Source organism: Paenibacillus glacialis (assembly GCF_001637205.1).
Classification (GTDB): Bacteria; Bacillota; Bacilli; order Paenibacillales; family Paenibacillaceae; genus Paenibacillus_AQ; species Paenibacillus_AQ glacialis.
On sequence record NZ_LVJH01000017.1, the window covers coordinates 173,015 to 230,685 of the forward strand.

Genomic DNA, 57,671 nt, shown 5'->3' on the forward strand with positions numbered 1-57,671 from the left:
TGGGGGCGACGGGTGGAATTGTCATAACCGCAAGCCATAATCCACCAGAATACAATGGTTATAAGGTGTACAACGCTGAGGGCGGACAACTGATTCCACATGAAGCGGAACAAGTCATTCAATACATTAAAGAGGTCGAGGGCTTCTCGGCTGTGAAGAAGCTAACCCAAGCGGAGGCAGAAGCGCAAGGATTGTTAGTATGGCTTGGTGAAGCAGATGATGACGCATTTATACGTACTGTCGCTCAGCAAAGTATGAACTCAGACCTCATTCGTTCCTCTTTAGGTAAAGATTTCGCAATTGTATATACACCGTTACATGGTACAGGTAATATTCCCGTTCGGAAGACATTTGAAGCCATTGGATTCACTAATGTTCATGTCGTACCAGAGCAGGAACAACCAGATGCAGAATTCTCGACGGTTAAATCTCCTAATCCCGAAGAGCGGGAAGCATTTACACTGGCGATGAAGCTAGGACAAGAATTGGATGCTGATATATTAATTGGGACAGATCCTGACTGTGATCGTATGGGCGCAGTTGTAAAAGATAAAGATGGTAAGTATATCGTTCTTTCTGGAAATCAATCTGGTGCAATTATGATTCACTATCTGTTAAGCCAATTGAAGGAAGCAGGTAAGTTACCGGATAATGGCGTCGTTATCAAGACGATCGTAACGAGTGAGATGGGGGCATCTATCGCACGCCATTATGGAGCAGAAGTGTTAAATACGTTGACTGGATTTAAATATATCGGTGAAAAAATGACTCAGTTTGAACAATCAGGTGAGTATACGTATTTATTCGGGTATGAGGAAAGCTATGGTTACTTAAGCGGGAATTATGCTAGAGATAAGGATGCTGTGCTCGCTGCTATGCTGATCGCTGAAGCGGGAGCTTACTACAAAGGCCAAGGTAAGACTTTATATGATGTATTGGAAGAACTATATGAGCAATTCGGGTATTTCCAAGAAAGATTGGAATCTCGTACATTGAAAGGCAAGGACGGACTTGCACAAATTCAATCGAAAATGACGGATTGGCGGAATCAACCTCCACTTGAGATTGCAGGAGTTCAAGTGAAGGAAGTACTTGACTATTCCATCGGGCTTGATGGCCTTCCGCAAGAAAATGTATTGAAATTCATGCTTGAAGATGGATCGTGGTTCTGTTTACGGCCATCAGGTACGGAGCCGAAGATTAAAGTTTATTTTGCAGTGCGTGGTGAGTCCTTAAATAATGCAGAAGAGCGGATTGTGATGTTGGTTCAAGAAGTGATGTCGCGTGTAGATGCTTAAGAAGTTTGCTAGATAGAATGAACTAAAGACGAACCTTCAAATTCATGATTGTATTAGCAAATATGGATTATGGGGAGTGTATATTTTGGTTCAATCTATATGATAGTTTCAGACCAGATGGACATTCTAATGAATGTCCATCTGGTCTGAAAAAGACATAAGGAGGTACTTGTCAGTGCAGTATAATTGGAAAAAGTGGAGTATATCCTCCCGGAAATGGTTATGGATCTTAGTTATAGTCGGTATTGTTGCGGCTATGCCTGTGGCGTATGATCGTTTCAAGACGGAGACATCCGCTAATCAAGTTGAGTTTGTATTCGATTATCGTGATTTAGTGGACATTGCTTCATATGAAGCACACCCAGTGGATTATATTAATGAACAATTAGATAAGCTGAAAGAGGCTGGCGTGGGCAGTATGGCCATGTTCGAAAGTACGTTAGATGAATTCCAGAAATCACGGCGGATTATGCTCTATAACAGTAAAGATATCGCCAATAAAATGAATCAATCAATTCCTGTAAATGAGAACTTTACGTATATTCTATTTACCAACGAAGAGAATGCAAGAGCGATAACTCCTGTTATTGAGGAGACATACAATAGGCTTGAGATAGCTGTGAAGCCTTGGACCTTTGAGAATCGAAAAGGACTCATCATTGAGACGCCTATAGAGAATGCTATGATGAAGCCGATGCGCTCTGATCCGATTACATTTGATATGCTGCGCAGCAAAGGATTTAACATTGTACCTCGATTGGGAGACAGTCTTCCATATGATCAAGACCATATGGAGAATTTGATTTCCGATTATGAGGCTGCTGGTGTAACACGTATTCTCTTTGAAGGGGAGTCCGTCAAAGGCTACAATGATCAAGAAAGTATGAAGAGCTTGGACGCCTTTGCTGACCTACTTAATGAACATGGTATGGGTATTGCAGCGATTGAGAATTTGAAGAAACCTCAACTGGGTTTTAACAAATTGGCATATGATCTTGACTATAATGTCGTGCGCATATATTCCTTAAGTGAAGGCGATGCTAATCTGAATGTACAGAAGATTGCAGATCGTTTTGCTCTTGCCAGTAAAGATCGTAATATTCGTATGTTTTATTTAAATGCAGCCCCAAGTCGAGATACTTCTAAAGCAATGATTACGAATTCCATAGATAATTTAGTCCGCAGTCTTGCAGAACCAGGTAATGCCATTGAAAGACTCGAGAGCGACGGATTTACAATCGGCCAAGCTAAGGCTTTTGATGTAGCGGAAGCCTCCTATCAACGAATAATGAAGATGATCGTTGTACTTGGTGCGATTGCCTTTGTATCGCTGTTAGTATCCTATTTCATTCCACTACTTACGATCCCTGCTTTCGTGTTCGGGCTGATTGGAAGTGTGGGGCTATTTATTCTAAGACCTTCATTGTTTGAGCAGGGACTTGCTTTACTCGTGGCCATCAGCGCACCAACGGTAGCTATGGTGCTAGCAGTACGTAAGATTAATGAATTAAATGCTAAAACGAATGATATGTTGTTAACTCGTCGATTTGCTCATGCACTGGTCTTGTTCGTGAAGACGTCCATAATTTCTTTAAGTGCTATTCCTTTCGTGGTTGCATTGCTAAATAGTATTACGTACGAATTAGTTCTTAATCAATTCCGAGGAGTAAGCCTACTGCACTTTGGTCCTATTGCACTTACTGCGTTGTATGTTGTCCTTTATCGTGGAGGGAATCTACGTCAGCAATTAAGTACAATCTTACGCAGTCGAATTACTGTACTGGGTGTCATAGTGGTTGGGATTATCGGTGTGTTAGGATTGTATTATTTAAGCCGTACAGGTAACGGTGGTTCAGTAACATCACTTGAAATGTCTTTCCGTACCTTCATGGAGAATACATTCGGTGTTCGACCACGGAATAAGGAATTCCTTATGGCACATCCGTTATTGATACTAGGTGCTTTTATGTCAATTAAGTACCGTAATGCAATTTACATCATGGTCATTGCTGTCATTGGACAATTGTCCATGGTAGATACCTTTGCCCATATTCATACACCTCTCAAAATATCTCTTATCCGTAACCTTCTAGGATTAGGATTGGGACTTGTTATTGGACTTGTGGCAATAGTCGTATGGCAGATTGCAGAAGGGTGTTGGAAACGATGGTCACCACTCCTCAGACGATAGTTATATCGGGGTATTACGGTTATAAGAACAGCGGGGACGAAGCCGTGCTTCAGTCCATTCTGACTGCTTTAGAAGAACAATCTAAGGCAGCGGGAATAAATCTTCAACCTGTTGTTCTCTCTATTGACCCCGAGTGGACCAAGTCAACCTACGGAGTTCAAGCAGTACATCGCATGAAGCTTGCCGAAGTGAGACAAGCTATTAAAAGTAGTTGTGGTCTGATAAGCGGTGGCGGAAGTTTACTTCAAGATGTCACCAGTTCTAAGACGATTCCTTATTACTTGGGTATCATTAAGTTAGCTCAGTGGATGGGCAAACCTACATTTATTTATTCTCAGGGTGTAGGTCCTGTAAGTCGAGGAATGTTTCATTCGATGATTAAATCGGTATTTAAGAAATGTGCCTATATTTCAGTCCGTGATCAAGAATCCGCTGAGTTACTCCGAAGCATGGGATTAAAGGGTCAATCCATTGATATCGTGCCTGATCCAGTGATGGGACTTCATCCTAAGGAACGCAGTGATGTGTTGAATGAACATGTTGAGTATATAAATGAGGATTTACCCGTGATTGGTATCTCTGTCCGGTATTGGGAGAAAGATCGCAAGGAACTCTTGAAGATCGTAGAATCTTTACAAGTGGTCATGCAGAAACAGCCTGTTCATTTGAGATTTCTGCCGTTTCATCTACCGATCGATGTAGAAGCATCACAATACATGATGGATCTTCTTGGTGATGTCTCATCTACAGGGAGTCGCATCACCCTGTGTTCGGATGCGGTTCATCCACAGGACATGTTATGGGAGATTAATCAGTGTCAACTTGTGATTGGGATGAGGCTTCATAGCTTGATCTACGCTGCTAACGCTCATGTTCCGATGATTGGTATCTCCTATGATCCTAAGATTAATCAATTTCTAGAAAGACTTGTACTTCAACCTGTGGGTGATACGTCATCCTTAGAATCGTCTGCATTATCTTCTGAGATTGAACGAATGTTGTTTAACGAAGAGGAGTGGCGGAAGGTTCATGCCACACAAATCGATCAATTGAAGCAAGAAGCACAGGTGCCTGCACAACGAATTGTAGAATATATATCTTCAAAGGTGATTATAAATGAATGATAAATCGTTAAGACAAGTGCCAACTGTCCCTATATTTGGGATCGAAGTATGCAAGTGGGGAATGTCTGATACCGTACAGTATTTAACTGAAGTTATTACATCACGCACACCACATCAGGTTATTACTGCTAATCCTATTATGGTCATGGCTGCAATAAAGGATCCTGAGTATCGATCCGTAATGGAACAGGCAGAATTAATCGTTCCTGATGGAACGGGAGTTGTGTGGGCAGCTAATGTAGGTGGTCAGCCTGTAGCAGAACGTGTTGCAGGGTTCGATCTGCTTCATGAACTAATGGGTGCTGGTGAAAGCGATCACTGGAGAGTATACTTACTTGGTTCCACGTCAGAAGTGATTCAGGAGACAGCGTCGAGGTTACAATTGCAGTATCCAGGAATTATAATCGCAGGTTATCGAGATGGATTTTTTGGTCCAAAGGAAGATGATAGTGTGATTAAGGAGATCAAGGATACTAATCCTGATATTCTCCTCGTAGCACGTGGTGCGGATACTCAAGAACCGTGGATCTTTCGTTATAAGGAACAATTGTCCGTTCCAATCATGATGGGCGTTGGAGGCAGCTTCGACATCATTTCAGGCAAGACGAAACGCGCTCCCAAGCTATTTCAAAAGCTTCGCTCGGAGTGGTTATATCGACTCCTAAGTGAACCGACAAGATATCGCAGAATGCTTGCATTGCCGCAATTCGTAGTTAAAGTCCTCCGCGATAAAGAGAACGTGACAAAACCTAACTAAAATGGGCGAATTAGAGCTAATAACGCGATAAATTGCTTAAATACAGAGTTGGTGTTTATTTTTCGAACGGAGTATAATTCATTCCGTTAGAGAAAATGGAGGTTGAGCACTTAAAATGTTAATGATATCTATCATCGGATTTGTCTTGTCCTTAGGACTGGCACTCTTATTTACGCCTCAAGTAAAGAAATTTGCTTTTAAAGTAGGCGCTATAGATGTTCCTGACGCCCGCAAAGTGCATACGAAAGTTATGCCTCGACTGGGTGGACTCGGAATTTATTTAGCTTTTGTGATTGCTCTTTTATTGGCACTGCCATTCGTAGCGAATGACTTGTCAATCCGGGATACTAATTTTATTAAAGCATTTCTTATCGGTGGAACCATGATTGTACTCATTGGTGCACTGGATGACCGCTTTCAGTTATCGGCTAAATTAAAGTTTGTAGCTCAGATTGCTGCTGCATGTGTCGTGGTTTTTGGATTTGATATATCTGTGAACTTTGTAAATATACCTTTTAATGATACGTACTCCTCATTAGAGAGCTGGATATCCATTCCGCTTACGATCTTCTGGATTGTGGGAGTAACGAACGCTATTAATTTGATTGACGGTTTGGATGGACTGGCTGCCGGCGTGTCCGGTATTGCCATTGGGACGATCCTTGTGATGTCACTGCTTATGGGTAATATGATGATTGCACTACTATGTATGATTTTGCTTGGAGCTATTATTGGATTTCTATTCTTTAACTTCCATCCGGCCAAGATCTTTATGGGGGATTCGGGATCATTATTTCTAGGCTTCTGTCTAGCCATGTTGTCATTGTTAGGATTTAAACAAGTTGCCGTAGTATCGCTCATTACACCATTAATTATTATCGCTGTACCATTATCCGATACATTCTTCGCCATTGTACGTCGTTGGGTACAGAAGAAACCTATATTTGCTCCTGACAAAGGTCATCTGCATCACTGTTTAGGAGAACTAGGCTTCAGTCACCGTCAAAGTGTTCTCATTATTTACGGGATTGCTACTTTCTTTGGAGTACTAGCCGTCATTCAATCATCTGCAGCATTATACGATGCGAACTGGGTTACTTTCGTCGTGATATGTATCATGACCTTCTTCCTACAGATTGGAGCCGAGTTGATCGGACTCATCGGTAAGACGAAGAGACCTTTATTGAATCTCATCGCAAGATTGCGTATGAAAGAAAGTACGGAGACGAGATCGAAATTGTAGTAATTGATTAAGTTCACATCTTTGGATAGAAATATATAATAATGGTTCTCTTATGAGATAGAAGCCTATTAACCTTAATTTGAGGTTAATAGGCTTTTTTGTTTGGTTGTTCTTCAAAATTATGTCGTTTAGACCGATAAAGTAATTAATGTGAACAAAAAGGAGAGGTTTATTAAATGCAACGTATCAAAAAGCCATTCATTTGGATGCTTTTATTGACTCTAATCGTATCAATGATTCAACCTGGAGGTACGCCTACTGCATCGGCGGCAGATGCATCCACCAGCTATTTCACGCCAGATATCGCAGCTTTTAAGAATACGGTGGTGCTAACAACGAGCGGTGTAGCTCCGAACATTATCTCAAGAGACAATGTATATCATGTTACTGATTCGGAGATGACGATTACAGGAACATACAGTAAGGTAACTGGTTCTACATTAGGTGTAAACCTTCAACAATTGAACTGGGATCCAATTAATCTGAAATGGGTCGAGGATCCAACACATGTGGCACCAGGTGTGATGCAGCTAGATGTGGATAGACCAGACAATCGGTTCAAAGCGAAAGTAACCCTATATCCGGGAGTAAATAAGATTACATTTTCTGGATCACAAGGTTTGAACGACCGTTCCGAGACGTTCTACGTACTATTTGACAAAGTCCCATATGTCGAGAAGCTTATGGTTCTTGGTGGTGCAGACAAACTTAATCTGAATGAAGGAGCTCAGGTAGTTGTTCCGACAGATGAGATTACGTTGGAAGGTAAGGCATTAAATTCTACGAAGGTAACAGTCTCTGTTAATGGAAAAGCTGCGCTAGCAACTTCATTACTGCAAGACGGGACCTTCTTCACACCACAATTGCAGCTTAAGCCCGGAGTAAATGACTTAAAGTTAATTGTACAGAATGCTTCAGATACGCTTACATTTAATTATTCTCTCTATTACTATGATGAGAAGAATCCGATTGTAGGATTGTATTTGGTTGGTTCTGATGGAAATGCTCAAAGTGTACTTAATGATGTGCCCACTTTTACAGAAAATAGTACTAAGGCTGAGCTATATGCTCAGATGTTAGTTCCAGATAACAACAATACGCCTTTTGCAGGGTCTGCTAATATATTGATAAAAACAGGCACAAACACTGTGGTACCTAATGCGACGTACCATAAAGGGATTACGATTGACGCTACGGGTAAATTGACTGCAATACCTGGTTCTGAAATTTTCATTCCGGGGATAACGCAGAATACACCATCTTACCGCCTAGTCACATTCGGAATTAATCCTTTGGATTTTGATAAGGACACTGCAGGCGCAGTTGTGCAAAATCAAATTCATAATCTTTCAGTGACTTATGGAACTAAGACAATAAGTAAGAAAATTAATTTCCTGTATATGCAAGGACAGACTGTCATTAAGGATTTGAAGTATTTGAAGGGGTATGATGAGGCGAAGCCCGATGTTATTCCTGCAGGGGAACCACTTAATGGGGCCAAGTTAGATTCTAGTGACTTCTATATTTTGGTGTCTACGAACAGTAAACCATCAGATACAGAATTAATTGCAAATTATTTACCTTTAGCTACCGAGGCTATTTCGGTGTCATCCGTACTGAGAACAATTTCGGATACACAATATATTTATAAGATTTCGGGCTTTAAGAATGGTAATCAGACCGTTAGATTTAATTATAAAGGGTCTAATGCTTATAAGGATGCTACAATTTCATTTGCATCAAAGAGTTATATTTATGTAGCCAATCTTTCAGATGGACAGACATATACGATCAATTCAAGTGCAACAAATAAACTTCATGTAGAGGGTCAATATGTTGATTTTGATACGTTGGCTAGTCAATATTTTTTAGGTGAAGTATTCGTTAACGGATTGAGAGTTAAAACAACATCTACAGATCAGTGGATCAATACTAACGGTAAATTTAGTTTTGACCTTGATGTTTCAGCAGCTACAGGCCCATTAGTCTTTGGAGAAAACCGAATTATATTCACAGGGACAGGAAAAGACGCAACCGGACAAGCTCGTGAAGTGCGGAAAGAATTACGTATTTACATTGTAGATCAGAATGTTTCGGCTATTGCGAATTTCCAACCTGCTGTGGGTAAAGACCGCGTGTCGTTCCCACCGAGAGACTTTAGTTCAAATAATGAGCAACTTCCGAAGATATTTAATCTAACACCGGATTTTGTGTATAACGATAATAAGTACACAACAAGTTTGAAGACATATGATTTGGTGTTGAGAGGTAGCGGAGCTATCAAAGCCAATCTAAATTTAGGTACCAAAAATATATTATCAGTTGATATTCCACTCACCTCTTCAGACAATGAAAAAGTTACATTTGCAGGTGATGAAAGATATTCCTACGATTTCGCAGGTAATCAGAAAGATTTCATCATGAGAGTGCAAGATTTAGTGACAGATGCGCCTGGAACGCATGTCTATACGTTGGAACTTATCAACGAGACAGGTGCCAAAACAAGTCAACGACTTGAATTGGTAAGGGAAGAGAGTTCCTATCGTTTGATCTCTCCTCAACCAACTGTGGGCAATCAGTATGTCGTGAACAAAAACTTTGTTCATTTTGACATTGAGGCTGAGGGAGCGACTTCGGTTATTATAGACAAAACGGAAGCGGTGAAACGAAGTGATCTGGGAGAGAACCGTTTTGTACTAGATTATGTAGGATTGAAGCAAGATAAAGCGACTAAGATCAAAATCCAAATCAAACGTGGTGGAACAACAAATACAGATACTATAGAAGTATTCTATACAGGGACAGTTGCTGTTGACGCTCAGTATATGGCTCCTAAAGTAGCCACTAAATATAGTGTATTTAACAAAGGGCTTGAATTATCGTACCCTAAAGGAACGGTTATGCAGAGTACGGATGTTAGAGGCATTAATAAATACTATCCTGATACGAAGCTGCTCTTCGGAATTGCGGAGCCGGTCACAGGAGTTGTGGAAAGACGCAACGACTACGGTAACATTATTGGTTTTCCTGGAACAGGAGAAGTGAGTGGAGCTAAACCTTGGAGTATACCAGATGAACTCTTAATGAACTTCGGTTCAACCGTTAAAACCAAAAACTTCGGAAACGTGTCCGACGTGTATTGGATTAGTGGTGGTTTAGGCGAATTGGGAGACAAGTCGACGACTGGATATAAGCCAGCTACCAACGGACTAGCACCATATTCCATCGAGGCGCTGTTTGGAGATCGTCAGACTCCAGCAGAACGAAAAATCACACCATCTAAGCGGGGAATGTTGACCCTATCTTATAATGCTAACGTGGTAGATGAAGCTGGATATACCATTACAATCTTCCGTTATACATCGGATCGCCAGTGGGAGAACATAGGTGGAGTAGTGGATTCTAAGAAGCATACAGTTACTGTCCCATTTGATGAATTTGGGTATTATAAGGTAATGAAGATGAGCCGTGGCTATTCTGACGTAACGAATCATCAGTGGGCTCGGAATATTCTAAATGCTTTGTATGCTAAGGGCTTCATGAACAATCTACGTTTTGAACAATTTGGGGCGGATGATCAAACAACGAGAGGTGAGTTCGCAACAATACTTGTTAAGGGGCTAAGCTTGCCATTGAACTATGATAAGAACCAAACCTTTGTTGATCTTGTTCCTGGCTCAAGTTCAACGACTTGGGACTACGCACATATTGAGACAGCATCGCGAGCAGGTATTGTTACAGGTCTGACGGACGGGGTGTTCGCTCCAGATCAACCGATAACACGTGAGCAAGCTGCAGTGATGATTGCACGTGCGCTTAAGATGAAGCTTCCTGTTAATGATCAGAAGTTAAAGGATTCTGTCGCTAAGTCATTCAAAGATTCAGGGAAGATTGATGCTTACGCACTACCTTCAATCCAAGCAGTGACGAAGGCGGGTATTATGTCTGGTTCGGCTGTATCACAAGTGGGACAGAAGAAACCGTTATATAACATCAATCCGAAGTCTAATATGACTCGCGCTGAAGCTGGTAAGATTGCTGTGGAACTACTTAAGAAGGGTAGTAAAATATTCCCTAAAAACTTAAGCTAATTATTAATGAACTATAATTGAACTGTGAGTTTATGTAAGTGGAGGACTGCTGAAGCAGTCCTCCACTTATCATTTCCAATTGAACATCTTTGTAATTTTATAGGTATTAAGATATAATGTTGTGGAACTTAATTTTTTTCTAGAGGGTGAAGGTTACTTATGAAGTCAATCTATTCTAAAGCTCAAATGGATTATATGAAGGCGAAAACAGTATTTGAGAATAGAGCTAGTGTGCTGGAGAAGACAATCGAAACAACACGCAAGAGAAGAGAGATTACTCAAGAAGTAATGGAAGGACTTGTTCAAGAGACAGGGTTCCATGCTGCGTTCAACGAATTGTTAACAGCAGAGAATAATCTCATCGAATGGTCGCATGTTACTATAAAGCACGAAAAACACTATCGTGAAAATAGGCAGTCGATAGAATCAATGTATGAGAATTTAAATGGAAGTCCTGAAATGAGAGCACAGATTATTCAATTGGCGATGAAGATTCGGTAACAATTTGTAATAAATATATCAGGAATACAAAGAACGAATGACGCCGAAAGGCGTCTTTTTTATGATTTTATGTTTTGAATGTAGAAAAAATGGTGATTGAAAACTAGGTTTCACCTTGAATTAGTAACAAAAATGAAATTCTTTTTAAAAAGGTGCAACTTTTCCGAAACTCGTGCGTCTAAGATATAGAGTCATTTAACGATGGACATTAGCCAACTGATATCCGAAAGAAGAAAAAGATCTATAAATTAGAAAATTTTTCTTTACGATAACTTGGACCCATTGTATAATACTTAAAGTAGGCTTGGATACTGGTCTATTTTCGTTGATTTATTGTTTACCAGTTTCTGTGATACCCGTCACAGACATCATTTATATTATTTTGCTCAACTCGAGAAAGGGGGTGTAAGACTAATGAGTGACACGAGCTACCCATTTCAAGAAAATAAAAATGTTATGCACGCCCAAGGAGGAGAAAAAAAGGTTATGAAGAAAATTTTATCAGTAGCTTTATCTACAGCAATGGCATTCTCAATGTTTGCTTCTGTAGCATTCGCGGATACAGCAAAACTATCTGCACAAGAAAAGTTCGATGCATTGAAAGTTAAAGGAATTTTTGCAGGTGACACTGACGGTTTAGCACATCTTGAAAGAGATATGACTCGCGCTGAATTCGCTAAAGTTATCACTAAAGTAATGGGATTGAAAGAAGTAACTGGTACTTATTCTTACAATGACAAAGGTTACAACAATCCTAAGAACTGGGCAGCACCTTACATCGAAGCAGTATCACTTGCTGGTATTATGCAAGGTAAAGACCTAACTAAGAAATTGTTCGACCAAAAAGCTAATGTAACAGTTCAAGAATTGGCTGAAGTATTGGTTAAAGCATTGAAACTTGAAATCCCTACAAAGGTTGACAACACTGCAACTGAATGGGCTAAAGGTTCCGTTCAAGCAGCAATCAACGCTGGATTGATTTCTAAGGATCTTAACTTCCAAGGTAATGCAAGTCGTTCCTTGTTGGTAGAAGCAACTTATGCAGTTGACCTTATTAAGAACCCAATTGTTGTTCCAGTAACATCTGCAACTAAGGTTGAAAAAGCAACTTCAACTAATCTTAAAGAAGTAGACGTTGCTTTTGACGGTAAAGTAGACAAAGCTACTGCAACTGACAAAAACAACTACACAGTGGATAGCAATTCCAAAGGAATCAAATCCATCACTTTGTTGGAAGACGGTAAAACAGCTCGTCTGTTACTGAACGAGTCCAGCAAATTCGTACAAGGAACAACTTACAAAGTTGTTGTTAAAAATGTGAAATCTTCTGCTAGTACTGTATTGCCACAAGGTGAAGTTTCCTTTACTACTTCTGACAATGTTTTACCTACAGTAAGTGAAGTGAAAGCTCTCGGAACTAAAGTTATCAAAGTAACTTTCTCTGAGCCAGTTGTAGCTCCATCAAGCAGCAATTTCCAATTGGATGACAAAGCTTTTGTTGGTTCTGTAACTCAAGGTGCTAACCAAAGAGAAGTAATTCTGCGTGACTACACAGGTACGATCACTGTTGGCGCTCACAAATTGACAACTTCCTTGGTTGAAGATTTCGCTGGTTTGAAATCTTTGGCAGCAACAACTGACTTTACTGTAGCTGTTGATTCTGAAGGTCCTAAAGTGACTGAAATCTCCGCCACTCTAGAGAAAGTAACGGTTACTTTCGACGAAGAAATCGATCCAGCTTCTGTAACTAAGGATAGCTTCTTCTGGAAATCTGGTACAACTAACAAAACTGGTAAAGTAACGCAAATTGCTTCCAATGTATATTCAGTTGAGTTTGATGATGCTAACCGTCTGCCAGGATACGAGTCTACTTTGTTCGTAGAAGTTAAAGACTACTCCGGTAACGCTAACGCTGTGAAAGAACACAAAATCAATGCTTCTGTTGACTTGGTTCGTCCACAAGTAGTTGAAACTATATTTGGTGACAGAACTAACGCATTGACAGTTCGCTTTGACAAAGCTGTAAAAGCAGCTGACAGAAAATACTTCACTATTAAAAAAGGTGACGATGTAATCTCTGTAAGCAGTGTAGTGGCAGCTGACTCTTCCAACAAAATATTCTATGTTAATTTCTTCAATACCCTTGAGACTGGCACTTATAACTTGAAGGTTGCTGATGTTCAAGATACAACAGCTCTTAAAAACACATTGGTAGAATACAATGGTACATTCGTAGCTAATGATACTAAGAATCCACAAATCTCTTCTACAGATTACAATGAGTCTGCTCGCAAACTTACTTTGAACTTTGGTAGAGAAATGGATCTGGCAACCGTTAATGCAAAAGGTAACTACTACATTAACTTCCAGAAAAATGGAGCTAACGCTCAAAATATCGCTCTTCCAAGTGAAGTTGGCGTAAATGCAGTTAACGGTAGTAAATCCGTAGTTCTTCAGTTCCCTGAATATATCGATGGAACTAAAGTTACCTTCGGACCAAACGGATCTGTTAAAGATGTAACTACAACTGGCTTGAGATCCAAAACAGGTCAAGTAGTATCTTTGCATAGCTCCATCCTGAAAGATTCTGCTGCGAACCAATTGAAATGGATTGGCGCTGTACAAAAAGATGCTAAAACTTTTGAATTGACATTCAACCAAGTAGTCGCATCTGCAAATGTGGGCGACTTCCAAATCAATGGAACTTACCCTGCTTCTGTAAGTGTTGATGAGAACAAAGTAACACTGAAAACTTCTGATGAAGTTACTGGTGCTAACATTACTCTGTTCGCTAACAACTCAATCGAGACATATTCGAACAATCGAATGAACTTGTCTTCTAACGCTAATATGCCAGTTAGCAATGCTGTAGCACCTCGTGTTGCTAATGTTAGCGTGAGAGATAGTGTTTATAATTCATTTGTTATGACATTCAATACAAGCATCGATTCGATCAATGGTAACACAGTTGACCAAATTGCGAATGATCTGGTTATTAAAGATTTGTCTTTAACTAACACACCAGATCTTACACCAATATCTGATTACACTGTTGAGCGTAAAAGCAGCAATGAACTTACGGTGAAAATCAAAAAAGCTAATGCTTTGATTAACCCAATTTCTGTTCAAGTTAAAGGTGCAAAATATCTTGTTGCAACAGGAACGACATCGAAAGCCGTTGATTCCGACGTATACACAGTTGCAGCTCCATCTACAATTTCAACTAACGTAGTTGCCACTGGCACTACAATTTCTGACACAGCTACTGGTAAATTACTGACAGTTAAGTTGAACAAAGCTGTAACAACTTCGACTAGTACTTTTAATGTAACTATTGCTAATAAAGCGTATAGTGCGTCTCTGAATAGTGCTAAAGACGGTATTGAAGTTGCTCTTGCTACCAACGACAATGTTGCTGGAGATCAATTCTTCGCTACTGTAACTGATGGTAATAAAGAAGCTTTTGTAACAATAACTATCAGTTCTAACAAATAGTTCAAAACATCAAAACAAATCAGAGAACTAAGTTCTCTGGTTTGTTTTTTTATTTCCAGAAAACCAACAACGGTAACCAGTAACCAGTAACCAGTCTGTAGAAGTAATTCTTTATGGGTCTTTTCTCCTGAAGTTAATCCGAAGCACTCAGAAAAATAAATGTATATTATTATATAGATAGATTGAACTAAAGACGAACCCTCATATTCATGATTCTCTTTAGAAATGATTGAACTTGTGAGCGCAAACTTTAGTTCAATCTATATAGATATGGTAATAAAGGATAAGCCCTAATTCCCTTCAAGAAGTTAGGGCTATTTCTATTTCAGGAGGAATCCAAATGAAGAGCCAACCCGCAAAGCGTGTGAACATTGTAAGTGTGAAGAATATTATGTGAGTGGTGTTCCAACCAAAACAATTCTAGGACAGAAGAATTTCATTTCACACTTTAAACTTTTCACTTGTTTTACCTCCCTAATATCTCTATCATTAAAAGAAATAAACAATCATAGAGGAGGAACATCATGAATAAAGCTTGGAAAGTTGTAACTGCGGCAGTATTGTTCAGCAGTGTTGCTTGGGTTGGTTCAATATTGAATACAACAGCTAGCGGTGCAGGCTCTACCACACAACCTGGAACGTCAGATGACCCCGTCGTAACTAAGAGCTACGTAGATCAACAGATACAAAAGGCATTAGGTGGGGGTACTACTACAACACCAACACCAGTTCCACCGACTACACCAACACCAGTGCCTCCAAACCCAACAGATAACGGAAATTCAAGTGCAAATGCGCTCGTAGTTGTAGACGTTAAGCCAGGTCAGACGCTGTTAGCTAATGCAGGGACGGAATTTATTGTTCGTAATGGTAAGGCAATTATATACAGTCCTGACGCTAATGGTGTGCCTGATTTGACCGCTGGGTTAGATATCAAGAATGGACAATCTGTAGTAACAAACCATCTATTATCCTTCCCAAGAGAAGGACGGGGTATTACGGTTCAAGAAGGACAGAAATACGGTTTAGTTGTTATGGTCCGCGGAAGTTATACTATTCAATAATGGTTATCCGTATTATTGCCAGTAGTAGCAATCTTTTATACGTGTAATTCGAACGAGAATGTAAATAATACTCTTGCAAGTACATCATGCAGGAGGTGCTCATTATAATGGCAAGAAACAATCGTAAAGTTGTACCGGAGAGTCGCCAGATGATTGATCAAATGAAATATGAAATTGCTGCGGAATTCGGACTACATGTTGGTGGCTATAGTAGTACAGCTGGAATGGACACTGAATTTGCTTCCGATCTTGGAGCGGTTGAAGGATATACGAATCATGGACGAGCAAGCTGGGGCCATCTAACATCAAGAGAGAATGGATCTGTAGGTGGTGAAATCACCAAACGATTAATTCGACAAGCTGAGCAAAGTTTCATATAAAAAATACTTCATTATATATTATGTATCACAGCAATGTGAACGCTATTATGTTATACGTCTAGTTCAAGATGATTGACACCGTTTGACAAATAAGATAATATGACCTTTGAGGATTGTAAGCAACCTTTTCCAACTGGGGAAGGTTCATTTTTTTCTTATTGGGAGGTTACATTATGTCAATTAAAGGACGTCATCTGTTTACATCTGAGTCCGTTACCGAAGGACATCCAGATAAAATATGCGACCAAATTTCTGATGCAGTGTTGGATGCATTCTTGGCGAACGATCCTAACGCACGTGTTGCGTGTGAAGTAGCTGTAGCTACAGGCCTAGTTCTAGTCATTGGGGAAATTAGTACGAATTCTGATTATGTGGATATTCCATCCATCGTAAGAAACACAATCAAGGAAATTGGATACACACGCGCTAAATATGGTTTTGACTATAATACATGTGCTGTACTCACCTCACTGAATGAACAATCTGCTGATATAGCTCAAGGTGTAAATGCAGCGATAGAAAACCGTGATCTTGATCAAATGGATACAGAAACGGCAGATATCGGCGCGGGAGACCAAGGACTAATGTTTGGTTTTGCAACGAATGAGACGCCAGAACTTATGCCACTTCCTATCGCATTAGCACATCGTATTTCGCGTCAACTCTCGGCTGTGCGTAAAGATGGCACGCTAAATTACTTGCGTCCAGATGGCAAAACACAAGTGACTATTGAATATATAGATGATAAGCCTGTACGTGTAGACACGATCGTTGTTTCTACGCAACATGCTGAAGAAATAACGTTAGAACAGATTCAAGCTGACATTAGAGAGCACGTGATTCTTCCAGTTGTTCCTGCTGAATTGCTAGATGAGAATACCAAATACTTCATCAACCCAACAGGACGTTTCGTTATCGGAGGTCCACAAGGAGACGCAGGCTTAACAGGACGTAAGATCATCGTTGATACATACGGTGGTTATGCACGTCATGGAGGCGGAGCGTTCTCTGGTAAGGATCCTACGAAGGTAGACCGTTCAGCGGCATACGCAGCTCGTTACGTAGCTAAGAACCTTGTAGCTGCTGGTCTTGCAGATAAATGTGAGATTCAATTGGCTTATGCCATTGGTGTAGCTACTCCGGTATCCGTCAATGTAGATACTTACGGTACAGGTAAAGTGAGTGAAGAGAAGTTAGTGGAGCTAATCCAAAAGAACTTTGATCTTCGCCCAGCGGGCATTATTAATATGCTTGACTTGCGTCGTCCGATTTACAAACAGACAGCGGCTTATGGGCATTTCGGTCGTACCGATCTAGATGTACCTTGGGAGCAAGTCGACAAAGCGGATCTATTGAAAGAACAAGCCGGACTGTAAGTGTGACGGTTTGAAATAAAGCGGATATCTGTTCCCTTGAGGGAAGGATATCCGTTTTTTTTGTGTATTTAGGGGTCCTTCGTAATATTCCACACAATTACAAGGAACTATACTACCGCTAAATCCGTGATCTCACAGGTTTTTTGGTGCTCAATTACGATCTTCATGGGAATGTAAGATCCATTCTTTCACTAAAATACATTGGTTTCTAAACTTGGAAGCGCATTTGACCGTTAATATATATAGGTATGTCCTTGAAGATAGAGTGACGAGAATTTTACATAGCAGGTTGATTTGAAAGGGGAACGTAAGTAATGAGGAAGAAGATTTCAATAGGAATTGTATTAATGATGGTGGTAAATATGTTGCTTGGCTCAATGATTAACGTAGCAGGTGCAGCAGGAGAAACTCCGATTGTGATTTCGATGCTACCAGCAGATGGAGCCAAGGGGGTTCCAGTAGATACGAGTCAAATCCAACTGACATTTGATCGACAAGTGAAGATGGGCACCGGAACAATTGAAATAACGGATGGTATAAACCCAGCCATAACGGTGGAGTCCATCACGCCACAGCCCTATGTTTTAAGCCGGTATGATATAACATTACCTGCTGGTAAATTAGCCAATGGAACTACGTACCATGTGAAGGGACCGGCGGGAACATTTATTGATGCAAATACAGCGTCTGTTCAATCGGAAGTTTTCGATATGTCATTTACAACGCTCTCTACCGAAGGTAGTACAGCGCCAGTGATCAGTGGAATCTATCCTCTTAAGGGAGAGGTTGTTACTGGGGTTTCGACGGGTTTAAAGATTTCTTTTGATAAGGCTGTTGTTAAAGGTACGGGAACTATTTCTGTCATTCGTGCTTCCGACAACCAAGTTATATTCACAAAGCCAGTCCAAAACGCAGCTATAACGGTAGATAGCATTAGCAAGACGACTTTTTGGGAAGTAAATGACCTAAGCCGTGGTGAAAGATATTATGTCCTGATCGACAGTGGTGCGTTCAAGGATGTAGATGGACATCCTTTTGTGGGAATCAGTAGCGCGCAGGAATGGTATTTCAATGTACAAGGAACGGCGGTGACATGGGAAGCTACAACCCCTACAGTACCAGCCGCCAATGCAACGAGCGTTGCGATTACGGGTAGCATTCAATTGAACTTCAGTCGCCCGGTATATCCGGATAAAGGGACAATATCTTTGCAAACATCGGATACTCTTATGAAGGAATTTAATGTTACTTCTGCTGATGTGAAGGGCGGAGGTACTAACAAAATAACGCTAACTCTACCGACTAATATGACTTACAACAAGACATATACGGTAGCAGTTCCGGCAGGTGCTTTTAAAGATAGTGATGGTAACGCTTCACCGTTACGAAGCTGGACCTTCACAACGGGTACGACGACATCGAATGCATTGACATTAAGTTATTTGTCTCCCACGGACAGAAGTACTAATAATAACCTTACATCAAATATGGTTGCTACGTTCAACCGAAATATTGCCCTACTTAATGCGTCGGGAGTTACGCTTAAAAAACAAGGTACGACTACAGCGATTCCTGCTACAGTATCAGCTTCGGGTACGCAATTAATAATAAGACCATCCGCCAATCTGCAAGAAGGGGCAACATATTATGTAGATATTGCTTCTGGTGCAATGGCGGATCTGGTGACAGGAGAATTATATTCGGGTCTTAGTGGTACGTCAAGTTGGACCTTCCAGACGACCGTATCTGACAAAACTGTACCCGTCATTCAGAGCGCGACGATGTATAGTAATTCAGTCATTCGTCTTCAGTACAATAAAATGCTGGATTCCTCGATCAATTTGCTGACGTCCAGCTTCACAGTTACCGTGAACGGAGAGACGCGAAAGCTCAACAATGCCTACGTTTCTGGTGAGAGCGTGTATGTCACTTTGGAGACTGGGGTGGCTGTTGGGCAGATCGTCCGAATTACTTACAGTGGCAACAGTGTCAGACCGGTACAGGATTTGTCTAAGAACATGGCTGCATCCTTGTCTAGCAAGGAAGTTACGAACGGTATTGATTCGGTATTACCGAAACCAACCGATGGATACGTCTCAGGAAGTACATTGACATTAACTTTTAGTGAAAGTCTAGAGAGTCTTTCCAGTAGTTATGCTTATAATCAATTTTCGGTGGTGACTGACGGCTATTCGAAAGGTATAAGTAGCATTTATCAGAGTGGACGAACGGTCACGTTATATTTGTCTAGCTCAGTATCTAATGGAGAAATCGTGAAAGTATCCTATTCACCGGGATCGTACCCATTGAAAGATTATCGGGGACAGAATATTTCGGCGTTTAATGATTATTTTGTTCGTAATGCTTATGATACGAAACCTCCGGAATTAACGGGGATAGAAGGAAATAGCAATAAAGTTATACTTACCTACAATGAGGCGTTAAAGACGAGTGGTATTCCGATGAAGAGTCAATTTTCGGTGCTAGTCAATAATGTGGCTGTATTCGTTACGAATGTGGAAATCATGTCCAATCAAGTTATTCTTACGCTAGCGTCATCTTATACTATGAATCAGGCTGTGACGTTATCTTATGTGGCTGGAGTTGGTGGGATTGCAGACTTGAACGGAAATTTGGCCGGATATATCAATCTGCAACCAATCAATTATAGCGTCGTGGCGGAGGGGATTCGTTCAGCAACGGTACGGGGCGATACAATTACGATCGTTTATAATAAGAATCTAAAGGAAATGTCCCTATTACCGGTTAATCAGTTCAATGTGTCTGTCGATCAGGCCAACCGTCCTGTTCAATCTGCGACAGTCGGTGGGGATACCGTCACGCTTAAGTTGAGCTCGGCGGTTACAAATGATCAAGTTGTTCTGTTGTCATATTTAACAGGTACTGCACCTTTGTATGATAGTCAGGGCAATATTATCAAAGCTTACACAAATATGCGAGTTCAGAACGTGAGTAATACGGGTGGAACTACAGGTAGTACTAATCAGCCAGGCTACATCACATCAATGTCTTCAGGGGACTTTGGAATAGGTGGTTACTTACTAAATTCCTCTTCAGGCCAATCGTGGGAGAGTCGTTCTCGCAATGGGCAAAGCATTGGGAAATATGTACTTGATCAGTCAAAGGTACTGGGTGGAATGAAATTTATTACTAATAATAATGTGAGTAAAATGCTGGTGTTTGAGGTTCCTTCCACCGAAAAGGCAGCTGAAGTTGTTATACCATTGAGTGCATTAATGGAGGTGAACAGCAGCGGTAAGAGTGGTTCATTTGCAGTGCGGTATAAGAATGTCATGTACGAGCTCCCAATTGACAAAATTTCGTACACAGACATTTCGCGTGCCTTGGGAGTATCTTCGTTGAGTGGCGTTAATTTGACGGTTCAGATGGAGTCAGTTTCTAGTTCTCAATTGGCGGTGACAACTTCCCAAAACGGGATTACGACGAACCCAATGGTTGATCCGATCCAGTTGTACGTTAGCGTAAGTAACGGATCATCCTCTTCGAATGCTATAGCGATTTCTCACACGGGACAACTTTACTTTCGTGCATCAAGTAGCCTCGGATCGACCACTCAGGCATCGTTGGTTAAGTATAATGAAACTACGGGTTCCCTTTCTTTTGTACCTTCGAGAGTAACGGGTAGCCCTGTATCTATCTTATTCAGTGGTAAGATCAGTGGTAATTCTATTGTTGGGCCAGCAGTTGGATACAGTTATTATTCGGATACAACGAAGCATTGGGCAAAGGAAGCGATCTCTGAGCTTTCAGGAAAAATGATTGTGGAGTCACGCCCAAGCTCAGGAGGGAAGTTCGAGCCAGACAAAAATATTACGCGGGCGGAGTTCGCCGTATTTATTGCGAAGGGTCTGGGTCTTACAGGGGAAGAAACACGTGGTTTCCCAGATGTATCATCGGGTACGACAGGGGCATATATTGGAGCCGCAGCGAAGGCTGGGATTATTACTGGTAATTCGGACGGAACGTTTAAGCCAAATAGTTACGTTACCCGCGAGCAGATGGCCCTCATGATGGTACGGGCGATGGAGTATGCTGGCCCTAGCATTTCTATTAACGGAACGGCCACTCAAACGCTGTCGAAATTTAAAGATTTTTCAAAAGTACAGTCCAAAGAGATAGTAGCTAAAGCCGTGAAGGAAGGCATCATTCAGGGTGTAACTATCAATACCTTTCAGCCACAAGGTAATGCAACCCGAGCGCAAGCGGTTGTCATGTTGAAACGTGTCTTAGACAAATTGAATTACTTGTAAGTCAATGCTCAATAAAAGAAACTCTCAAGACCGTTAATCGGTTTTGAGAGTTTTTGCATTTGAGTAGTTGGAGAGGTGAATGACGAAGGTTCACATTAGGAAGTAAGCTTGTTGTATTAGGTTGTTCCTACGGTTAGTTAATCTGTTCACTGTAGTCAATTGGTCAAGTAGTAAGCGAATGAATAGAACAAATTGCTGAATTGACGTAACTTTTCCTCTTAAAAGTAGTCTATTATATGTAAGCTATTATAATATTCAGTAATTTTGCGTGTTAATATATGATTTGCTAACGAGATGGGAGATTAATAATTCATGAAAAGAAACCTTCAACACATTCAAAACAAAGTGACAGTATTAACAGGGAAGAAGTGGATTGTTGTTACTTTGGCAGGGCTATTATGGATCGCACCCATTGTAGGAGATGGAATTTCTATACCGGGTTCAACTCAAGGTTCAGTTGCTAGTGCAGCTTCTACATCCGTCAAAAAGCTCGGGGAAGAGATCATTACTTCTGGGGCTATCCTATACAAGTATCAATTTTCTTCGACACGTTCAGGTAAACAAGCGACTACGCTCGCTGATGTCGTTCGAGTAGATCTGCAAAATTCAAATGTAAAAATGGATGCTATGAATGGTGTGGGAGGTCAGTTTACGACTAGACAGAGCACACTAGGTATGGCGAAAGAAAATGGCGCCGTAGCTGCAGTGAATGGAGATTACTACATTACAAGTGGTCCAGGAGCGCAATGGGCACCACTGGGTGGTCAAATAACAAATGGTGTGTTAATGGCTACACCTGCAGATTTGAAAGGAATGTATTCCTTTACGGTGTCTAAAGATGGGAAGCCGATGATTGATGAATATGCTTTCAAAGGATCTGTAAAGGCGCAGGACGGAACGGAATTTCCTTTATCGGGAATAAATAAGACAACGTACTCTCCTGAAGGCACGAGTTCAGCTTATAGTCATGTGAATGCGATGTATATGTATACAAGTAACTGGAAGTCGTTGGATCGCCCTAGTGATAGTTCATCGACGGCAACCGAAATTCTAGTACAGAATGGCATCATTACGCAATTATCGTATAAAGCTCCTTTGAAGCTTTCTGTACCAGAGGATGGCTTTATTCTTCGTGCGCATGGAACGGCGGCTGAATTCGCCAATACACACTTTGTCATTGGTCAGCCATTGAGTGTGAGCTCCTCACTCGTATCAGAGACTACAGGGCATCAGGTTGATCCTGCGAGTCTACAAATGATGATCGGTGGACATACGCTTCTTGTTAACGGAGGGCAGGCTTCTGCCTTCACTAGAGATGTAGCTAGTATCGGAGGATATCGCGCTCGAACAGCTCTTGGCTATTCTCAGGATGGTCGATATGCCTATATTGTGACTGCAGAAGATAATAGCAATAGTTCAGGAATGTCATTACCTGAGCTACAGTCGTTTATGGTGAATATTGGCGTATGGAAAGCGATGAATTTAGACGGTGGTGGATCAACTACCATGGTAACACGACCATTAGCTGAGAAGAACGCGACACTCACGTTTAATACAGAATATGGCACGACGCAGCGAAGTATCGTCAATGCTCTTGGTGTATTTAGCACAGCACCGAAGGGCGAGTTAAAAGGATTTAAAATAAGCGGAAGCGGAGCTCTATTAATTGGACAAGAGAGTTCTTATAGTCTGAAAGGTTATGACACTTATTATAACCCGATAGATTCGTCACAGATCAATCCTACGTGGACTTCTAGCAATGGTAATGTCAAAGTGAACGAAGGTAAGATCATTGGGGTTAAGCCGGGTACAGCGACAATTACAGCGGTTAGCGGGGCGGCTAAGGTAAGTACGCAAGTGACCGTTCTAGGAGCCGATGAACTAACAAGTCTGACTGCAGCTAATTCAACAGCACCACTTACAGTAGGTACAACTGTATCTATTCCGGTTACTGCTGTGACAAAGACTGGTCAAAGTATAACGATTCCTGCAAGCTCTTTGAAATGGGAGTTTGTTGGATTTAAGGGGAATGTACAGGGTGATACCTTAACCGTGACTTCCGTTAATGGGGATGCGAAGGTTGGTTATGCTATTGGTCGATATAATGGATTCAGTACCGTTGTAGTATTGTCTGAGGCAGGTAACAGCATGTGGGAGAACTTCGAGAATGTTAGTTATCCTGTTGAATTCACTAGCAATGTAGCCGGAGTGAGTGGATCGGCTGTCATTACGCAAGGAACTGGTGATCATTCGAAATCTAAAGTGATGAGTCTGCAATATGATATGACGCAAGGAATCGGTAAAATGTATGCTTACGCACAATTAAATGGAACAGTTGGTAAGGAAATCTCCGCGGCAGCCACATCCATGTCAGTGGATGTTCAAGGGGATAAGAGCTTGAATTGGCTTCGCGCAGAAATTACGGATAAGTCAGGCAAAACAATCTATGTGGATCTTGCGAAGGTAATCGATTGGGAAGGTTGGAAGAATCTGAATATCGACTTGAGTGGACTTAATATTCAATATCCAGCTCAGCTGAAACGATTCTATGTGGTGAATGTGGAAGAAGGTCAGGATGAACGTACATTGACCGGCACAGTTGCCTTCGATAATGTTCAGTTTATGATCCCTTCTTTATCAAGTGAAGCAGGTCTTCCACAAGCACAAGCCGTGATGACCGTTGGACAGAAGTCGATGCTGGTTAACAGTATCAATAAGACAATGGATGTTGCACCAGTGGTTAAAAATAACAGTACTTATGTACCGATTCGTTATGTTATAGATGCGTTTGGAGGAAGTGCGAGCTGGGATGCCACTAATCAGAGAATTACTGTGTTACGCGGAGGGAAATTATTAGATCTTACAGTGAATAAGAAAGAGTTCATTCTTAACGGTAAACGATCTAGTGCTATAGTAGCACCAATTGTGACACAAAGTAGAACCTTAGTCCCTCTTCGCTTAGTATCTGAACAACTAGGTCTAAAAGTTACGTGGAATCAGCTAACGAAGACCATCACAATTGATTCGTGATATGTTATGATATGGAGTAGTAAATGAACAATGCTGTAAGAAATGGAGTAACACTCGAGTGGATTTCCAAGCTGAAGCTATAGACCGTGTCATAAAAAATGCCATCGAAGTGGTGGAAAATAGTAAACTTCAAATGTTTGAGATTCTAGAGAGCGCTCGCGATGAGTTGAACGCGCTGAATCAAGAACTTCAGTTTGTGGTGAAGGAAACGGTAGATACCTTGAAGAAAGTAGATCTACTGGAGCTAAGTTACCGGCGTTCACGTATCCGGCTCACGGAAGTGAGTCGGGACTTTGTTCGCTATAAGGAAGAAGACATTAGACAAGCGTATGAGAAAGCAACTCAGCTCCAGCTCGATGTAATGATTTATCGTGAGAAGGAAATGTATCTCAAGGCGAGACGTGATGAACTACAGATCAGAACTCGAAATGTAGAGAATTCTGTGGAACGTGCTGAAATCATTGGATCACAAATGAGCGTTGTCATGGAATATTTATCTGGAGAAATAAGTCAAGTGGGTCGTATTATCGAGACCGCTAAGAATCGTCAGCTTATAGGATTGAAGATTATTTTGGCACAAGAAGAAGAACGTAAGCGAATTGCACGAGAGATTCATGATGGACCTGCTCAATTGCTGGCTAATCTAGTTCTTAGGACGGAAATTGTAGAAAGAATGTTAGTAAAGCAGGAATTTAAGATGGTCCAGGACGAAATAGTAGACTTGAAGGGACAAGTACGTGCTAGTCTCGAAGAAATACGGAAAGTTATTTTCAATCTACGTCCAATGGCTTTGGATGATTTGGGGCTAATTCCAACACTCCGCAAGTATATTTATGATTTTGAAGAGAAAGTGAGAGTTCGTACGTTGCTCGAAACGAGAGGGAAGGAACATCGACTCTCTTCCGCAATGGAAGCGGCCATATACCGGCTTGTACAAGAGGCTTTAACGAACGTGGCCAAACATGCACAGGCTTCTTATGTTGTTGTGGAGATTACGTATCAAGCACAAATGGTGAAGATTGTTGTACAAGACAATGGTTGTGGGTTAAGACTGGACCAATTAGAAAAGAAGAGTAAGGATCATTTCGGTATCATTGGAATGCGTGAAAGAGTCGAACTCCTTGACGGGAGAATGGAGATCGATTCTGTATTGAACGATGGAACCAAGGTCATAATCCATATCCCTACAAACGTGGATAAGAGAAAGGAGTAACGTAATGGACAATCGAGATTCTGGTAATACAACCATAAAAGTACTCTTAGCCGATGATCATCAATTGTTTCGCGAAGGTCTGAAGCGTATCCTGAATATGGAGGAGGATATGGAGGTCATCGGAGAATGTGGTGATGGTATCCAAGTGCTTGAGTTCTGTAATGTGGATAAACCTGACATTGTACTGATGGACATTAATATGCCTTTAGAGAATGGTGTGGAAGCGACAGAGAAACTTCGAGAACTATTCCCTGACATTAAAGTCATCATTTTGTCTATTCATGATGATGAGAGTTATGTGTTTGAGACACTGCGTAAAGGTGCTAATGGATATTTGCTGAAAGACATGGAAGCGGAGTCACTAATTAATGCAATTCGCTCAGTGCACCAAGGTTATGCTTTTATTCATCCTAAAGTGACAGGTAAGCTGATTCATCAGTTGCGTCGTATGACGTATGTGAATGAGACTGGGGCTATGAGTGAAAGATCTGACAAGGAAGCAGGCGTGAAATTTGTAGGTGGAGAGAATAATCCACTGACTCGCCGTGAAGCCGAAGTGTTGCGTCTTATGGCTGAAGGAAAAAGTAATAAGATGATTGGTGAATTTCTATTTATTAGTGAAAAGACAGTTAAGAATCATGTTAGTAGCATCCTTCAAAAGATGGAAGTTGATGATCGTACGCAAGCTGTTATTAATGCTATTAAATATGGTTGGGTAACCCTGTAACAAGGATACTGTACATTACATATGAATATAGCCGTTCCTTATCGCGCAGGTGTGGGCGCTACGCTCACATCTTGTCACCGAGACTTCTCTATCAGCATATATTGTTGGTGAAGAGGGAGGTGAATCTCCATGGTCATCCAATTAATCTGGATTGCTGTCATTTATGGGTTGGCAATTGCCACCGTTCATGGGATATACGCCATAACCTATAAAGTAAAGGGGAACTCGCGAAAGGAATATCATAACGAATATATACTTGTAACGTTTAATCATGAACGAAAGATTGAATGGTACGTACGTGCGTTGTGGTTATATGCTTTTCAGAAAGGTAAGACATTGCGTATTCTTGTCCTCGATCATGGCTCAAATGATGAAACTGTTAGAATGATTCACACCATGAGAGAGTGGTCAGGACTTGATCTATCCGTAGTGGTCTGCGAAGGAGTAGTAAATAGAGATCGAATGAACGGCTATTTACCACTATCGGGAACCGAAGGGCCAATATGGATAGATTTAAGAATACCGCAGGAGGATAGGCGCATTCCTTATGTGCAACAATAATAAATGGTGGTTTAGATGACGGGTAGCAATTGTATAGGTAGAAAAGTGTGAAGCACACTCTCCAGATCGGGAATCCGGGAGAATGTGCTTTTTTTGCGTTCAATGATAATACATAAGAAAAGTAAACCACAGGATAGTGTATATCTAATGGTGCAACATTTACTACCCACATGTCAGGATGTCTGACTGTATTTTAAATAATCGATGTGTATACGGGTTGTTGTATTTAGCTTGGAGAAGGGGTGAAGAAATGAGGGTTGCGATATATGCTATTCGAAATGCTGGAAGTTGGAGGATTAGAATGTCGTTAGATATGAGAGTAGACCTGATGTGGTGGGCTGGAGTAGCTAGAGATCCGACATGCACGATTGTATTTATTGCAAGGGAGCTTCCTCTGGGATGGGCGTTAAAAATGGGACAGGTGAAGGTACAAGGTAGAGGAATAGATAGTTGGAATATAGATCAGTGGAAACGATACGCCATCGAATCCCTTCGAGAAGAGCTTGAGGAAGAAGGGAAGTTTCAGTCGAATTCAAGCTTTTTGAGTGAGAAATCCATGTGGATATGGCGAGTTCAGGATGGATGTAATACGGCGGGGGACTTATCTGTTCACTCACAGAGAAATATGGAGCGGGGACAAAAGGGAATGGAGTTAAGGAATAGTATGGGAGCGGGAGAGCTTAAAGGTGATTCCATAATGAGAAGGGGGCATATACAAGAGAATGAGCAGCGGTTGAGTGAAGAAAGGGTTCAGGCGTTGTGGGATAGTTCAATGAAGGATGCAGGACGTGGGCGTAAAGCGGGTGATTTGCGGCTTCATGGCGTGATGCAGGCTGTGCTCGTTGATGCGAACGAGCTAGCAAAAGTACTCGAAGGACGCTCATTGCTAGCGGCAGAGGTTGATGGATTGCTAGCGGAGGCCGCGCCATCCATGGCTAGCGACTGGCTTACGGCTACACAGCTGGCCTATCTTCAGGGCCAGCTCATGCTTGGCGCAGGCGTCGCCCCTGCCGCCTCGCCCTGTCGCGGCGCGCCTTGGCAGCGCCGCCGCAAGCTCCCCCGCTGCCGCCGCTGCGGTAGCGTTGCCCTTGGCCGCACGGCATGCGCCACGTGCGGCAGTGCGGCTTGCACCTACTGCGAGGCCTGCCTCGCAATGGGGCGCAGCCGCGCTTGTACGCTGCTGCTTCGCGGAGCAGCGCAGCCGGCCGTGCGTGGCACGGCCGGGGGTTCCCCCACCGAGGCCGTAGGCCGGTGGGGACTTAGTGCAGCGCAAAGCGCAGCCGCAGGCGCGGCGCTGCAGTTCTTGGCGAAGCCGACCTCACGGGTTGGCATAGGACGTGAGGAACTGAAATGTAACGTCTCAGTTCCTTCGACACCAGATCGTTTCCTTCTCTGGGCAGTCACTGGAGCAGGCAAAACAGAAATGATATTTCCGTTGCTTGCCTCGATTCTAGAGGCTGGGGGGCGTGTTCTCGTCGCAACACCACGAAGAGATGTAGTGTTGGAACTTGCACCAAGGTTAGCGAGAGCTTTTCCAGATGAGAGGATAGTTACATTGTACGGGGGGAGTGAGGAACGCTGGAGATCCGGGACAATGACCCTCGCGACAACTCACCAATTAATGCGCTTCTATGAGGCATTTGATCTTGTCATCATCGACGAAATTGATGCCTTCCCATTCCATAATGATCCGATGTTGGCCTATGCGGCACAGAATGCTTGCAAATATGATGGTAAGTTTGTCTATCTGTCTGCCACACCTCCACGTCAACTACAGAAGGAAGCATCTCGCGGTATACTACCTCATGCCAAAGTACCTGTTCGGTTCCATGGACACCCACTACCTGTGCCTAGTCGACTGGATATGAAATCGGTGGCTCATTGTCTGCATCAGCGGCGGATTCCCGTTAAGCTTCTCCGCAACTTGGAACAATCTATTAAGCGGGGAGCACAACTGTTTGTATTCGTCTCGCGAATTCGTCATATTGAACCGTTCGTGATGTTATTGCGGCGTTATATGCCAAGGATTCGTATAGAAGGCACTTCATCGGTGGATCCGCAACGTTCGGAGAAGGTGGCAGCCTTTCGTGATACGCAGATTAGACTATTGATTACAACAACGATCTTGGAACGAGGAGTGACCGTAGCCCGCAGTGATGTATTCATATTGGATGCGGATAGTGGTCTCTTTGATGAAGCGTCATTAATCCAGATGTCTGGGCGTGCCGGTAGGTCCAAGGATGACCCAGCAGGTAGAGTGTTCCTTACTTCCTCCCATTGGACAAGTTCACAGAAGGGAGCGATATCACAGATTAAGAGAATGAACCGTATTGCACAAAAGGGTGGGTATTTAACTCGCGATCCAATGAACAAACAAGCCTCACCCGAACACTAGAACATCCAATCACCAGAAACCCTGAACATCCAAATATCCGAATTCCTGAATAATTGCAGAAAGTACATCTAATCAGAAGGGAAGGTGGATGGAGAGAGAATAGTTGCACAAAGTACAGTTAAAATCGGGGGAACAGTGAAAAATGGTTGTTTTCTAGTAATTAGATGTAGTTCTTACAACTAAAGATAGCACCAGAGCGATTTTGTTGAATTTAGTTGTACTTTGGCAACTGCACTGATCGTTGGTGTGGTTCTACTTTGGTGTGAACTTGGTTTCAGCTTGGTTCTAGCTTGATTGATGGTAGTTGCTAATGGCTGTTATTTACTGGTTAGCTCCAAAGGGAATTTGAACGAATTGTACTGTACTTGTACAACTGGTGTTGGTAGCTCTACCTATTTAGCCATTTGATCTGTACTCTCTGTAACAGTTAGTAGAATTTAATAAAGTGTATAGAACGGATACTCTTTAGCTAAAGAAAACCTATGGATTTCTAATGGAGGGAACTATGTTCTGGAACAATATATTGGACCCGCTGCATCGACTACTTGCACCCCCAGTGGCCATCTGTCTCACCTGCGGAAGAATGACGAATAGATCTACCCAAATCCAAGGGATTTGTCGAGAATGTTACAACGAGATACCATGGATTAGGCACTCGCGTTGTAATACTTGTGGACGGCACATCGGATGTCCCGATTGTACACGTGGTGACGGGCATGAACGATTCTTCATATGCAATCGGAGTGCGGTTGTTTATAGTCCCGTAATGCGTGAATGGCTCGGACAATATAAGTATCGGGGAAATGAAAGATATAGTCAGCTACTCATAATGATGTTGGGACAAGCTTATGATGGAATGAAGGATGAACAGAGGCAAATAGATTCACAATGGACGATAGATGTTATTACCTGGGTACCTGTAAGTGCAATCAGACTTCAGGAGCGTGGATTTAATCAAGCAGAGGTATTAGCGATTGGGGTGGCAAGCCTTTCAAAGATTCCTTTCAAAAGGCTGATGATACGGGAACGTCATACCGATAAACAGAGTCTCAAGAATCGAGGTGATCGTATTCGTGATATGATGAACACATTTGAAGGTGATCCTGAAATCATATGTAGCTTCCGAAATATTCTCGAATCTAGACCTAGATCACGGGTGAATAGCCCTTTGCGAATTCTTCTAATCGATGATATCTATACAACCGGAAGTACGGTGAATTCTTGTGCAAGAGTATTGTGGGGGATGAGTGATGTCATCGGATATCCATTAGAGGTCTACAGCCTAACTTGGGCGCGATCCTAATATGAGGGAAGAAGAGATTGTTAAGACCCAGCTAATTGAGACAGGGTTTGGTAAACGGTTCTACTATAAGATATACAAGATTCGTAAATCAGCTAGCTAAAAAACATACATGTTTTTACAAATTACACCACTAAAGGATAGACGGAGCGTGCTCATATAAGTTAATCTGTATATATTAGATGATAAGCGTATAAGTAATATATGGATTGAGGGAGTGGGAAACGATGAATCTTGGGAATTGTCCACGGTGCGGTAAGCTTTTTGCTATGAATTTTAGAGATATTTGTCCTGATTGTACGAAGGGAATCGAGCTTGAATATCAGAAATGTGCTGAGTATCTGAGAGAAAACAGAGGTTCGACGATGGAAGATTTGTCTGAGGCTACAGAAGTAACGACTCGGCAGATCATTAAATTCATACGAGAAGGTCGTATTTCCGTCATTGATGCCCCTAATCTTAACTATCCATGCGAAGTATGTGGGACCACTTTTATCTCGGAAAGTAATATGTGTATCTCCTGTAGAACGCGGCTGACTAAAGAATTTAGTCAATCTATTAAAGACGGGCAAGCTAGAAAAGAAGCTGATATGCATGGTAAGGGTGCTTATAGCGCGGTTAATAAATACAATAACTAGTAGAATACTTAAAATAGCTATTAAATATGTTTCAATTCTGACCGATAAACTTAGTAAAGGTTATCGGTTTTTATTTTTTTATTGACTTACAAGTATGAACCTTTATGAAATGAACGGGAAGGTGATTCTTATGAAAATTAACGAGACCGGACGAATGGGAGCTATAAATTCGTATCAGCGGAACATAGATTCAGGACATAAGACAGAAGAGAAGAAAAGTCGTCGTAAGGACGAGGTATCCATCTCAGCCGAAGCTATGGAAATGCTACAAGCTAATGAACGTAGTACCAATTCAGAACGTACGCAACAAGTACAGGATTTGAAACAGCGGGTGGCCTCGGGGACGTACCAAGTAGATAGTAATAAGCTTGCTGAGAAGCTGCTACCATATTTCAAACAATATCCTGAGAACTAGGTGAATGACATGGCATTAGAACAGCTTATCAATACATTAGAACAGTTGAATGCTACTCATATAAAGATGATAACGGTCGCTGAGTCTAAGAGAGACGCCATCATGGACAATGGAATCGATCAACTCATCGTAATTCTCAATCAAGAATCCAAATTATTGAAACAGATTGAGCAGCAAGAGGAGGCACGAGTAAGTGCCTCTTATGAATTTTTACAGACAAAGGGCATTAAATCCATGTTGAACCTGACTCTAACGGAGCTAGTTCGATTGGTGTTCGATCCAGAAGACAAGCGTAAGTTACTTGCTGTTCAAGTCGAATTATCACATCACTTAGGGCAACTAAAGGAATTGAATCAGTTGAATCAGAAATTGATTGAACAATCGTTGGCTTTTATTGATTACTCATTGGATGTGTTGGCTATTAGACCTGAGCAAGAAGCAACTTACCAACATCCTGGAGATAAACACGGCAGTCAAGGCTGGTCAGGACTATTCGATTCACGTGCCTAACATAAGGAGGGGTTATCAGTGGTATCAACATTTCATTCTATTGAGACAGCTAAACGAAGTTTGTTTACACAAACAGCGGCGCTGAATACAACAGGTCATAATATTGCTAATGCGAATACGGAAGGTTACTCTCGACAAGTTGTTAAGATGACCGCTTCCACTCCAATAGAGGCATATGCTTTTCTACGTTCTACAGCACCGGGTCAACTCGGTACAGGTGTTGAATTCAATGCTATTGAACGTGTGCGTGAGAAATTTCTGGATACCCAATTCAGAGGCGAGAATACAGAACTAGGTAGCTGGAATATCCAAGCGGATACGCTCAGTAAATTAGAAGCTATTGTAAATGAACCTACGGATACGGGACTACGTACAGTACTTGATAATTTCTATAAATCATGGTCGGATCTAAGCAAAGATCCAGAGAGTGTAACAGCACGGAGTATCGTCAAAGAAAGAGCATTGGCTCTCACGGATGCTATGAATCATATGAGTGGTCAATTGGAGAAACTCAATACGGATTTGACTAGCAACGTGACAGCGAAGGGACAAGAGATCCAAAGTCATTTGGATTCAATTGTGAATCTTAATAAGGCTATTATTCGCATTGAAGGGTTAGGGGATAATGCCAATGATTTAAGAGATCAACGTGATCTGTTAACTGACAAGCTCTCCACCATTGTTAATATAACCGTTACTGATTCGGATCAAGGGTATAACATTCTCTTGGGAGCTCAGCCACTGGTACAAGGTATTGCTGACCCTGCTGTGGTGGATTCAGCCTTTCTCGAAGGAGCTTATGCTTCAGGAGAATTAAAGGGCGGGGAAGTACATGGTATGATCGTATCCCGTGATAACTTGGTCAAAGATTATAAGGGCCAGTTAGATAATTTGGCGAACACGATTGCGACAGGAGATATGAAGATAACATTGCCTAAGGGATCGGTTCTTCCTGAAGGTACGGTGTTGGATGGCGTTACTTACACTGGGGCTAATCGTACCCTCACGGAAAGTAAAGAGGTTACCGTGAAAGGGTTAAATGGGCTTCATCAGTTAGGATATACCATGGAAGGCAACGATCCTCTAACCGGGAATCCAATGACAGGCAAGCCTTTCTTTACAATACAAGGCGATGGAACGAAAATAACGGCGGGCAATATAACCGTTAATTCAGCAATTGTGGATGATCCCAATGCGATAGCATCCTCCTTGCGTGTAATTAGTACCGCATCGGGTGAGCAATCTGTGAAAGGTAGTAACACGATTGCTTTACTGATGTCCCAACTGAAAAGTACTCAAGCCACATCACCAGATACGGGTATTACTGCAACTGTTGACTCCTTCTTCAGTTCAATGGTTGGTCAATTGGGTATACAAACACAGGAAGCAACAAGACAAATGGGGAATGCAACGATCCTAACAGAACAGGTTGAGACACGTCGTCAATCGGTGAGCGGGGTTTCCTTGGATGAGGAAATGTCCAACATGATCAAATTCCAGCATGCCTACGGTGCCTCGGCACGGTTTATGACAACTTTTGATCAACTGCTTGATAAATTAATTAATTCCACGGGTGTAGTCGGAAGATAATAGAAATGAGGTAAATGCTTATGAGGATTACCAATAATATGTTAAGTTCTCAGCTCTTGACGAATCTTAATCGTAATGCCCAAGCTATGAGTCATACACAGGAACAATTATCAACAGCACGTAAGCTTAACAAGCCTTCTGATGATCCCGTAGGTATCACATATTCACTACGTTATCGTTCTGAACTGTCCTCGAATGACCAATACCAACGAAATGTGGATAGTGCCATGTCTTGGTTAGACCATAATGATACTGTTCTTGGACAAGCGGGGGATGTAGTACAACGTTTGCGAGCATTGACCGTTCAGGCAGCGACTGGAACCAATCCGAAGTCGGCATTGGATAGTATTAAAGCAGAGGTTGTCCAACTTAAGGAACAGCTTGTGGATATTGCAAATAGTCAGTTGAATGGTAAATATATATTTAATGGGCAGACGTATGATAAGAAACCATATGATACAACCCTTGGTGAACCAGAAAAGGCTGTAACAGATGTGGGTACTGTTAATTTTGTAATGGGTGATAGCGTAATTATGCCGATTAGTGTAACAGGTTCTAGCGTATTTGGTGAAGTTTCAACGACAGTTCCAGACGATTCGGACAATTTATTTTCAGTTATTAATAGGATCACGAATGCTTTGGATACTGAGAATTTCAGTGCCCTTTCAGGAGAACTGACGAATTTAGACACTCGGATGGAGACGATGCTTCGATTCAGATCTGAGATAGGCGCTAAAACAAATCGTGTTGAATTAATGCAGAACCGGTTAAGTTCTCTAGGTGTGAATCTGACAGACCTCCAGTCTAAAACAGAAGATGCAGATTATGCAGGAACGATACTACAGTCTAAAATCCAAGAGAATATATATAACGCCTCCCTTTCGGCGGGTTCTAAAATTATTTCACCATCTTTGATGGACTTCTTAAGATAATAAAGGGAGGGACTTCATGTGAATCTAAATCCTATCCTTCAAATTCGTCAAACGCCTGGAATCATCGGTATTGATGCTGATCGTGGTCAGTATTCTATTCAGCAGCCAAGGGCAGATATGAGTATAAGTACTCAACCAGCACAATTGGAGACCCATCAGTATCAACCGGTTCTTAAAGTTGACCAGAGTAAAGCCAATGCAGCGTATAATGGTGGGTCTTTATCTGAGATGAACGGGCGAATTTATTCAGGAATTCAGCAAATTTTTCTCCAGAATATGGCCAATCGGGTGCAACAGGGAAACAACTTGGCTGCTATTCATATTCCAGGTAATACGATTTCGAATATTGTGGGTACAGATATAGCAGCAGTTCCCTTTCCTGAATTTCGTGGACCAGCTTCTATAGATAATGTAGATGTTGATTTTGAAATAAGAGCAATGGATACTTCATATCAACCAGCAGAGTTAAATCTCAACGTACAAGTCAATCGTCCTGAAGTAGAGTATACACGAGGTAAACTTGATATTTATATGCAACAGCACCCGTCAGTACAATATACGCCACCCGAACTTGATGTTAAAATGTAATGTAGTCTAGGCTATAGATGTCGTTTCTCAGCCGTCTATAGTCTTTTTGTTGTCATTCGATTTGATTCATGAGGAGGAATAACATTTATGTTTATTCAAACGACAGCCTGGGGAGAAATAGAGGTGGATTCAGAACAGGTGTATCTTTTCGCTAAAGGTTTATCTGGTTTTGAAGAAGAGACGGAGTTTGTTATCTTTCGACCTGAAGAAGGACCCTTTTGTTATTTACAATCCGTGAGGGAGCCTAAGTTATCCTTCATGCTAAGCGATCCGTTCACATTCTATCCAGACTATGAATTTGAACTGAATGATACTGAACGTGAAGAATTAGATATAGTTGCTATGGAGACTCAGATAATTGTTCATTGTATGGTAACACTAAGTTCCAATATTGAACGATCAACATTAAATCTACTTGCTCCACTAGTATTCAATCCCGATAAGAGGATGGGAAAGCAAGTTGTATTACATCACACTACCTATCAGACAAGGCACCAACTTTTTGTCGGATCAGAGGTTCAATCTTCGAGGGAGGCTGAGTAATATGCTCGTACTTTCACGTAAAAAAGGCGAATCTATCGTCATCAATGACCATATAGAAATCACAGTGCTAGGCGTCGAGGGGGATACAGTAAGAATAGGGGTATCAGCTCCGAAGCATATCGATATCTTTCGTAAGGAAGTCTACGACTCCATTCAAGAGGCTAATCGAGATTCAGTCAGTCCGGCTGAGGCTGATATTGAAGCTCTTATGCGGCTTGTTCGCGACTCTCAGCAAAAATAAAATAAAAAAATTGAAATCGCTATAAAGTATAGACCTCCAATGGTCGATATATAATTTAGACGCTACTTTGGTAGGGCGGCCGACCTTAGCCGAAGCAGCGCAACCACATGGATGTGGAAATAAAACAAATTACATGGAGGTAATACAAATGAGAATTAATCATAATATCGCGGCTTTGAACACACATCGTCAATTAGGTGCTAACACTGGTGCTGCTTCTAAGAACTTGGAGAAACTATCTTCTGGTTTTCGTATCAACCGTGCAGGCGATGACGCTGCAGGCTTAGCAATTTCCGAAAAAATGCGCGGTCAAATCCGCGGGTTAGATATGGCTTCTAAAAATGCTCAAGATGGTATTTCCTTGATTCAAACAGCTGAAGGCGCATTGACTGAAACTCACAGCATCCTACAACGTATGCGTGAATTGTCTGTTCAATCTGCTACAGATACTAACACAGATAAAGACCGTGCTAACCTTCAAAAAGAAGTTGACCAACTTTCTCAAGAATTAACTCGTATCGGTAAAGATACTGAGTTCAATACTAAGAAATTGTTGGATGGTTCTTTCAACGGAACATTCCACATTGGTGCTAATGAAGGACAAAATATTGCATTGACTGTTGGAGACCTTCGTGGTTTGAATCTTGGTGTCGTTGGTGATAGCAAGGTTGATGTGACTGCTACTGTAAAAGCAGCAGCTGGAGATGGTAAGAAACTTGCTGACGGTACATACTCTGTTGTAGCGGGTGCCACAGCGAACGATTTCGATCTAAAGGATACAAACGGAAATGTAGTAGCAACTTCAACTGATGCTGGAAAAACTTTTAAAGCTCCAGCTGGAACAACTCCTGCAACTGATACAGGTGCAGAATATGCATTTGGAGATGGAGTAAAATCAGGAGAAGTTACAGTTAAAGGCGCTACAGTGAGCGGTACAGCTTCACTTGCAAACACTACACTTCAAGCTGGAGAATATACAGTATCCGCTACCGAGATTAAAGACGCTAATGGAAATGTTTATGCAACTTCAAAAGATGGTAAGGCGTATGTAAATGCTAAAAACGAAGCAGTATTGACTGTTGCAACTGCAATAACAGCAGATACTAAGCTTTCCGTGGGTGGTACTGATATATCTACAGCTAAGACTGCAAGTAAAGCTATCACTACAATCAACACTGCATTGGAAACTGTATCAACAGAACGCTCTAAACTAGGTGCTTACCAAAACCGTCTAGAGCACACTGTTAACAACTTGGGAGCTTCTTCTGAGAACCTTTCCGCTGCTGAATCACGTATCCGTGATGTAGATATGGCTAAAGAAATGGTTGAATTCACGAAGAACAACATTCTTTCTCAAGCGGCTCAAGCAATGTTGGCTCAAGCGAATCAACAACCGCAAGGCGTGCTTCAATTGCTTCGTTAAGATTTACAGAAGTGGAGGAGACCTTAGAAATTCTAAGGTCTCTTTTTTCTATCAATTTAGTGACAGGTGATAACGATGGAAGAGTACTTGGAAGTCATGAGAAGAACGGTCGAATTAGCAGAGACCTGTATGGACGGACTGCATCATATCCACATTCGTTTGAATGAAGGTTTGATGGAAGATACCCTGTATCTATTGGAGGATATCGTGTGTGGTTTCTGTCAAATAACTGATTCAATTCAAGTCTTGGAATTCTTTTTTCTTGATAATGAACCATTAGATATGACAACTAAAGTGGAAATGGCATTACATGATATTCTTTCTGCCTATGAACATCATGATATTAATTTGGCATCATATAGCCTGAGTAGTTTATTATTGCCGTCATTTCAGTCATGGAACAATGGAATAATGCGCACCTTCCATCCCCATATTTTGTCATGAATATACGACTTCATAATGTGGACATATTTGCCGATAAAATTAATGTGAAGGCTTTATGAGAGAGGGGATTTCAGGATGGCAAAACCTAGATCAATGCTGGTACCTAGCTATATGCAGAAATTTAATTGTATTGGTTCAGCTTGTGAAGATACGTGCTGTGCGGGTTGGCAGGTCACTATAGATAAGAATACGTATAAGAAGTACAATAAGGTCCGCTCTGAATTAAAATCAGCACTTGATAATCATGTGAAACGGAATCGTACTAGTAAGAGTAGTGAAGATTATGCCAAAATTGTATTAAATTCTGAACTTTCTTGCCCCATGCTTAATGATAAGAAACTATGTAGCATTCAATTGAAGCTGGGAGAGTCTTATCTTTCTAATACATGCGCTACGTATCCGAGGGTCTCTAATGAGGTGAATGGGATCTTAGAGAAATCAGCAACAATGTCTTGTCCAGAGGTCGCGAGATTGGCTCTACTCAATCCGAACGGTATTGAATTTGATGAGACTGAAGAGCCCGCCGATATTCGTCTTTCTATTAAGAATAGGCTTGATACTAAAGTAGGGCAGCAGCCCCAAGTCCAACTACAACAGTACTTCTGGGAGCTTCGGATTTTCTCCATACAGACGTTACAGAATCGAAATTTTAGTCTAGCAGATAGATTAATTATTTTAGGAATGTTCTATCAGAAGGTAGAGCAATATATTCAAGACGGACAAATACAGGAGATTCCACAGCTCATTGCTTCCTATACAGTGATGGTTGAAGGAAACGGGCTAGCAAACATGTTAACCGACATCCCTGTATTGTCGACGATTCAGATGGAGTTATTAAAGAATCTTATTGATACACGGATGAGTCACGGAGTACGGAATCAGCGCTACATCGATTGTTTTGGGGAACTGCTTCATGGAATCCAATATGCGAAGGAGTCTTCAGTTGAGGAAATTTCCTCATGTTATCAAGTTGCCTACAATGATTTTTACTTGCCATTCATGAGTAAGCACGAATATATATTAGAGAACTATTTGGTGAACTATGTATATCTTAATCTTTTTCCTCTGGGGAATGGAAGTGATATATTTGAAGAATATATTATGATGGTAATTCACTATGCAATGATTAAAATGCACTTGATTGGGATGGCTGGTTACCATAAAGAGAACTTCGGTGTTGAACAAATCATTAAGTTGATCCAATCATTCGGTAAAGTAATCGAACATAGCCCATTGTATTTGCGAGAGGTAAGAGAATTACTGCGTAAAAATGAATATAACTCAATGGCCTATATGGCAATCTTGATTAAGAATAATTAGAATTTATCTTGTTATGAGTTACTCATTCTTCCGAATGGGTAGCTTTTTTTGCGTGAAGTCGTATTATTTTTGAAAAGAGGTAAACGCTTAGCTGCTAATAGCCGATATAAATAGTAAAGAATATGAAATAGTCGGAGGGTTAAACGATGAGTAACGAAATTAATATGTCCGTGAAAAGCCCAGTTAACACCGGCGTGCCGAGTTATACACCTATAAAGATAGACAACACAGCCAATTCTGCATTGCCTAAAGTCACTAGTGTGACTCAAATGAATCAAATGGAACGCGAAGGACAATACGTCTCTATTGGAGAATCACAATTAGTAAAAGTAATTGGTAACGCAATAAAAGCAATGGAAGGTCCAGAGAGGGCATTCGAGGTCAGCATCCATAAACAAACTCATACGATCATGGTCAAAGTGTTAAATAAAGATACGGGTGAACTGATTCGTGAAATCCCGCCTGAGAAAACATTAGATATTGTTGCGAAGATGATGGAAGTTGCGGGTATTCTGATAGATGAGAGAGTATAATTAAAGGAGGAGTTAATTTAATGAGAATTACAGGATTATCTTCAGGTATGGATATTGACAAATTGGTTTCAGATATGATGACCGCAAAGAGGGTCCCACTAGATAAACTATACCAGCAAAAACAGACTTTAGAGTGGAAAAGGGATAACTATCGTCAAATTAACAGTCAATTAGTTGATTTTCGAAATATTAAGCTGGATAATTATAGAAAAGGCGAATCCATGAACGCCTTTAAATCAGAGGTTACAGGGGATAAAGCAGCAGTAACAGCCCAAGCAACCGCTACTGCAAACCAAGTGACTATGGAAGTTACTGTTGATAATATAGCGACACAAGGTTCGATTACAAGCACTGCGAGCTTGGGGGCGCTTGTGACAAAAAATACAACACTTGGTAGTCTGAGTGCTGAAGAGAATTTCAATTTAACAGTGTCTCGCACGGGTAGCGCTACTGTTAACTTAGCTTTCACAAAGGGTGATTCAATCGATACAGTAATTAGAAAAATTAATAATTCCACAGAAGCTAATGTGAGTGCATCATTTGATGAAGCAACAGGAAAGATTACATTGAAATCTAAATCTTACGGTGAAGAAAAAATAACCTTTAGTGGTAAAGGCTTCACAGATGCACTTAAACTTAATTCACCAGATATTGATTCAAATGGAAATCCAATTCTTGATTCAAATGGAGATCCAGTTGCTATTACTACTGGTGGAACTAAAGCAAAGGTTCATATCAATGGTGAGCTTTTTGAACCAAGTGGCAACAAACTTATTGTCAATGGTGTAACTTTAGAATTTTTAGCAAAAACAGAAGTAGGTAAGTCATCGACTATTACATCAAAAGTCGATTCCAGCAAAATTCTTGAAACAATTACATCGTTTGTTAAAGATTATAATGAGGTAATGAATAGTCTGAATAAAAAGGTGAATGAGGAGCGTTATCGCGATTTCACTCCACTAACAGATGATCAAAAGAAAGACATGAAGGAAGAGGATATCAAAAAGTGGGAAGCTAAGGCTCAAAGTGGCTTACTGAAAAACGATGAGTTCCTGAAACAGGTTACTAGTGATATGCGAGGATCTATAGTGAACCTAAGTTCTATCGGAATTACAACTGGAGAATATTATGAAGGTGGTAAATTGTACATCAACGCTGATAAACTTAAAAAAGCAATTGAAGATAACCCTGATCAGGTTACAGAACTATTTCTAGGTGCTTCAGGTTCTACAGGTACTAGTCAGAGTTCTAAGGATAAAGGGGTTTTTAATAATATTTATGACAAGATGTTGGGTTCTTTAGATCAAATGGCTACAAGAGCAGGGACCTCGAAGTATTCGGCAGATATTACTACTAAATTCAATGAACAAAGTCTGATGGGGAAAGAACTAACCTATCTAAAAACACGGATTAGTGCGACAGCTACCAAAATGACAACTTTGGAGAAACGATATTATGCTCAATTTAGTGCTATGGAAACAGCTATTAACAAGTTGAACTCTCAGTCATCCAGTCTAGCAGGTTTCGCAGCTCAATGATAAAGTTAAATAGGAGTGAACTTTTATGATTACGTCTCCCTATGAGAAATATAAACAGTCTTCAGTACAGACTGCTAATCCATCACAGCTTCTGATTATGTTATATGATGGGGCGATTCGTTTTATTAGAGGTGGGATTGAATCAATCGGGTGTCAAGATTATCAAAAAACGAATGAACAGTTTAAGAAAGCTCAGACGATTGTTAGTGAATTGAGTGCAACACTAGATTACTCGTATGAGATATCTAAGAATCTAGCGACTCTTTATGAGTATATTAATTATTTGCTTATTGAATCTAACATGAAGAAGGTTGCTGGACCTGCTGAAGAAGCAATTGGGCATTTAAGTGAATTAAGAGAAGCTTGGGTACAAGCATCGAAGAGTAACTTAATGAATCATGAGACTGCAAATGGATAATCTAATAACAGAATTAGACGCCATGACAGAATCAATCATAAATAAGTTGAGTGTGGTTACTTTTGAAGAACTGTCAGATTTTGTGGATCAACGACAGTTACTTATTGACCAACTTAAACTTTTAATGGAAAGTGATGAAGTGCTTACTTCTTCAAACAAAGATAGAATACAAAATATAACTAAACAGGATACATGCATATCCAACAGAATGATGGAACTTAAAATTGAAGCGCAGGATTGGCTTCAACAACGGAATCAAGCGAAAGTCCAGCGTAGCGCTTATGAAGCTGGTTATTCCCAGGATAGTATTCTAATGGATCGAAAGAAATAATTCAGTGATGGGCTATCTTGTAAGACGAAATACTCATAAGTGTAATTTGATCCCTAGAACAATGACATTGTTCTAGGGTATTTTACTTTTAATGCTGATTTCAATAACCGGATTTATTAAAAGTGATGTGGATGAGTATGCGAAGGCGTAAGCTGCTGATTTCCATTGACACCACCCCCATCTGGTGTTATATTCCTAAAGTAAGCGCTTGCTTACTTCATTTTTAAAAACGAAGGGAATGTTTATTTATGCAAGGAAAAGTGAAATGGTTTAACGCTGAAAAGGGTTTCGGATTCATTGAAACAGAAGATGGTGGCGATGTATTCGTACATTTCTCCGCAATTCAAACAGATGGCTTCAAAAGCTTAGACGAAGGTCAAGCTGTTGAGTTTGACGTTGTTGATGGTGCTCGCGGACCACAAGCAGCTAACGTAATTAAATTATAATTCATCAGGCATTAAGCCGACTTAATAGAGTTGGATCGATGGTTTCAACTGAATGAATAATTATTAGACCCTGGATGTATCCAGGGTCTTTATTTGTACTATTCACTTAGCATACGTTGTAATAGCAGGATTAACCAATGTTCCTACCTACTTGATTGTGGTTAATGAAGGAATAACCTTCAGGTTATTAATGTAGTTAATTCAAGCGATTAATCTACTAAATTTTGTTGGTTTATTAGACCTAGTAATATAGAATGTAAGAGTTTACATTATTGGAGTTAGACATGGAATTACCTTTTTACATAGCGATAACAATTGTGATATAATGGTGTTGCAAAGGAGGAGTGCCTTATGGATTTCAGTATTCGAGGTCAACAAATTGAAGTGACAGAAGCTTTGAAGGAGTATGTTGATAAGAAGCTCAACAGACTTGAGAAGTATTTCGATGCACCCACTACTTCGGAAGGATATGTTACTCTTAGTGTTATTCGAGGATTACACACCGTAGAGGTAACCATTCCATTGCCAGGCGTGATGCTCCGTGCAGAAGATCGTAGCGATGATATGTATTCATCCATTGATGCGGTTGTGGACAAGCTAGAACGTCAGATTCGTAAGCATAAGACGAAGCTTAACCGTAAGTTCCGTCAAGAAGGAAGTCTGAAGACGCTATTTACCGAAAATTCAGGTGCAGCGGGTTCAATCGTAAGTGGCGACATAGAAGACGAATTAGAAGTAGTTCGTACGAAGCGCTTTTTCCTTAAGCCTATGGATGTTGAAGAAGCTATTTTGCAAATGAACATGGTTGGACATAATTTCTTTGTATTCTCTAATATTGATAGCCAAACTGTAAATGTTGTGTACAAGCGCGATGATGGCAAGTATGGTCTGATTGAGCAAGATTAGTGTAGAAGTGAATATTCCATCTATTATAAAATATTAATGAAATGGAGTCCTATCCGTGCAACGGATGGGACTCTTTGTGCGTATATATAGCATGATCTAAATTTATTGGCATTAAATCTTGGAATAATATGTAGGTAACACAGCCTTTAGTTCACTGTATAATAGGTAGAGTTATGTAAAATAGCTGTAAATAAGAGACAGCCCGTGTTGCGGCATCTCTTGCAAACTGTTACAATTTATGCAAACCAATCATTTAAGAATCAATTTCATTATTAACCCTCGAAGTTATGAAGTTGGTTCTACCATCTGTTTCGGACGAAAGGGGTTAACCATGCTAGGACTTGTTAAAAAAATATTCGGCGACACCAATGAACGTGATGTCAAACGTCTAATGAAGACGGTCGAACTAATCAACCAAATGGAACCACAATATGTTGCGCTCTCGGATGACCAATTGAAAGCGAAGACGGATGAATTCCGTGCTCGTCTTGAGAAGGGTGAAACGGTAGAAGAACTGTTACCAGAAGCATTTGCAACCATACGCGAAGCTGCTAAGCGTGTTCATAACATGCGTCATTTCGATGTACAGTTAGTTGGAGGTATGGCACTCCATGAAGGTAGAATTGCCGAGATGAAGACCGGTGAAGGTAAGACTCTCGTAGGTACGCTTCCTGTGTATTTGAATGCATTGTCGGGAAAAGGTGTGCACGTGGTCACGGTTAATGATTATCTAGCACAACGTGATAGCCAACAAATGGGACTTATATATGAATTTTTGGGAATGACGGTCGGGGTCAACTTGAACGGCATGGACCATGCGGATAAACAAACAGCTTATGCGTGTGATATTACTTATGGTACGAACAATGAGTTTGGCTTCGATTACCTACGTGATAACATGGTGCTTTACAAAGAGCAAATGGTACAACGTCCATTGTATTTCTGCATTATAGATGAAGTGGATTCTATTCTTGTCGATGAAGCTCGTACGCCGCTGATTATCTCAGGACAGGCTGAGAAGTCAACAGAGCTGTACTATTCAGCAGATCGCTTCGTGAAGCGTCTGGTGGCTGAAGAAGACTACACAGTTGATATTAAGGTTAAGTCCGTTGCTCTTTCGGAAAAAGGGGCAGGCAAAGCGGAGAAGGCGTTCGGTATAGAGAACCTATACGATCACGCTAACGTAACGTTGAATCATCATATCGTACAAGCACTGAAGGCGAATGTAATCATGCGTCTTGATGTGGACTACGTTGTGGCTGAAGAAGAGGTTATGATCGTAGATGAATTCACTGGTCGTCTGATGGCTGGTCGTCGTTATAGTGATGGACTACATCAAGCGATTGAAGCGAAGGAAGGCCAAGAGGTACAGAACGAAAGTATGACGCTTGCTACGATTACATTCCAGAACTACTTCCGAATGTACCTTAAGTTAGCTGGTATGACAGGAACAGCGAAGACAGAGGAAGAAGAATTCAAGAAGATCTATGGCTTGGAAGTTCTTCAAGTGCCAACGAATAAGCCGAATAAACGTCAAGATATGCCAGATGTCGTGTATAAGAGCGAGAAGGGCAAGTTCACGGCTGTTGTTGAAGAAATTGTTGAACGTCATAAGAAGAACCAGCCTGTACTGGTGGGTACAATATCTATCGAGAATTCGGAGCTTGTATCCGAAATGCTGAAGCGTAAAGGGGTTAAGCATCGCGTTCTGAATGCTAAATATCATGCCGAAGAAGCAGAAATTGTCTCTCAAGCAGGCCAAGCTGGTACGGTAACGATTGCCACGAACATGGCAGGTCGCGGTACAGATATTGTGTTAGGCGAAGGCGTGTCAGAAGTCGGTGGATTGCATATTATGGGTACTGAACGTCATGAATCTCGTCGTATTGATAATCAGCTTCGTGGACGTGCAGGGCGTCAAGGTGACCCTGGATCTACACAGTTCTACTTATCACTTGGTGATGAATTAATGAAACGTTTCGGTGCTGATAATGTACTGGCGATGATGGACCGTCTCGGATTTGAAGAAGATCAACCTATCGAGAGCAAGATGATATCTCGTGCTGTGGAATCTGCTCAGAAACGTGTAGAAGGAAACAACTTCGATGCGCGTAAGAACGTACTACAGTATGATGACGTCATGAACCAACAACGGGGGATCATTTACAAGCAACGTCGTGAAATTCTTGAGTCTGAGAATATTAAGCAGGTTGTTATGGAAATGGTTAAAAATGTTGTTGATCGTGTGGTTGCTGCACATTGTGTGGATGACATTCCAGAGAACTGGGAGCTTCAAGAAGTAGCGGATTATGTGAATAGTAAGCTACTAGACGTAGATGCCATCACTCGTGATGACCTATGGGGCAAGGAATTGGAAGATATCGTTGACTATATATTTAGTCGTGTTGAGACTAGATATAACGAACGTGAAGAACGTATCGGTGAAGAACTGGTACGTGAATTCGAGAAAGTTATCGTACTTCGTTCCGTGGATAGCAAATGGATGGGTCATATTGATGCGATGGATCAGCTTCGTCAAGGGATTCATTTACGGGCATATGGTGGTACAGATCCGTTGCGTGAATATCAGTTTGAAGGTTTCGAAATGTTTAATGAGATGACTGCCAATATCCAAGAGGAAGTCGCTACTTACGTTATGAAGGCACAGATTGAAGGTAATCAGGAGCGGCAGGCTGTCGTTGAGGAGAACAAGGTATCAACGAATGGCGAACCTGCTGTGCACAATCCGGTACACGTTGGCCAGCAGATTGGTCGGAACGATCCTTGCCCTTGTGGTAGTGGTAAGAAATTCAAACAGTGCCACGGACAAGACGCATAAAGATAAACGATTGAATGGGTAACGTGCACGATTAACTCCCTTAAGCTAAGGAGGTTCTGCAGTTAAGGTCATTCTCCTCGTGAGAGGAGGTCCTTGAGAACTGAGGTTCCTTCTGGTTTGAGGGAGTTTGTGATATTATAAGCTGAAATAGAGCTGTTCTACTTGATGAAGAGGTGACGAGAAAATTATGATCGATCCAAGTATAAGACATGACTTACGTGAAATGAGTACGAAACTTACCAACCTTAGGGGGTCTCTTTGACTTAGATCTTAAGCAAGAGATGATTTCGAACTTCGAAGAAAAGATGTCTGCACCTGATTTCTGGGATGACAGTGAGAAGGCACAGAGCTTGATCGCTGAGCTTAATGGTGTGAAATCTTCCATAGATGAATACGAGAAACTTCAACGTGAGTTCGACGATGTTGAAATGATGGCTGAGCTTGCAGATGAAGAGGAAGATGAATCGTTGTTCGCAGAGATTGTGGAATCTACGATGAGTCTTAAGAAGAAGTTGGATGAATTCGAATTAGGGCTGCTCCTCAGTGAGCCTTACGATAAAATGAATGCCATTCTAGAACTTCACCCGGGTGCCGGTGGTACCGAGTCGCAAGACTGGGGAGAAATGCTTCTTAGAATGTATACACGTTGGGCAGAGAAGCGTGGCTTCAAAGTTGAAACGATGGATTATCAAGCGGGTGATGAAGCGGGGATTAAGAGTGTTACTTTGCTAATCAAAGGATTCAATGCATATGGGTATCTGAAGGCTGAGAAAGGTGTTCACCGTCTAGTACGTATTTCACCCTTTGATTCATCGGGTAGAAGACACACCTCATTCGTCTCTTGTGACGTGGTACCTGAGATTACAGAAGATGCTGAAGTGGAAATTCGCACAGAGGATTTGAAGATTGATACCTACCGTGCTACAGGTGCAGGGGGGCAGCATATCAATACAACGGATTCAGCAGTGCGAATTACGCATATTCCTTCAGGTGTGGTCGTGACAAGTCAGGCTGAACGTTCGCAGATCAAGAATAGGAACTGGGCGATGACCGCACTACGATCCAAATTAGTAGAGCAGAAGCTCGAAGAACAACGCAAAGAGTTGGCAGAAATTCGTGGAGAGCAATCGGAAATTGCATGGGGAAGTCAGATTCGCTCCTATGTGTTCCATCCCTATAGTATGGTAAAGGATCACCGTACCTCCGTGGAGACGGGGAACATTGGTGCAGTGATGGACGGGGATATAAATGCGTTTATCGATGGATATTTACGTAGTCAACTTAAAGTAACAGATAAAGATGAATAATAAATTTGGAATTCCTACACGTTATACGTGTGGGAATTTTTTGATGGAAAAGAAGAGGGAAATTAAGTAACATATCAAAGTAGATGTTCATAATGAGAGGAGATCAGCAAAGAATGGCACAATTAACTCGTGATCGGAGAATTCGCAAACCGATCCCTTTAAATGGTCCGGTTAGGCATATTTTAGACAGTATATTTATTATTATTGGTTCCTTGATTATATCCATAGGATTTAATCTGTTTTTTCTGCCGAATGGTATTGCTTCGGGGGGAGTATCGGGACTGTCCGTTCTAGTTAAATCATGGCTTGGCTTAGAACCTGCGTTTACGCAATGGGCTTTGAATATTCCCTTATTCGTATTGGGATTCCTGCTGCTAGGGAGCAACTATGGCATTCGGTCATTACTCGGGAGTATGATCTTACCGTTATTTGTACTTATGACGAAAGACTGGCCGATCCCAACAGCAAATCCGTTGCTTGCTTCTATTTATGGAGGCATTTGTGTTGGACTCGGCATTGGACTCGTATTTCGTGGAAGGGGATCTACAGGCGGGCTGATGATACTGGCACAGGTGATTCAGAAATTTAGCGGACTCAGCTTGTCTCTATGTGTTGTGTTATTAGATGGTACCGTTATTACTCTAGCTGCGTTTGTCATGTCTATGGAACAGGCCTTGTATGCACTAGTTGCGCTTTATATTACTGGAAAAGTAATAGATACGGTAGAGTTAGGATTTAATTATACGAAGGTCGCATATATTATTTCGGATCACACAGAGGCTCTTGCTGATGTCATTCTAAAAGATCTAGATCGGGGATTGACTAAGCTTCATGCTCAGGGTGGATATACAGGCGATGATCGGACGGTGTTGATGGTCGTTGTAGGACAGAATGAAGTGAGACGATTGAAAACGTTGGTTCAATCGGTGGATCCGGGTGCTTTTGTCATCATTAGTAATGCTCATGAAGTGCTTGGAGAAGGGTTCAAGTTACAACGGTAGAATACGGTAAGAGAGCAGAAGATTTTGTATTAATAGCTAGATTAAAATAATAACAAGCCCTCCTAGTCATCATTTTTTTATTAATGATTGAACTTGTGAGGGTAAATTTTAATTCAATATATAGTCAAAAAGCATTGTATTTATATTAACTCGGACGTATAATAATACATAATTATAAAAGGGCAGTGATCAAGTTGGGTCGGAGAGGGGAACAGGGGAAATGGCATTAGATTCTAAGATTAGAGTAGCTATCGTTGGTTCTACAGGATACGGTGGGGTGGAATTAATTCGTTTGTTACAGGGACATCCTCGTGTGGATATTACCTCTGTTATTTCAACTTCAAGTGCGGGAGTACCGATTTCTAAGGGGTTCCCACATCTAACAAATATTATTAATCAGGATTTGGATGGCCTCGACATCCAGAGTATAGCGCAGAAGGCTGACGTTGTATTTACAGCTACACCATCGGGCATCAGCACGCCTCTGGTTCCTCAGTTACTTCAGGCAGGTCTTAAGGTCATTGATTTATCCGGTGACTTTCGTATCAAGGATGGCGCAACATACGAGCATTGGTATAAGCATCCAGCAGCAGATCCACGCTATGTTGAACAGGCTGTATATGGACTCAGTGAAGTATTCGGGGAAGAAGTGTTAGGCAAAGATTTTATATCTAATCCAGGTTGTTTCCCAACGGCAACGCTACTTGGGCTTGTTCCAGCAATCATAGCAGGATGGATCGATCCATCTTCCATCATCATTGATGCTAAATCAGGTGTATCTGGTTCGGGACGTGGAACGAGCTTGACGGTACATTATGCAGAGATTAATGAGAATCTTCGAGCATATAAAGTAAATAGGCACCAACATATTCCTGAGATTGAACAAGTGTTAAGTGAATTGACCGGTGAGAAGGTTACGGTGACGTTCACGACGCATCTTACACCGATGACGCGTGGGATTATGAGTACCATGTATGCCAAAGTAATAGGGGAACATAGTCAGGCTGACTTTGTTGACTTATACCGTCAGTATTATGAAGGGCGCCCTTTTGTCAGAGTGCGAGATACGGGTGAATGGCCTGCGACGAAAGAAGTAACAGGTTCTAACTTCTGTGACATGGGACTTTTAGTGGATGATCGAACAGGAAGAATTACGATTATTTCAGTTATCGATAATATCGTGAAGGGTGCTTCAGGCCAAGCGATTCAGAATTTGAACCTGATGATGGGATGGGAGGAAGATCTCGGCTTAGGTTATACGCCAGTGTATCCATAAGAAGGGGCAATAACTATGGGATATGAGAATTTTAATATTATAGATGGCGGGTCAATTATAACGCCGAAGGGATTCTCCGCAGGCGGCGTACACTGCGGATTGAAGAAGACGGAGCGCCATGATATCGGCGCGATTGTATGTGAGGTGGCGGCCACAGCTGCGGCTGTGTACACCACAAGCGTGTTCCAAGCGGCACCACTGAAAGTGACGCGTGAGAGTCTTGTAGACGGCAAGCTGAAAGCTGTCGTTGTCAATAGCGGCAACGCCAATGCTTGCACAGGGCAGCAAGGTGAAGCTGATGCCTATGCGATGCGAGCGGCGATGGCGAAGCAGCTAGGCTTAGCGGAGCAAGATGTGGCCGTAGCATCGACAGGCGTGATCGGCGAGCTACTCAAGATGGACTGCGTGAACGCAGGCATCGCGTCGTTGCCACTGCGCCTTAGTAGCGAAGCATGCGGCGCGGAGGACTTCACACAAGCCATCCTCACCACCGATTTGGTGAAGAAGGAAGCTTGTGTATCGGTCCTGGTCGATGGCAAAGAGGTTATCATAGCCGGAGCAGCGAAGGGGTCGGGGATGATTCATCCGAATATGGCTACGATGCTGGCTTTTATGACGACAGATGTCAATATCGATCAAGATGCATTGCAACAATTGATGCGACAAGCGACGGACCTTACCTTCAACATGATTACAGTGGATGGTGATACGAGCACGAATGATATGCTCATTACGATGGCGAGTGGGCTTGCTGGCAATGAGAAGCTGAATAGCTCTCACCCAGATTGGTCTGCTTTCTCGGAAGCCTTCACTTATGTATGTCAGAAGCTGGCCATGGCGATTGCACGTGATGGTGAAGGTGCTACAAGACTAGTGGAAGTCATCGTTCACGGAGCAGTTACTGACAACTCTGCAAGAGCCATTGCGAAGACGATTGTTGGTTCAAGTCTAGTGAAGACTGCGATATTCGGAGCGGATGCCAACTGGGGACGAATTATCGCTGCTGTAGGACGTGCAGGAGAGCCTGTAAATCCAGAACAAGTCGATATTCAACTAGGAGATATCACAGTGCTTAAGGGATCACGCCCAGTGGTATTTGATGAAGAAGAAGCATTGGTTTATTTGAAAGGTGACACGGTGCGTATATTTGTAGATCTCCATGGCGGGGATGGGAAAGCAACCGCTTGGGGATGCGATTTAACATATGATTATGTGCGAATTAATGCGGCATATCGGACTTAAAAAAGTAACGTACAACATGTTGTATAAGAAAACAGATCGCTCTTTTGAGAAACGTTAGTTAACAATCCAGCAATCAGGTAGTTTACTGACTTATAGATGTTGATAGATTAGTTTTAGTAGGTATATGTTTTGAAAGGATGGCATGATAATGCCGTCTCAACCTGTTGGCAATGAGAGGGGAAGGCTTACGATTATGAGAACGATATTGGAGGGTCATGCGGAGGGGGAGCTTCGAGTGGCTAGTGTCCAAGGGAGTTTTGTGATGAAATGTGGTGGAAGTACACTTGCCGCGTTGCCGGATTCCTTCTTCCATGACTTACAACTATTGCAGCAGAGTGGATTACAACCTGTCATCGTTCATGGTGGTGGGCCAGCCATTTCGGATAATCTTGCAAAGCTTGGTATTGAAAGTGAATTCGTTCATGGTCTACGTAAGACTACGGAGGATGTCCTTGATGTGGTGGAGATGGTGCTATCAGGTAGCATTAACAAACAAATCGTCCGTCGGATTCAGAACGTCGGTGGTCGTGCATGGGGTCTCTCGGGTGTAGATGGGTCACTTATTCATGCGATTCCAGTCGCGAACAGCGCAGAGGTGGGCTTTGTTGGAGAAGTTACCCATGTTGAAGCGAGTCTTATACAAGGTGTGCAGGATATGGGGTATATCCCAGTGATCGCACCGATTGGTATTGATCTATCCGGTCAACGTTATAACATTAATGCGGATACGGCAGCGGGAGCGATTGCTTCGCATTTAGGGGTTAATCGTATGATTGTCGTGACAGACGTGCCAGGTATTATGAAGACGGTGAATGACGAGAAAGTGGTACTGACCTCCGTTACCGTGCAAGAGATTAATGACATGATTGAGACTGGCGAAATCTATGGTGGAATGATTCCGAAAGTACGAGCAGCGATGAGCTGTATTCATGGCAATGTTCAAGAAGTCGTAATTGTAGACGGAGGCGAACCGAGGGTACTTAGCCGCGTTATGCAAGGTGAGACCATCGGAACTCGCATTGCTCGGGGATAGAGACGTTAAACGGTAAGCATATAAATAGATTGGAGTGAAGATGAGCGATGGGAATTCAGGAGAAACAGAATGATGTTGGGAATAAGTCTGCAGCGGTAGGAGCAAAGAGTCAAACGACGAGTTCGTTATTTCCGACGTATGCTCGGTATCCAATTAGCCTGGTTAAAGGTGAAGGAAGCTGGTTGTGGGATGATCAGGGCAACAAATATTTAGATTTCATGAGCGGGTTAGCGGTCACGAATCTGGGTCATGCCCCGAAGAAGGTAAAAGAAAAGCTGAAGCAGCAACTCGATGAGTTATGGCATGTATCTAACTTGTTCCAGATTCCGAATCAGGAGAAAGCAGCTTCCTTACTGACATCCATTTCATGTGGAGATGCTGTTTTCTTTTGTAACAGTGGTGCAGAGGCGAATGAAGCTGCAATTAAGCTGGCCCGTCGCTATCATCAGAAGACGAAAGGAACTGGACGTTATGAAGTGATTACGTTCAATCAATCCTTTCATGGACGGACGTTGGCTACACTTACGGCAACAGGTCAGGATAAGGTGAAAGAAGGGTATTTACCACTTCCGCTTGGGTTCAAGACGGTTCCATTACATGATCTTGAAGCGCTGCAGGCGGCTATAAGTGATCAGACAGCAGCTGTGATGATAGAGATGGTTCTTGCCGAAGGCGGCGTTCATACAGTTGAACCTGAATTCTTGAAGGCTGTTTCTGAACTGTGTAAGCAAGAAGGAATACTACTTATTTTTGATGAAGTTCAGACAGGGATGGGACGTACCGGGAAATGGTTCGCTCATGAACATTACGGTGTTGAACCTGATATATTTACTGTAGCTAAAGGACTTGCGAGCGGATTCCCTGCGGGTGCGATGTTAGGTAAAGAATACTTGCGTGATACATTTACAGCGGGTAGTCATGCCACAACGTTTGGTGGAACGCCACTAGCGACAGCAGCAATCATTGCAACGATTGAGACGATGATAGAAGACCGCATTCCTGAACGTGCCGCGAAGATGAGTGAATACTTATTTGAACAGTTGAATGAGAAGTTGGCGGGGATTTCTTTTGTCAAAGGAATAAGAGGGTTAGGTTTACTCGTTGGTATCGAGTGCGAGGATTCCGTTGCTAACATCGTGCTGGAAGGTCAGAAACGAGGGCTGTTATTTGTAAATGCAGGCCCTAATGTTATCCGTTTGTTGCCGAACTTGTACGTAACCGAGCAAGAGATTGATCAAGCCGTGGCGATTGTGGCAGGCCTGATTCAGGATCATATATCAGTCAAGAATGTCTAATAGACCTGATGATACAGTTTTGAACATACATGAATGATAATTCTTTCGATTTAATATATAAAGCAGCATTAAAGGAGGATACCAAGAATAATGCAGACGCAGATTGAGCAGCAACACGCTAATAACTTAAAAGGACGGGATTTCATCGAATTGGATGATTTCACACCAGCTGAGATTCAATATTTAATCGATTTGGCGATTGACATAAAGCATAAGCAGAAGAATGGAGAGGTATATCAGCCTCTTAAAGGCAAGACGATTGGACTTATTTTCGAGAAATCCTCGACACGTACTCGGGTATCTTTTGAAGTGGGAGCATTTCAATTGGGAGCTCATGCACTCTTCTTAAGCAAGAATGATATACAGCTGGGTCGTGGAGAGATTATTAGTGATACAGCACAAGTATTATCTCGTTATTTAGATGGTATGATGATCCGAACGTTCGGTCATGAGAATGTCATTGATTTAGCACGTTATGCGACTGTACCTGTTATCAATGGACTTAGCGATCTAGCGCATCCTTGCCAAGTGTTGGCTGATTATCAGACGGTGTACGAACACAAAGGGGTGTTAAAAGGATTGAAACTTGCCTATATCGGCGATGGTAATAACATGGCACATTCCCTTATGATTGGTGGCGCTAAGCTTGGTGTTCATGTATCGGTGGCAACACCTGAAGGTTATGAGCCGGATGAGTCAGTTGTGAATGAATGCCTTGAGATTGCTCGTGAAACAGGTGCTCAGATCGTAGTAACACGCAGTCCACAAGAAGCTGTTAAAGACGCGGATGTTATTTATACAGATGTATGGGCAAGCATGGGATTTGAAGAAGAACAGAAGATTCGTGAAGCTGCTTTTAAAGACTATCAAGTAGATGAACAGCTTGTCCAAGGTGCTAAGAGTGACTATCTCTTCATGCACTGTCTGCCAGCACATCGTGGTGAAGAAGTGAGTGAGGGTGTCATTGACGGGGATAATTCAGTTATTTTTGATCAAGCTGAGAACCGTCTGCATGCACAAAAGGCCTTGATGGCTGCATTGATGGGATAAATGATTCATAGTATAATTAATTAATAAATTGAATTAATATTTAGTATAGTTATGTAGATTGAACCTAAAGACGAACCCTCATAATTCATGATTCTTTTTAAAAATGATTGAACTTGTGAGCGCAAACTTTAGTTCAATCTATATAGAATTCAGTATAGAAATTCATATAAGGATTTAGAGAAGGGAAGTTTACGAGTATGGCAAAAGAGAAAATAGTACTGGCTTACTCCGGAGGACTCGATACATCGATCATTCTGAAGTGGCTTAAGGAAACATACGATGCAGAGATTATCGCTTTCACAGCGGACATTGGTCAAAAAGAAGAGTTGGATGGCTTAGAGGAAAAAGCACTGGCTACAGGCGCATCCAAAGTATATATTGATGACTTGCGTGATGAATTTGCGAATGACTTCATCTATCCGATGTTCCAATCGGGCGCTCTATACGAAGGTCAATACCTATTAGGTACAAGTATTGCTCGTCCATTAATCGCTAAACGTATGGTGGATATCGCACGTGCAGAAGGCGCAACCATGATCGCACACGGTGCTACAGGCAAAGGGAACGACCAAATTCGTTTCGAGCTTGGCGTGGCTGCACTTGCACCTGAGATCAAAGTTATCGCTCCATGGCGGCTAGAAGAATTCCGTAATGAGTTCCCAGGACGTGCTGAAATGATCGCTTATGCTGAGAAACATGGTATTCCGGTAACCGCTTCTGCGGCGAAGTCCTATTCCATGGATCGTAACTTGCTGCATATTAGTTATGAGAGTGGCGTACTTGAAGATCCTTGGTTCGATGCTAGCACACCTGAGAATAAAGACATGTTCCTACTGAGCGCTTCCCCTGAGGATGCACCGGATGAGGCAGAATATTTGGAGCTTGAATTTGTACAGGGAGATTGTGTGGCTCTGAACGGTAAGGAATTAACACCACTTCAAGTGATGGAGCAATTAAATGAGCTAGGTGGTAAGCATGGTATTGGCCGTGTAGATATGGTAGAGAACCGTTTCGTAGGGATGAAGAGCCGGGGTATCTATGAGACACCAGGTGGCTCAATTCTATTTACAGCTCATCGCAAAATGGAGTCCATCACGATGGATCGTGAAGTGATGAACCTGCGTGATAGTTTAATCACTCGTTATAGTACACTTGTATACAATGGCTTCTGGTTCGCCCCAGAACGTCTTACACTTCAGGCACTTGTGAAAGAGAGCCAGAACAACGTGACCGGTACTGTGCGCGTGAAGTTATACAAAGGGAATGTTATCGGAGCTGGTGTGAAGAGCCCAGTGAGCTTATATAATCCAGAAATCGCAACGATGGAAGCTGATCCAACACAGGCTTACGATCAAGGGGATGCAACAGGATTCATTCACCTGAATGCTTTGCGCCTTAAAGTAGCAGCTGGCGTACAACAAAACAAATAAATGTAATGTAATTATAAATAAAGCTTAAAGGCAGTAATTGGCCGTTCCTTTGTCCGTTCACGAGAAGGGGCGGCCCTCTGTTGTCATAAGAAGGGAGAGCATGATCATGAGTAAATTATGGGGAGGGCGCTTTACGAAGCAGACCAACCATTTGGTAGAGGAATATACAGCTTCCATCGGATTCGACAAGGCGCTCGCAGAAGAAGATATCCAGGGTAGCTTGGCTCATGTAACGATGCTTGGTAAATGCGGTATCGTTCCAGAGGAAGATGCAGAGACGATTCGTCAGGGATTGAAGAAGGTATTGGAGCGAATTCGCGCTGGTGAAATCGAGTTCTCTGTCTCGGATGAGGATATTCATATGAATATTGAGAAGAATCTTATCGATGAGATCGGACCTGTAGGCGGAAAGCTACATACAGGACGTAGTCGTAATGATCAGGTCGCGACGGACATGCACTTGTATTTACGTAAGCGTGTTGTAGCTCTTACGGCTATGTTACAGGAACTTCAAGCTTCGCTGATTACACAAGCGAAAGATAATGTGGATACCATCGTTCCAGGATATACACATTTGCAACGGGCACAACCTATTCTTTTCGCTCATCATTTAATGGCGTACGTGTCTATGTTCGGACGTGATGCAGAGCGATTGATGGATAGTTATAAACGTATTAATATTCTTCCACTCGGTGCGGGTGCACTTGCAGGCACAACGTTCTCCATTGATCGCCATTTCGTGGCTGAGCAACTTGGATTCGATGGCGTGTACGAGAACAGTCTAGATGCGGTGAGTGATCGCGATTTCATCGTTGAATTCTTGGCAAATGCTTCACTTATCATGACACATCTGTCCCGTCTAAGTGAGGAACTCGTGCTATGGAGTAGCACAGAGTTTAGCTTCGTGGAGTTGGATGACGCATTCTGTACAGGTAGTAGCATTATGCCACAGAAGAAGAATCCAGACGTGCCAGAGTTAGTGCGCGGCAAGACGGGTCGTGTATACGGAAACTTGATCGGGCTTCTCACGGTATTGAAGTCACTTCCTCTAGCGTACAACAAGGATATGCAGGAAGATAAAGAAGGCATGTTTGATACGGTTGCTACACTCGAAGGAGCACTTCAATTGTTCGCTCCAATGATCGCGACCATGAAAGTGAACAAAGGTCGTATGCGTGAAGCTGTGAACAAGGATTTCTCTAATGCAACGGATATTGCTGATTTCTTGGTTAACAAAGGATTGCCTTTCCGTCAAGCGCATGAGGTTATTGGAAAGACAGTGCTTTACTGTATTCAAAACAGTAAGTATCTATTGGATCTCACACTTGAAGAATTCCAACAATT

At 41.8% G+C, this 57,671-nt stretch carries 45 protein-coding genes (2 of these 45 running past the window's edge); all 45 read left to right on the top strand.

Annotated features, from left to right (window positions below):
- A protein-coding gene (locus tag PGLA_RS10665) for a phospho-sugar mutase (RefSeq protein ID WP_068532357.1) crosses the window boundary here: on the top strand, positions 1 to 1,298 show its 3' portion. Its footprint begins 421 nt before the window's first position; the window shows 1,298 of its 1,719 coding nt (coding positions 422–1,719); its start codon lies off the left edge, out of view; its stop codon occupies positions 1,296 to 1,298.
- A gap of 175 nt (positions 1,299 to 1,473) precedes the next feature.
- Positions 1,474 to 3,489, top strand: a complete 2,016-nt coding sequence (locus PGLA_RS10670) for a DUF5693 family protein (RefSeq protein WP_145939537.1) — start codon at positions 1,474 to 1,476, stop codon at positions 3,487 to 3,489.
- On the top strand, positions 3,465 to 4,613 hold the full coding sequence (gene csaB / locus PGLA_RS10675; RefSeq protein WP_068532361.1) for a polysaccharide pyruvyl transferase CsaB: 1,149 nt from the start codon (positions 3,465 to 3,467) through the stop codon (positions 4,611 to 4,613). Before PGLA_RS10670 ends, csaB begins: the two co-directional genes overlap by 25 nt.
- Positions 4,606 to 5,370, top strand: a complete 765-nt coding sequence (locus tag PGLA_RS10680; protein ID WP_068532363.1) for a WecB/TagA/CpsF family glycosyltransferase — start codon at positions 4,606 to 4,608, stop codon at positions 5,368 to 5,370. The genes csaB and PGLA_RS10680 overlap by 8 nt, the downstream gene beginning before the upstream one ends.
- A 115-nt stretch (positions 5,371 to 5,485) precedes the next feature.
- Positions 5,486 to 6,613, top strand: a complete 1,128-nt coding sequence (locus tag PGLA_RS10685) for a glycosyltransferase family 4 protein (RefSeq protein ID WP_068532365.1) — start codon at positions 5,486 to 5,488, stop codon at positions 6,611 to 6,613.
- 176 nt (positions 6,614 to 6,789) lie between these two features.
- Positions 6,790 to 10,704, top strand: a complete 3,915-nt coding sequence (locus tag PGLA_RS10690) for an S-layer homology domain-containing protein (RefSeq protein ID WP_068532367.1) — start codon at positions 6,790 to 6,792, stop codon at positions 10,702 to 10,704.
- A 159-nt stretch (positions 10,705 to 10,863) separates the two neighbouring features.
- On the top strand, positions 10,864 to 11,205 hold the full coding sequence (locus tag PGLA_RS10695) for a hypothetical protein (protein ID WP_068532369.1): 342 nt from the start codon (positions 10,864 to 10,866) through the stop codon (positions 11,203 to 11,205).
- Positions 11,206 to 11,619: 414 nt separating this feature from the next.
- Positions 11,620 to 14,700, top strand: coding sequence for a hypothetical protein (locus tag PGLA_RS10700; protein WP_068532371.1), 3,081 nt, complete (start codon positions 11,620 to 11,622; stop codon positions 14,698 to 14,700).
- 524 nt (positions 14,701 to 15,224) lie between these two features.
- Positions 15,225 to 15,764: a hypothetical protein gene (locus PGLA_RS10705; protein ID WP_068532373.1), complete on the top strand. Its 540-nt coding sequence runs from the start codon at positions 15,225 to 15,227 to the stop codon at positions 15,762 to 15,764.
- Positions 15,765 to 15,871: 107 nt separating this feature from the next.
- The gene (locus tag PGLA_RS10710; protein WP_068532375.1) at positions 15,872 to 16,144 is read left to right on the top strand and encodes an alpha/beta-type small acid-soluble spore protein; all 273 of its coding nucleotides are present in this window, start codon (positions 15,872 to 15,874) and stop codon (positions 16,142 to 16,144) included.
- Positions 16,145 to 16,317: 173 nt separating this feature from the next.
- Positions 16,318 to 17,520 (top strand): methionine adenosyltransferase, encoded by a 1,203-nt coding sequence (metK, locus tag PGLA_RS10715; RefSeq protein ID WP_068532377.1) that lies wholly within the window; start codon positions 16,318 to 16,320, stop codon positions 17,518 to 17,520.
- A gap of 314 nt (positions 17,521 to 17,834) precedes the next feature.
- Positions 17,835 to 21,812, top strand: coding sequence for an Ig-like domain-containing protein (locus PGLA_RS10720; protein WP_068532378.1), 3,978 nt, complete (start codon positions 17,835 to 17,837; stop codon positions 21,810 to 21,812).
- Between the two features lie 312 nt (positions 21,813 to 22,124).
- Positions 22,125 to 24,842 (top strand): stalk domain-containing protein, encoded by a 2,718-nt coding sequence (locus PGLA_RS10725; RefSeq protein WP_068532380.1) that lies wholly within the window; start codon positions 22,125 to 22,127, stop codon positions 24,840 to 24,842.
- A gap of 58 nt (positions 24,843 to 24,900) precedes the next feature.
- Positions 24,901 to 26,055 carry a sensor histidine kinase gene (locus PGLA_RS10730; protein WP_068532382.1) on the top strand — a complete coding sequence of 385 codons (1,155 nt, stop codon included), beginning with the start codon at positions 24,901 to 24,903 and terminating at the stop codon, positions 26,053 to 26,055.
- Between the two features lie 4 nt (positions 26,056 to 26,059).
- Positions 26,060 to 26,782 (top strand): response regulator transcription factor, encoded by a 723-nt coding sequence (locus PGLA_RS10735; protein WP_068532384.1) that lies wholly within the window; start codon positions 26,060 to 26,062, stop codon positions 26,780 to 26,782.
- 129 nt (positions 26,783 to 26,911) lie between these two features.
- Positions 26,912 to 27,343 carry a hypothetical protein gene (locus tag PGLA_RS10740; protein ID WP_068532386.1) on the top strand — a complete coding sequence of 144 codons (432 nt, stop codon included), beginning with the start codon at positions 26,912 to 26,914 and terminating at the stop codon, positions 27,341 to 27,343.
- A gap of 301 nt (positions 27,344 to 27,644) precedes the next feature.
- Positions 27,645 to 29,738: an ATP-dependent helicase ComFA gene (locus tag PGLA_RS10745; RefSeq protein ID WP_245699801.1), complete on the top strand. Its 2,094-nt coding sequence runs from the start codon at positions 27,645 to 27,647 to the stop codon at positions 29,736 to 29,738.
- A 505-nt stretch (positions 29,739 to 30,243) separates the two neighbouring features.
- Positions 30,244 to 31,041, top strand: a complete 798-nt coding sequence (locus PGLA_RS10750) for a ComFC family protein (protein ID WP_084410933.1) — start codon at positions 30,244 to 30,246, stop codon at positions 31,039 to 31,041.
- Between the two features lie 224 nt (positions 31,042 to 31,265).
- Positions 31,266 to 31,676, top strand: coding sequence for a flagellar protein (locus PGLA_RS10755; RefSeq protein WP_068532392.1), 411 nt, complete (start codon positions 31,266 to 31,268; stop codon positions 31,674 to 31,676).
- A 130-nt stretch (positions 31,677 to 31,806) separates the two neighbouring features.
- On the top strand, positions 31,807 to 32,091 hold the full coding sequence (flgM, locus tag PGLA_RS10760) for a flagellar biosynthesis anti-sigma factor FlgM (RefSeq protein WP_068532394.1): 285 nt from the start codon (positions 31,807 to 31,809) through the stop codon (positions 32,089 to 32,091).
- Positions 32,092 to 32,100: 9 nt separating this feature from the next.
- Positions 32,101 to 32,601 carry a flagellar protein FlgN gene (locus tag PGLA_RS10765; RefSeq protein ID WP_068532396.1) on the top strand — a complete coding sequence of 167 codons (501 nt, stop codon included), beginning with the start codon at positions 32,101 to 32,103 and terminating at the stop codon, positions 32,599 to 32,601.
- An 18-nt stretch (positions 32,602 to 32,619) separates the two neighbouring features.
- A complete protein-coding gene (flgK, locus tag PGLA_RS10770) occupies positions 32,620 to 34,191 on the top strand; it encodes a flagellar hook-associated protein FlgK (protein ID WP_068532398.1) in 1,572 nt (523 codons plus the stop codon).
- 20 nt (positions 34,192 to 34,211) lie between these two features.
- Positions 34,212 to 35,123 carry a flagellar hook-associated protein FlgL gene (flgL, locus tag PGLA_RS10775; protein ID WP_084410935.1) on the top strand — a complete coding sequence of 304 codons (912 nt, stop codon included), beginning with the start codon at positions 34,212 to 34,214 and terminating at the stop codon, positions 35,121 to 35,123.
- An 18-nt stretch (positions 35,124 to 35,141) separates the two neighbouring features.
- Complete coding sequence (locus PGLA_RS10780) at positions 35,142 to 35,711, top strand: DUF6470 family protein (protein WP_068532403.1); 570 nt, start codon at positions 35,142 to 35,144, stop codon at positions 35,709 to 35,711.
- Positions 35,712 to 35,798: 87 nt separating this feature from the next.
- Positions 35,799 to 36,254, top strand: a complete 456-nt coding sequence (locus PGLA_RS10785) for a flagellar assembly protein FliW (protein WP_068532405.1) — start codon at positions 35,799 to 35,801, stop codon at positions 36,252 to 36,254.
- Position 36,255: 1 nt separating this feature from the next.
- Entirely contained in the window at positions 36,256 to 36,495 is a 240-nt protein-coding gene (csrA, locus tag PGLA_RS10790; protein ID WP_068532407.1) for a carbon storage regulator CsrA, read from the top strand.
- A gap of 148 nt (positions 36,496 to 36,643) precedes the next feature.
- A complete protein-coding gene (locus tag PGLA_RS10795; RefSeq protein WP_068532409.1) occupies positions 36,644 to 37,918 on the top strand; it encodes a flagellin N-terminal helical domain-containing protein in 1,275 nt (424 codons plus the stop codon).
- Positions 37,919 to 37,993: 75 nt separating this feature from the next.
- Positions 37,994 to 38,362 (top strand): DUF8042 domain-containing protein, encoded by a 369-nt coding sequence (locus tag PGLA_RS10800; protein WP_068532411.1) that lies wholly within the window; start codon positions 37,994 to 37,996, stop codon positions 38,360 to 38,362.
- A 75-nt stretch (positions 38,363 to 38,437) separates the two neighbouring features.
- Positions 38,438 to 39,682 carry a flagellin lysine-N-methylase gene (gene fliB, locus PGLA_RS10805; protein ID WP_068532413.1) on the top strand — a complete coding sequence of 415 codons (1,245 nt, stop codon included), beginning with the start codon at positions 38,438 to 38,440 and terminating at the stop codon, positions 39,680 to 39,682.
- A gap of 146 nt (positions 39,683 to 39,828) precedes the next feature.
- Positions 39,829 to 40,215, top strand: coding sequence for a flagellar protein FlaG (locus PGLA_RS10810; RefSeq protein ID WP_084410937.1), 387 nt, complete (start codon positions 39,829 to 39,831; stop codon positions 40,213 to 40,215).
- 20 nt (positions 40,216 to 40,235) lie between these two features.
- On the top strand, positions 40,236 to 41,753 hold the full coding sequence (gene fliD / locus PGLA_RS10815) for a flagellar filament capping protein FliD (protein ID WP_068532415.1): 1,518 nt from the start codon (positions 40,236 to 40,238) through the stop codon (positions 41,751 to 41,753).
- A 25-nt stretch (positions 41,754 to 41,778) separates the two neighbouring features.
- On the top strand, positions 41,779 to 42,171 hold the full coding sequence (fliS, locus tag PGLA_RS10820) for a flagellar export chaperone FliS (protein WP_068532417.1): 393 nt from the start codon (positions 41,779 to 41,781) through the stop codon (positions 42,169 to 42,171).
- Entirely contained in the window at positions 42,164 to 42,502 is a 339-nt protein-coding gene (gene fliT, locus PGLA_RS10825) for a flagellar protein FliT (protein ID WP_068532419.1), read from the top strand. The genes fliS and fliT overlap by 8 nt, the downstream gene beginning before the upstream one ends.
- Positions 42,503 to 42,750: 248 nt before the next feature.
- Entirely contained in the window at positions 42,751 to 42,948 is a 198-nt protein-coding gene (locus tag PGLA_RS10830; RefSeq protein ID WP_068532421.1) for a cold shock domain-containing protein, read from the top strand.
- Between the two features lie 351 nt (positions 42,949 to 43,299).
- A complete protein-coding gene (gene hpf, locus PGLA_RS10835; protein WP_068532423.1) occupies positions 43,300 to 43,854 on the top strand; it encodes a ribosome hibernation-promoting factor, HPF/YfiA family in 555 nt (184 codons plus the stop codon).
- A 331-nt stretch (positions 43,855 to 44,185) separates the two neighbouring features.
- Positions 44,186 to 46,693 (top strand): preprotein translocase subunit SecA, encoded by a 2,508-nt coding sequence (gene secA, locus PGLA_RS10840; protein ID WP_068532425.1) that lies wholly within the window; start codon positions 44,186 to 44,188, stop codon positions 46,691 to 46,693.
- A 187-nt stretch (positions 46,694 to 46,880) separates the two neighbouring features.
- Positions 46,881 to 48,000, top strand: a protein-coding gene (gene prfB, locus PGLA_RS10845) for a peptide chain release factor 2 (RefSeq protein ID WP_245699805.1) whose coding sequence is annotated in 2 segments (ribosomal slippage) — positions 46,881 to 46,952 and positions 46,954 to 48,000 — 1,119 coding nt in all. Because the reading frame shifts where the segments join, the coding sequence is not laid out codon by codon here.
- 113 nt (positions 48,001 to 48,113) lie between these two features.
- The gene (locus PGLA_RS10850) at positions 48,114 to 49,001 is read left to right on the top strand and encodes a YitT family protein (RefSeq protein WP_068532429.1); all 888 of its coding nucleotides are present in this window, start codon (positions 48,114 to 48,116) and stop codon (positions 48,999 to 49,001) included.
- A gap of 220 nt (positions 49,002 to 49,221) precedes the next feature.
- A complete protein-coding gene (gene argC / locus PGLA_RS10855; RefSeq protein ID WP_068532431.1) occupies positions 49,222 to 50,277 on the top strand; it encodes an N-acetyl-gamma-glutamyl-phosphate reductase in 1,056 nt (351 codons plus the stop codon).
- 15 nt (positions 50,278 to 50,292) lie between these two features.
- Positions 50,293 to 51,519 (top strand): bifunctional glutamate N-acetyltransferase/amino-acid acetyltransferase ArgJ, encoded by a 1,227-nt coding sequence (argJ, locus tag PGLA_RS10860; protein ID WP_068532433.1) that lies wholly within the window; start codon positions 50,293 to 50,295, stop codon positions 51,517 to 51,519.
- Between the two features lie 193 nt (positions 51,520 to 51,712).
- The gene (argB, locus tag PGLA_RS10865) at positions 51,713 to 52,552 is read left to right on the top strand and encodes an acetylglutamate kinase (protein WP_068532590.1); all 840 of its coding nucleotides are present in this window, start codon (positions 51,713 to 51,715) and stop codon (positions 52,550 to 52,552) included.
- Positions 52,553 to 52,599: 47 nt separating this feature from the next.
- The gene (locus tag PGLA_RS10870) at positions 52,600 to 53,847 is read left to right on the top strand and encodes an acetylornithine transaminase (RefSeq protein WP_068532436.1); all 1,248 of its coding nucleotides are present in this window, start codon (positions 52,600 to 52,602) and stop codon (positions 53,845 to 53,847) included.
- A gap of 90 nt (positions 53,848 to 53,937) precedes the next feature.
- Positions 53,938 to 54,897, top strand: coding sequence for an ornithine carbamoyltransferase (gene argF / locus PGLA_RS10875; RefSeq protein ID WP_068532438.1), 960 nt, complete (start codon positions 53,938 to 53,940; stop codon positions 54,895 to 54,897).
- A 197-nt stretch (positions 54,898 to 55,094) separates the two neighbouring features.
- Entirely contained in the window at positions 55,095 to 56,327 is a 1,233-nt protein-coding gene (locus PGLA_RS10880; RefSeq protein ID WP_068532440.1) for an argininosuccinate synthase, read from the top strand.
- Between the two features lie 106 nt (positions 56,328 to 56,433).
- Positions 56,434 to 57,671: the 5' portion of an argininosuccinate lyase gene (argH, locus tag PGLA_RS10885; RefSeq protein WP_068532442.1), read on the top strand. 181 nt of this gene lie beyond the right edge of the window; only the first 1,238 of its 1,419 coding nucleotides appear in the window; the start codon lies at positions 56,434 to 56,436; the stop codon falls past the right edge of the window.

Bases quoted from the DNA above. Each gene is read 5' to 3' on its own strand.
- csaB (WP_068532361.1), top strand. From the start codon at position 3,465: ATGGTCACCACTCCTCAGACGATAGTTATATCGGGGTATTACGGTTAT.
- PGLA_RS10680 (WP_068532363.1), top strand. From the start codon at position 4,606: ATGAATGATAAATCGTTAAGACAAGTGCCAACTGTCCCTATATTTGGG.
- PGLA_RS10685 (WP_068532365.1), top strand. From the start codon at position 5,486: ATGTTAATGATATCTATCATCGGATTTGTCTTGTCCTTAGGACTGGCA.
- PGLA_RS10690 (WP_068532367.1), top strand. From the start codon at position 6,790: ATGCAACGTATCAAAAAGCCATTCATTTGGATGCTTTTATTGACTCTA.
- PGLA_RS10695 (WP_068532369.1), top strand. From the start codon at position 10,864: ATGAAGTCAATCTATTCTAAAGCTCAAATGGATTATATGAAGGCGAAA.
- PGLA_RS10700 (WP_068532371.1), top strand. From the start codon at position 11,620: ATGAGTGACACGAGCTACCCATTTCAAGAAAATAAAAATGTTATGCAC.
- PGLA_RS10705 (WP_068532373.1), top strand. From the start codon at position 15,225: ATGAATAAAGCTTGGAAAGTTGTAACTGCGGCAGTATTGTTCAGCAGT.
- PGLA_RS10710 (WP_068532375.1), top strand. From the start codon at position 15,872: ATGGCAAGAAACAATCGTAAAGTTGTACCGGAGAGTCGCCAGATGATT.
- metK (WP_068532377.1), top strand. From the start codon at position 16,318: ATGTCAATTAAAGGACGTCATCTGTTTACATCTGAGTCCGTTACCGAA.
- PGLA_RS10720 (WP_068532378.1), top strand. From the start codon at position 17,835: ATGAGGAAGAAGATTTCAATAGGAATTGTATTAATGATGGTGGTAAAT.
- PGLA_RS10725 (WP_068532380.1), top strand. From the start codon at position 22,125: ATGAAAAGAAACCTTCAACACATTCAAAACAAAGTGACAGTATTAACA.
- PGLA_RS10735 (WP_068532384.1), top strand. From the start codon at position 26,060: ATGGACAATCGAGATTCTGGTAATACAACCATAAAAGTACTCTTAGCC.
- PGLA_RS10740 (WP_068532386.1), top strand. From the start codon at position 26,912: ATGGTCATCCAATTAATCTGGATTGCTGTCATTTATGGGTTGGCAATT.
- PGLA_RS10745 (WP_245699801.1), top strand. From the start codon at position 27,645: ATGTCGTTAGATATGAGAGTAGACCTGATGTGGTGGGCTGGAGTAGCT.
- PGLA_RS10750 (WP_084410933.1), top strand. From the start codon at position 30,244: ATGTTCTGGAACAATATATTGGACCCGCTGCATCGACTACTTGCACCC.
- PGLA_RS10755 (WP_068532392.1), top strand. From the start codon at position 31,266: ATGAATCTTGGGAATTGTCCACGGTGCGGTAAGCTTTTTGCTATGAAT.
- flgM (WP_068532394.1), top strand. From the start codon at position 31,807: ATGAAAATTAACGAGACCGGACGAATGGGAGCTATAAATTCGTATCAG.
- PGLA_RS10765 (WP_068532396.1), top strand. From the start codon at position 32,101: ATGGCATTAGAACAGCTTATCAATACATTAGAACAGTTGAATGCTACT.
- flgL (WP_084410935.1), top strand. From the start codon at position 34,212: ATGAGGATTACCAATAATATGTTAAGTTCTCAGCTCTTGACGAATCTT.
- PGLA_RS10785 (WP_068532405.1), top strand. From the start codon at position 35,799: ATGTTTATTCAAACGACAGCCTGGGGAGAAATAGAGGTGGATTCAGAA.
- csrA (WP_068532407.1), top strand. From the start codon at position 36,256: ATGCTCGTACTTTCACGTAAAAAAGGCGAATCTATCGTCATCAATGAC.
- PGLA_RS10795 (WP_068532409.1), top strand. From the start codon at position 36,644: ATGAGAATTAATCATAATATCGCGGCTTTGAACACACATCGTCAATTA.
- PGLA_RS10800 (WP_068532411.1), top strand. From the start codon at position 37,994: ATGGAAGAGTACTTGGAAGTCATGAGAAGAACGGTCGAATTAGCAGAG.
- fliB (WP_068532413.1), top strand. From the start codon at position 38,438: ATGGCAAAACCTAGATCAATGCTGGTACCTAGCTATATGCAGAAATTT.
- PGLA_RS10810 (WP_084410937.1), top strand. From the start codon at position 39,829: ATGAGTAACGAAATTAATATGTCCGTGAAAAGCCCAGTTAACACCGGC.
- fliD (WP_068532415.1), top strand. From the start codon at position 40,236: ATGAGAATTACAGGATTATCTTCAGGTATGGATATTGACAAATTGGTT.
- fliS (WP_068532417.1), top strand. From the start codon at position 41,779: ATGATTACGTCTCCCTATGAGAAATATAAACAGTCTTCAGTACAGACT.
- fliT (WP_068532419.1), top strand. From the start codon at position 42,164: ATGGATAATCTAATAACAGAATTAGACGCCATGACAGAATCAATCATA.
- PGLA_RS10830 (WP_068532421.1), top strand. From the start codon at position 42,751: ATGCAAGGAAAAGTGAAATGGTTTAACGCTGAAAAGGGTTTCGGATTC.
- hpf (WP_068532423.1), top strand. From the start codon at position 43,300: ATGGATTTCAGTATTCGAGGTCAACAAATTGAAGTGACAGAAGCTTTG.
- secA (WP_068532425.1), top strand. From the start codon at position 44,186: ATGCTAGGACTTGTTAAAAAAATATTCGGCGACACCAATGAACGTGAT.
- PGLA_RS10850 (WP_068532429.1), top strand. From the start codon at position 48,114: ATGGCACAATTAACTCGTGATCGGAGAATTCGCAAACCGATCCCTTTA.
- argC (WP_068532431.1), top strand. From the start codon at position 49,222: ATGGCATTAGATTCTAAGATTAGAGTAGCTATCGTTGGTTCTACAGGA.
- argJ (WP_068532433.1), top strand. From the start codon at position 50,293: ATGGGATATGAGAATTTTAATATTATAGATGGCGGGTCAATTATAACG.
- argB (WP_068532590.1), top strand. From the start codon at position 51,713: ATGAGAACGATATTGGAGGGTCATGCGGAGGGGGAGCTTCGAGTGGCT.
- PGLA_RS10870 (WP_068532436.1), top strand. From the start codon at position 52,600: ATGGGAATTCAGGAGAAACAGAATGATGTTGGGAATAAGTCTGCAGCG.
- argF (WP_068532438.1), top strand. From the start codon at position 53,938: ATGCAGACGCAGATTGAGCAGCAACACGCTAATAACTTAAAAGGACGG.
- PGLA_RS10880 (WP_068532440.1), top strand. From the start codon at position 55,095: ATGGCAAAAGAGAAAATAGTACTGGCTTACTCCGGAGGACTCGATACA.